General features: G+C 66.2%; 47 protein-coding genes, 1 tRNA gene and 2 pseudogenes (2 of these 50 cut by a window edge). 28 read left to right on the top strand and 22 right to left on the bottom strand.

Annotated elements, in window-relative coordinates:
* Both H4O13_14870 and H4O13_14865 read right to left on the bottom strand, forming a co-directional pair.
* Positions 1–138 carry the start of an efflux RND transporter permease subunit gene (locus tag H4O13_14870; protein MBE5316671.1) on the bottom strand. The gene continues 2,928 nt to the left of window position 1, outside the view, so only the first 138 of its 3,066 coding nucleotides appear in the window; its start codon is at positions 136–138; its stop codon lies off the left edge, out of view.
* A gap of 6 nt (positions 139–144) precedes the next feature.
* Entirely contained in the window at positions 145–1,275 is a 1,131-nt protein-coding gene (locus H4O13_14865; GenBank protein ID MBE5316670.1) for an efflux RND transporter periplasmic adaptor subunit, read from the bottom strand.
* A 101-nt stretch (positions 1,276–1,376) separates the two neighbouring features.
* Between H4O13_14865 and H4O13_14860 the strand changes: the two genes are divergently transcribed.
* The 5 genes from H4O13_14860 to H4O13_14840 all read left to right on the top strand — a co-directional run bounded on the left by H4O13_14860 (position 1,377) and on the right by H4O13_14840 (position 5,176).
* Positions 1,377–2,018 carry a TetR/AcrR family transcriptional regulator gene (locus H4O13_14860; protein MBE5316669.1) on the top strand — a complete coding sequence of 214 codons (642 nt, stop codon included), beginning with the start codon at positions 1,377–1,379 and terminating at the stop codon, positions 2,016–2,018.
* A gap of 242 nt (positions 2,019–2,260) precedes the next feature.
* Positions 2,261–2,710: a hypothetical protein gene (locus H4O13_14855; GenBank protein MBE5316668.1), complete on the top strand. Its 450-nt coding sequence runs from the start codon at positions 2,261–2,263 to the stop codon at positions 2,708–2,710.
* A gap of 82 nt (positions 2,711–2,792) precedes the next feature.
* Positions 2,793–3,446: a 16S rRNA (guanine(527)-N(7))-methyltransferase RsmG gene (gene rsmG, locus H4O13_14850; protein MBE5316667.1), complete on the top strand. Its 654-nt coding sequence runs from the start codon at positions 2,793–2,795 to the stop codon at positions 3,444–3,446.
* A gap of 68 nt (positions 3,447–3,514) precedes the next feature.
* On the top strand, positions 3,515–4,303 hold the full coding sequence (locus H4O13_14845; protein ID MBE5316666.1) for a ParA family protein: 789 nt from the start codon (positions 3,515–3,517) through the stop codon (positions 4,301–4,303).
* A 12-nt stretch (positions 4,304–4,315) separates the two neighbouring features.
* Positions 4,316–5,176: a ParB/RepB/Spo0J family partition protein gene (locus H4O13_14840; GenBank protein MBE5316665.1), complete on the top strand. Its 861-nt coding sequence runs from the start codon at positions 4,316–4,318 to the stop codon at positions 5,174–5,176.
* 39 nt (positions 5,177–5,215) lie between these two features.
* Here H4O13_14840 and nudC read toward each other — a convergent pair whose 3' ends face one another.
* The 4 genes from nudC to H4O13_14820 form a co-directional block, all read right to left on the bottom strand.
* Positions 5,216–6,148 (bottom strand): NAD(+) diphosphatase, encoded by a 933-nt coding sequence (gene nudC, locus H4O13_14835; protein ID MBE5316664.1) that lies wholly within the window; start codon positions 6,146–6,148, stop codon positions 5,216–5,218.
* A gap of 19 nt (positions 6,149–6,167) precedes the next feature.
* On the bottom strand, positions 6,168–6,527 hold the full coding sequence (erpA, locus tag H4O13_14830; protein ID MBE5316663.1) for an iron-sulfur cluster insertion protein ErpA: 360 nt from the start codon (positions 6,525–6,527) through the stop codon (positions 6,168–6,170).
* A gap of 214 nt (positions 6,528–6,741) precedes the next feature.
* On the bottom strand, positions 6,742–7,155 hold the full coding sequence (locus H4O13_14825; GenBank protein ID MBE5316662.1) for a polymer-forming cytoskeletal protein: 414 nt from the start codon (positions 7,153–7,155) through the stop codon (positions 6,742–6,744).
* Positions 7,156–7,362: 207 nt separating this feature from the next.
* The gene (locus H4O13_14820) at positions 7,363–8,085 is read right to left on the bottom strand and encodes a hypothetical protein (protein ID MBE5316661.1); all 723 of its coding nucleotides are present in this window, start codon (positions 8,083–8,085) and stop codon (positions 7,363–7,365) included.
* Positions 8,086–8,315: 230 nt separating this feature from the next.
* On the opposite strand from H4O13_14820, the gene H4O13_14815 reads away from it, so the two are divergent.
* Both H4O13_14815 and H4O13_14810 read left to right on the top strand, forming a co-directional pair.
* Complete coding sequence (locus tag H4O13_14815) at positions 8,316–10,997, top strand: EAL domain-containing protein (GenBank protein ID MBE5316660.1); 2,682 nt, start codon at positions 8,316–8,318, stop codon at positions 10,995–10,997.
* Positions 10,998–11,068: 71 nt separating this feature from the next.
* Complete coding sequence (locus tag H4O13_14810; protein MBE5316659.1) at positions 11,069–13,480, top strand: response regulator; 2,412 nt, start codon at positions 11,069–11,071, stop codon at positions 13,478–13,480.
* 246 nt (positions 13,481–13,726) lie between these two features.
* Here H4O13_14810 and bfr read toward each other — a convergent pair whose 3' ends face one another.
* The 3 genes and pseudogenes from bfr to H4O13_14795 all read right to left on the bottom strand — a co-directional run bounded on the left by bfr (position 13,727) and on the right by H4O13_14795 (position 15,370).
* Positions 13,727–14,197, bottom strand: coding sequence for a bacterioferritin (bfr, locus tag H4O13_14805; GenBank protein ID MBE5316658.1), 471 nt, complete (start codon positions 14,195–14,197; stop codon positions 13,727–13,729).
* A gap of 237 nt (positions 14,198–14,434) precedes the next feature.
* Entirely contained in the window at positions 14,435–14,617 is a 183-nt protein-coding gene (locus H4O13_14800) for a (2Fe-2S)-binding protein (GenBank protein MBE5316657.1), read from the bottom strand.
* A 68-nt stretch (positions 14,618–14,685) separates the two neighbouring features.
* Positions 14,686–15,370: pseudogene (locus H4O13_14795) on the bottom strand (RNA pyrophosphohydrolase).
* A 209-nt stretch (positions 15,371–15,579) separates the two neighbouring features.
* On the opposite strand from H4O13_14795, the gene H4O13_14790 reads away from it, so the two are divergent.
* From H4O13_14790 to H4O13_14780, 3 genes are all read left to right on the top strand, one after another.
* Positions 15,580–15,656: transfer RNA gene (locus H4O13_14790), tRNA-Met, on the top strand.
* 176 nt (positions 15,657–15,832) lie between these two features.
* Positions 15,833–17,098 (top strand): tyrosine-type recombinase/integrase, encoded by a 1,266-nt coding sequence (locus H4O13_14785; protein ID MBE5316656.1) that lies wholly within the window; start codon positions 15,833–15,835, stop codon positions 17,096–17,098.
* A gap of 354 nt (positions 17,099–17,452) precedes the next feature.
* Positions 17,453–17,773 carry a hypothetical protein gene (locus H4O13_14780; GenBank protein ID MBE5316655.1) on the top strand — a complete coding sequence of 107 codons (321 nt, stop codon included), beginning with the start codon at positions 17,453–17,455 and terminating at the stop codon, positions 17,771–17,773.
* A gap of 27 nt (positions 17,774–17,800) precedes the next feature.
* On the opposite strand, the gene H4O13_14775 is transcribed toward H4O13_14780, so the two are convergent.
* Entirely contained in the window at positions 17,801–17,983 is a 183-nt protein-coding gene (locus tag H4O13_14775) for an AlpA family phage regulatory protein (protein MBE5316654.1), read from the bottom strand.
* A gap of 1,294 nt (positions 17,984–19,277) precedes the next feature.
* Between H4O13_14775 and H4O13_14770 the strand changes: the two genes are divergently transcribed.
* From H4O13_14770 to H4O13_14735, 8 genes are all read left to right on the top strand, one after another.
* On the top strand, positions 19,278–20,213 hold the full coding sequence (locus H4O13_14770; GenBank protein ID MBE5316653.1) for an integrase domain-containing protein: 936 nt from the start codon (positions 19,278–19,280) through the stop codon (positions 20,211–20,213).
* Entirely contained in the window at positions 20,210–21,292 is a 1,083-nt protein-coding gene (locus H4O13_14765) for a ParM/StbA family protein (GenBank protein MBE5316652.1), read from the top strand. The genes H4O13_14770 and H4O13_14765 overlap by 4 nt, the downstream gene beginning before the upstream one ends.
* A gap of 1 nt (position 21,293) precedes the next feature.
* The gene (locus H4O13_14760; GenBank protein MBE5316651.1) at positions 21,294–21,701 is read left to right on the top strand and encodes a hypothetical protein; all 408 of its coding nucleotides are present in this window, start codon (positions 21,294–21,296) and stop codon (positions 21,699–21,701) included.
* A 312-nt stretch (positions 21,702–22,013) separates the two neighbouring features.
* The gene (locus tag H4O13_14755) at positions 22,014–22,958 is read left to right on the top strand and encodes a phospholipase D family protein (GenBank protein MBE5316650.1); all 945 of its coding nucleotides are present in this window, start codon (positions 22,014–22,016) and stop codon (positions 22,956–22,958) included.
* A gap of 56 nt (positions 22,959–23,014) precedes the next feature.
* Positions 23,015–25,459: an AAA family ATPase gene (locus H4O13_14750; GenBank protein MBE5316649.1), complete on the top strand. Its 2,445-nt coding sequence runs from the start codon at positions 23,015–23,017 to the stop codon at positions 25,457–25,459.
* 45 nt (positions 25,460–25,504) lie between these two features.
* The gene (locus H4O13_14745) at positions 25,505–26,806 is read left to right on the top strand and encodes a hypothetical protein (protein ID MBE5316648.1); all 1,302 of its coding nucleotides are present in this window, start codon (positions 25,505–25,507) and stop codon (positions 26,804–26,806) included.
* Positions 26,807–27,251: 445 nt separating this feature from the next.
* Positions 27,252–29,183, top strand: a complete 1,932-nt coding sequence (locus H4O13_14740) for an N-6 DNA methylase (GenBank protein MBE5316647.1) — start codon at positions 27,252–27,254, stop codon at positions 29,181–29,183.
* Between the two features lie 291 nt (positions 29,184–29,474).
* Positions 29,475–31,463, top strand: coding sequence for a putative DNA binding domain-containing protein (locus H4O13_14735; GenBank protein MBE5316646.1), 1,989 nt, complete (start codon positions 29,475–29,477; stop codon positions 31,461–31,463).
* Positions 31,464–31,507: 44 nt separating this feature from the next.
* Here H4O13_14735 and H4O13_14730 read toward each other — a convergent pair whose 3' ends face one another.
* A complete protein-coding gene (locus tag H4O13_14730) occupies positions 31,508–31,693 on the bottom strand; it encodes a hypothetical protein (protein MBE5316645.1) in 186 nt (61 codons plus the stop codon).
* Between H4O13_14730 and H4O13_14725 the strand changes: the two genes are divergently transcribed.
* The 8 genes and pseudogenes from H4O13_14725 to H4O13_14690 all read left to right on the top strand — a co-directional run bounded on the left by H4O13_14725 (position 31,694) and on the right by H4O13_14690 (position 43,805).
* Positions 31,694–32,029, top strand: coding sequence for a hypothetical protein (locus tag H4O13_14725; GenBank protein MBE5316644.1), 336 nt, complete (start codon positions 31,694–31,696; stop codon positions 32,027–32,029).
* Positions 32,026–35,484, top strand: a complete 3,459-nt coding sequence (locus tag H4O13_14720) for a DEAD/DEAH box helicase family protein (protein MBE5316643.1) — start codon at positions 32,026–32,028, stop codon at positions 35,482–35,484. Before H4O13_14725 ends, H4O13_14720 begins: the two co-directional genes overlap by 4 nt.
* Positions 35,485–35,521: 37 nt before the next feature.
* Positions 35,522–35,863 (top strand): annotated as a pseudogene (locus tag H4O13_14715) (ASCH domain-containing protein).
* Positions 35,864–36,019: 156 nt separating this feature from the next.
* Positions 36,020–36,253, top strand: a complete 234-nt coding sequence (locus H4O13_14710) for a hypothetical protein (protein MBE5316642.1) — start codon at positions 36,020–36,022, stop codon at positions 36,251–36,253.
* 55 nt (positions 36,254–36,308) lie between these two features.
* Positions 36,309–38,189 carry an anti-phage defense ZorAB system ZorA gene (gene zorA, locus H4O13_14705; protein MBE5316641.1) on the top strand — a complete coding sequence of 627 codons (1,881 nt, stop codon included), beginning with the start codon at positions 36,309–36,311 and terminating at the stop codon, positions 38,187–38,189.
* A gap of 2 nt (positions 38,190–38,191) precedes the next feature.
* Complete coding sequence (locus H4O13_14700) at positions 38,192–38,917, top strand: OmpA family protein (GenBank protein MBE5316640.1); 726 nt, start codon at positions 38,192–38,194, stop codon at positions 38,915–38,917.
* Positions 38,914–40,566 (top strand): hypothetical protein, encoded by a 1,653-nt coding sequence (locus H4O13_14695; protein ID MBE5316639.1) that lies wholly within the window; start codon positions 38,914–38,916, stop codon positions 40,564–40,566. The genes H4O13_14700 and H4O13_14695 overlap by 4 nt, the downstream gene beginning before the upstream one ends.
* A gap of 107 nt (positions 40,567–40,673) precedes the next feature.
* Complete coding sequence (locus H4O13_14690) at positions 40,674–43,805, top strand: DEAD/DEAH box helicase (protein MBE5316638.1); 3,132 nt, start codon at positions 40,674–40,676, stop codon at positions 43,803–43,805.
* Between the two features lie 114 nt (positions 43,806–43,919).
* On the opposite strand, the gene H4O13_14685 is transcribed toward H4O13_14690, so the two are convergent.
* The 3 genes from H4O13_14685 to H4O13_14675 form a co-directional block, all read right to left on the bottom strand.
* Positions 43,920–45,146 carry a hypothetical protein gene (locus H4O13_14685; protein MBE5316637.1) on the bottom strand — a complete coding sequence of 409 codons (1,227 nt, stop codon included), beginning with the start codon at positions 45,144–45,146 and terminating at the stop codon, positions 43,920–43,922.
* Between the two features lie 144 nt (positions 45,147–45,290).
* On the bottom strand, positions 45,291–46,562 hold the full coding sequence (locus H4O13_14680; GenBank protein ID MBE5316636.1) for a HipA domain-containing protein: 1,272 nt from the start codon (positions 46,560–46,562) through the stop codon (positions 45,291–45,293).
* Complete coding sequence (locus H4O13_14675) at positions 46,562–46,795, bottom strand: helix-turn-helix transcriptional regulator (protein ID MBE5316635.1); 234 nt, start codon at positions 46,793–46,795, stop codon at positions 46,562–46,564. The genes H4O13_14680 and H4O13_14675 overlap by 1 nt, the downstream gene beginning before the upstream one ends.
* 339 nt (positions 46,796–47,134) lie before the next feature.
* Here H4O13_14675 and H4O13_14670 point away from each other — a divergent pair, with 339 nt between their 5' ends.
* Positions 47,135–47,593, top strand: coding sequence for an excisionase family DNA-binding protein (locus H4O13_14670; GenBank protein ID MBE5316634.1), 459 nt, complete (start codon positions 47,135–47,137; stop codon positions 47,591–47,593).
* Positions 47,594–47,769: 176 nt separating this feature from the next.
* Here H4O13_14670 and H4O13_14665 read toward each other — a convergent pair whose 3' ends face one another.
* The gene (locus H4O13_14665) at positions 47,770–47,964 is read right to left on the bottom strand and encodes a hypothetical protein (GenBank protein ID MBE5316633.1); all 195 of its coding nucleotides are present in this window, start codon (positions 47,962–47,964) and stop codon (positions 47,770–47,772) included.
* Between the two features lie 146 nt (positions 47,965–48,110).
* Between H4O13_14665 and H4O13_14660 the strand changes: the two genes are divergently transcribed.
* Positions 48,111–49,139: a Fic family protein gene (locus tag H4O13_14660; protein MBE5316632.1), complete on the top strand. Its 1,029-nt coding sequence runs from the start codon at positions 48,111–48,113 to the stop codon at positions 49,137–49,139.
* A 454-nt stretch (positions 49,140–49,593) separates the two neighbouring features.
* Here the strand turns inward: H4O13_14660 and H4O13_14655 are convergent, their stop codons facing one another.
* The 7 genes from H4O13_14655 to H4O13_14625 all read right to left on the bottom strand — a co-directional run.
* Positions 49,594–50,994, bottom strand: a complete 1,401-nt coding sequence (locus tag H4O13_14655) for a hypothetical protein (protein MBE5316631.1) — start codon at positions 50,992–50,994, stop codon at positions 49,594–49,596.
* A 1-nt stretch (position 50,995) separates the two neighbouring features.
* On the bottom strand, positions 50,996–52,285 hold the full coding sequence (locus tag H4O13_14650; protein ID MBE5316630.1) for a hypothetical protein: 1,290 nt from the start codon (positions 52,283–52,285) through the stop codon (positions 50,996–50,998).
* Between the two features lie 286 nt (positions 52,286–52,571).
* Positions 52,572–53,669 (bottom strand): PQQ-dependent sugar dehydrogenase, encoded by a 1,098-nt coding sequence (locus H4O13_14645; protein ID MBE5316629.1) that lies wholly within the window; start codon positions 53,667–53,669, stop codon positions 52,572–52,574.
* Positions 53,670–53,886: 217 nt separating this feature from the next.
* Complete coding sequence (locus H4O13_14640) at positions 53,887–54,486, bottom strand: helix-turn-helix transcriptional regulator (protein MBE5316628.1); 600 nt, start codon at positions 54,484–54,486, stop codon at positions 53,887–53,889.
* Positions 54,487–54,879: 393 nt separating this feature from the next.
* Entirely contained in the window at positions 54,880–56,259 is a 1,380-nt protein-coding gene (locus H4O13_14635; GenBank protein MBE5316627.1) for a hypothetical protein, read from the bottom strand.
* Positions 56,256–57,368 carry an AFG1 family ATPase gene (locus tag H4O13_14630; protein ID MBE5316626.1) on the bottom strand — a complete coding sequence of 371 codons (1,113 nt, stop codon included), beginning with the start codon at positions 57,366–57,368 and terminating at the stop codon, positions 56,256–56,258. The genes H4O13_14635 and H4O13_14630 overlap by 4 nt, the downstream gene beginning before the upstream one ends.
* On the bottom strand, positions 57,365–57,671 hold the 3' portion of the coding sequence (locus H4O13_14625; GenBank protein ID MBE5316625.1) for an alpha/beta hydrolase. It continues 374 nt past the right edge of the window; only the last 307 of its 681 coding nucleotides appear in the window; its start codon lies beyond the right edge, outside the window — the gene reads right to left on this strand; its stop codon occupies positions 57,365–57,367. The genes H4O13_14630 and H4O13_14625 overlap by 4 nt, the downstream gene beginning before the upstream one ends.

Here is a 57,671-nt window from a genome sequence, read left to right as displayed (position 1 = left end):
CTTGAAGGTGAAGGGCGGATCCTCGCTTTGGCCGAGCCGGCCGTAGGAGACGATGCCCATGAGCGCCAGCCCGAGCATGGCGTAGACCACCAGGCTGCGGTTGCGCAGGGCCCATTCGGAAAGATTGAAGCCGGTCATGGCGGCTTACTGCCCCGGGGCCAGATCGAGCGGACGGTTGTCGCGATCGACCGGACGGATCGCCTGGCCGTCGCGCAGCAGATGCACGCCGCCAGCGACGATCCAGTCCTGCGCGCTGATTCCACTGAGCACCGGCACGCTGGTTTCGCTGTAGGCGCCGACTTGCACCGTGCGCTTCTGCACCGTGCCCGTGCCCGGATCGAAGCGCAGCACGTAGGCTTGACCCTCGCTCGCCGACACCGCCGCCAAGGGCAGTTTGAGTTCGGCGGCGATGGCGCCATTCAGATACACCCGTGCGCTCTGTCCCAGCTCTACACCCTCGGTGGTGTCAGCGATGGCGACGCGCGCAGCATAGGTGCGCGAGGCGGGATCGGCCGCCGGGGCCAATTCGCGGATGCGGCCGCTGAGCGCGCGCTCGCGCTGCGACCAGAGCTGGATCTGCACGGGCTGCTCCAAGGCCACTTGGGCAATGGCGTGCTCCGGGATGGCGATGGCGACTTCGCGCTCGCCGTCCTCGGCCAGCACAAACACCGGCTGGCCCGCGGCGACCACTTGGCCGGCTTCAGCGAGTCGCTGTGCGATCACCCCGGCCGCCGGCGCACGCAGCACCGCGTAGCCGGCCTGATTGCGGGCTACTTCGAGCTGGGCTTGGGCCGCTTCGACCTGCGATTCGGTCGCTCGCAGCCGCGCCTGCGCGCCGTCGAAGGCCGAGGCGCTGGCCAGGCCGCGCTCGCGCAGCGACTGCTGGCGGGTGAATTCGGAGCGCGCGAGCTCACGCTCGGACTGGGCGGCGGCGAGCTGGGCGCGGCTGGCCTCGACCTGCAGGCCGAGATCCTGAGGTTCGAGCTCGGCCAGCGGCTGGTCGTTGATCACGCGTTCGCCGACTTCGACCAGACGCCGACGGATCTTGCCGCCGACGCGGAAGGCCAGGGCCGGCTCGTGCCGCGCGCGGACCTCACCGGCATAGGCGCTGAAGCTCGCTTCCTCCGCCTGCGGCTGCACCACGATGGCGGGGCGCACCGGGTCGGGCGGGGCGGGCTCAGAACCGCAGCCCGCCAGCAGCAGGCAGAGACTGATCAAGCTCACGCCTGGCAGCAGGGTGGCGGCGAGACGAAAAGGGCGCGAAGGCGTGTCCATGGCGAGGACTCGGTCGGAGAGCGGGGGAAGTGGGGCAGATCCTAGAATTAAAATACTGACCAGTCCAGTATTTAATTTGTCAGTGCGGCTAGACTAGACCAATGCAAGTCCAACGCTCCCCCAAAGGCCCCGGCCGACCCAAGGATCCCGAAAAGCGCGCCGCCATCCTGGATGCGGCCAAGCGCCTGTTTCCGCTGCGCGGTTTCGATGGCGTCAGCATGGATGCGATCGCCGCCGAAGCCGGCGTGTCCAAGCTCACCGTCTACAGCCACTTCAGCGACAAGGACACGCTGTTCGCCGAGACGGTCAAGGCCAAGTGCGAGGAGCAGCTGCCGGAGTCGGTGTTCCGCCCCGAGCCTGGCCGCGGTCCGATGCGTGAGCAGCTGCGTGCGATCGCGACCGGCTTTCACAGCCTCATCCTCTCGCCCGAGTCGGTGAGCTTCTATCGGATGATGGCGGCGCAGGGAGACTCCAACGGCAAGCTGGCCGAGCTGTTCTACGCCGCGGGCCCGAAGCGGATTCTGGAAGCTTTCGAGGCCTTTCTGACAGCCGCCAACCGCGCCGGCAGTCTCGATGTCCCTGACCCGCGCCGCGCGGCCGGCCACTTCTTCTGCCTCATCAAGGGCGAAGCGCACATGCGTCAGCTGATCGGCTGTCCGCTGTGTGGCAGCGATTGCGAAGGCCCCGAACACATCGAAAGCGTGTTGGAGCTGTTCCTGCGCGCCTACAGCCCGCGGGGCTGAGCCGCAAAGCTCAGGCTGCCGAGCCGACGGACCCACGCAAGCGGCCGCGATCGCGCGCCGCTCGGAACCATTGCGTGCGCCTTTGCTGCCACCGGTGGTCAGGCAGTGCGCGCATCTGCCGGCCGTGTCACAGTTGGTTGCAATCATCGAGGGTAAATTTGCCGTTAATCGCAGGCAGGCTAGGCTGTTGCCGACGCAAGCTCATCCTGATTCTGCGAATCGTCCCGCAAAGGTTTGATGCAATGAGCTTTTCAGCCTTCACTCTGCTCGCGCCGCTGGCCGTTCTCGCCCTTCTTGTGTCCAGTCTGCGCTGGGTGCCCGAGGGTCGCGCGTTCACCGTCCGGCGCTTCGGCCGCTACGTCCGCACGCTGCCGCCGGGCTTGGGCTTCGTGCTGCCGCTGATCGAGCGCGTGGGTCAGCGAGTGAACCTGATTGGCCACGCCGTCCCGCTGAATCAGGCCACAGTTCGCGGCGCGGTGTACTACCAGATCATCGACCCGCGGCAGACTGGCGAGGCGCTGGAGGCGATCGATCAGTACGTCCAGCGCACCGCCAGCGAAACCCTGAGTCGACTGACCCTGACAAACGCTGGCGTGCAGGCGCTCGATCAGCAGGTGCGCCAGCAGCTCAACGAAACGCTGGCAAGCCGCGGGCTGCGGGTCGTTCGCTGCGTTCTGCCCGCGACCGCCTAAGCTCGCAAGGCCAGCCTCGATTTGCGTCACCCCGGCGGCGTGCCGATACTTGCGCCCCCTGCAAGGCACCCTCCTCCGCTTGATGACCTCCCCCGAACTGCCCGGCGACATCGCCGCGCTCGCGCCTCGTCTGCGCGAGGGCCTGCTGCGGCTGGGCGTGGATGCCAGCGTGGCCGAGCCCCTGCTGGCCTACCTGGCCCTGCTGCAGCGCTGGAACGGCACCTACAACCTCACCGCCGTGCGCGATCCGCAGCAGATGCTGGGCCTGCACCTGCTGGATTCGCTGAGCATTCTGGGCGACGTGCCCGATGGCGCTCTGATCGATATCGGCAGCGGCGCCGGGTTGCCCGGGATTCCGCTGGCCATCGTGCGCCCGCAGCTTGAGGTCAGTCTGGTCGAGCCGGTCGGCAAGAAGGCCCGTTTTCTGCGCGAAGTCGTTCGCCAGCTGAAGCTTGCCAATGTGCGCGTGTTCGACTGTCGCGCCGAGCACGTCGATGCGGCCGGCAGCTACGACTGTCTCTCGGCCCGCGCCTTGGGTAGTCTTGCCCAGCTCATCGCCTTCGGTGGGCATCTGCTGAAACCGGAGGGTCGACTGCTGGCGATGAAGGGCCAGTGGCCCGCCGAAGAGCTGGCGGAGGTGCCCACTGCTTGGGTGCTGGAGCGCTCGCGTCGGTTGGAGGTGCCCGAAGTCGAGGGCGAGCGCCACCTGCTGGTGCTGAAGCGGGAGACGGCATGAGCGGCGACGGCGCGCATCCTGCGGCAGTGATGCAGGCGGACGGCACGGCAGCACAGCACGGAGTCGAGATGGCCCGAATCATCGCAATCGCCAACCAGAAGGGTGGCGTCGGCAAGACCACGACTGCGGTCAACCTTGCCGCGGCGCTGGCCGAGGCGCGCAAGCGCGTGCTGCTGGTCGACATGGACCCGCAGGGCAACGCGACCATGGCCAGCGGCGTCGAGAAGAACGAGGTCGCCCACACCGGCTGCGACGTGCTGCTTGAGGAAGTGCCGATCGCCGAGGCTATCGTCGGATCTTCGGGCGGCTTCGACGTGCTGCCCGGCAACACCGACCTGACCGCGGCCGAAGTGAAGTTGATGGACGCGCTGGCGCGCGAGCAACGCCTGAAGGAATGCCTTGCCCAGGTGGCCGATCGCTATCAGTACATCCTGATCGACTGTCCGCCTTCGCTGAACCTGCTGACGCTGAACGCGCTCACCGCCGCCCATGGCGTGCTGGTGCCGATGCAGTGCGAGTACTTCGCGCTGGAAGGCCTGTCGGCGCTGATGGACACCATCCGTGCGGTGAAGGCGCGGCTCAATCCGCAGCTGGAGGTCGAAGGCATCCTGCGCACCATGTACGACGTCCGCAACAACCTCGCCAACGACGTCTCCGCCCAGTTGACCCAGCACTTCGGCGACAAGGTCTTCCGCACCATGATCCCGCGCAACGTGCGCGTGGCCGAGGCGCCCAGCCATGGCCAGAGCATCATCAGCTACGACCGGGCCTCGCGCGGCAGCATCGCCTACCTGGGTCTCGCCGGCGAGATGATTCGCCGCGAGAAGCATCCTGCGGCATCCACCGAACACCATTGATCAAGGCCTGACATGAGTGCCAAGAAGCGCGGCCTGGGACGCGGCCTCGATGCCTTGCTGGGCGGCGGCAACGACCGTCCGACGGCCGAGCCGGAGCGTCTTCGCGAGCTGCCGATCGAGGCCCTGCAGCCGGGCAAGTACCAGCCGCGCAGCCACATGGACCGCGAGCGTCTGCAGGAGCTGGCGGACTCGATCCGCGCGCAGGGCCTGATCCAGCCGATCATCGTGCGGCCGGTCGCCCGCGACCGCTACGAGATCATCGCCGGCGAGCGCCGCTGGCGCGCCGCGCAGCTGGCCGAGCTGCGCGAGGTCCCCTGCGTGGTGCGCGAGAGCGACGACCACGCCGCGCTGGCGATGGCGCTGATCGAGAACATCCAGCGCGAGGACCTGAATCCGCTGGAAGAAGCGCTGGCATTGCAGCGCCTGATCGACGAGTTCCAGCTGACCCACCAGCAGACGGCCGAAGCGGTCGGCCGCTCGCGTGCGGCGGTCAGCAACCTGCTGCGCCTGCTTGAGCTGCCCGAACCGATCCGCAAGTTGGTCGAGGCGCGCCGCATCGAGATGGGCCACGCGCGCGCGCTGTTGACCTTGCCGCCCGCGCAAGCCGAGGCGCTGGCCCGCCAGGCGGCCGAAGAACAGTGGTCGGTGCGTGAGATCGAGCGCCGCGTACAGGCCATCCAGCGCGGCGACAGTCAACCGGCACCGGCGCCGAAGAAGCCCGACCCGGACATCCAGAACCTGGAGCGCGAGCTCGGCGAGCTGCTGTCGGCCAAGGTCGCCGTGCAGCACGGTCGCGGCGGCCGCGGCAAGCTGGTGGTGCAGTACTTCAGCCTCGACGAGCTGGAAGGCATCCTCGAGAAGATCCGCCGCTGACTCCTGCCGACGAGACACCGATACGTCTGCGCGTTTCCTTCAGCGCAGTGCGAGATGCGCGGGCAGCGGCCAGCCGCGCGCTTCCAGCCAGTCCTCGATCAGCCGACGCGACACCGAGATCGGCGGCGGCAGGCGCAGTTCGCGCTGCTCGATGGCTTCGATCAGCGCCTCCGGCTCGAACCAGCGCGCATCCTCAAGCTCCTCGCCGATTTCGATGCGCGCGCTCGATGCCTGGGCGATGAAGCCCAGCATCAGCGAGGCCGGGAACGGCCAGGGCTGGGAGCTGTGGTACTGGCACTGCGCCACGGCGACGCCGGCTTCCTCCATGACTTCGCGGCGCAGGGCGTCTTCAAGCGACTCGCCCGGCTCGACGAAGCCGGCCAGGGTCGAGTAGCGCTTGGCCGGCCAGCCGGCCTGGCGACCGAGCAGGCAGCGGCCCTCGTGTTCGACCAGCACGATGATGGCTGCATCCAGACGTGGAAACACCTCCAGGCCACAGTCCGGGCCCGTGCAGCGTGCGCTGTGACCGGCTCGACGCAGGACGGTGGGACGGCCGCAGGCGCCGCAGAAGCGGGCCCGTGTCTGCCACAGCAGCAAGGCCTTGGCGTAGGCGAACAGACCGCTCTCGAAGCCCGAAAGCTCGGCGGCGGCCTCGCGCAAACCCAGCCACCGGCTGTCATCCGGCACGTCGATGTCTGCGCCGACCTGGGCAGGCAGGGCGAACCAGGGGGTCTCGCTCTCCAGACCGAGAAAGCTCGCATCCGCAGGCATCACCTCACCGAAGCGAGTGCTCGGCCAATGCAGCAGACGGCTCTGCACAAGCAGGGCCCGGCCGTCGAAATCCACGCATATCACTCGCCCGCGCGCCCACGCGGCGGCCAACCAGCCGGGGTCTTCACGACGCTCGCCCGCGCGGTCCAGCGCCAGAGCGGTGAACAGATTGCGCTGGCTGCGCTCCGGGGGCAGGTTCATCGGCTGTCGGTCGCGGGCTTCAGGCCGAGAACGAGGAGCCGCAGCCGCAGGTGGTCTTGGCGTTGGGATTGCGGATGACGAACTGCGCGCCGGAGAGGTTCTCGGTGTAGTCGACCTCGGCGCCCATGAGGTACTGAAGGCTCAGAGGGTCCACCAGCAGGGTGACGCCGCTGCGCTCGACGGCCAGATCGTCCTCGGCCTGGTTCTCGTCGAACTCGAAGCCGTACTGGAAGCCCGAGCAGCCGCCGCCGGTGATGTAGACCCGCAGCTTCAGCTCGGGGTTGCCCTCCTCGTCGATCAGGCTGCGCACCTTGGCCGCGGCCGAGTCGGTGAACAGCAGGGGGGCGTCGATGGTCTGGTAGCTCGGAGCGCTGGACATGGCGGCCTTGGGGCGATTCGACGGGGTGGGCGGGAAGATGGCGGCGGAGCGCGGCCTGCACAAGCCTAAGCGAGCGCGCTTCGCCTGATGTCGTCTCCGGCTGAACGTGGGCCCGCAGCGCAGCAAGACGCTGCGGCCGCTCGCTGAAGCGACGCAGGGCTCCGCTCGAAGGCTGCCCCGCGCTGGGCGCAGAGCTCGCGCGCGGCTGGCGGGCTCAGTCGCTGGTTTCGGGGCCGCTGAGGCGCTTGGGCTCGCCGCCAATGTGAATCAAGCGGCCGGTCAACATCGAGCCGGCCTGCATCTCGACCGTGTGGTAATGGACATTGCCCTCGACCCGCGCAGCGGCCGCCAGCTCAATGCGCTGACTGGAGTGGATGTCGCCGTGCAGCTGGCCGTTCACGACCACGTGCGGCGCGCGCACCTCGCCCTCGATGCTGCCGCGTTCGGACAGGGTCACCAGCGCGTTCGCATCGGCTTCGTCGGCAAGCACCGCGCCCTCGATCCGGCCCTCGATGTACAGGCCGCCGCTGAAATGCACGTCGCCGCGAATCGTCACGCGCGGGCCGATCAGGGTTTCCACCCCCGCGCCGCTCGGGCGTCCCTGTTTGCTCTTGTCGCTTCCGAACATGGTGATGGCTCTCCTGGGTAGGTGTTCCGCGAACTGGGGTGCGACCTCGCGTTCAAGGCAAGGCGGAAGTCTTCAGCGACGCCGCGCGCCAAGGATGTCGCGCCTGCAGACCAGGCGCGCAAGTGCTTGATCCGCGGGCGCGAGTCCGGACATGCGCCGGACTCGCGCCGTCTGAACAACTGCCGGACGCAGTTGTTCGGACTTTCCTCAAGGGGTCGGTTCTGCCTCGGGCATGGCGGTTCCGGCGATGACCTCGGCCCAAGCGAAGCTGCGCTCGGCGCTGCCGGCATCGCCGTCGACGCTCACGCGCACCCGATGCGGAGTGAATCCCGTTGGCAAAAGAACGTTGCCCTCGATCTGCTGGAAGTACTTGAAGGCGAACTCGGGCCGCGGCGTCTCGGGCTCGGTCAGCTCCGACCAGCCCAGCTCGGCCATCTGCCCGCCCTGCACGCCCTCGATGCTCAGCGCGATGCCGCCGCGAGAAAGCTGGGTTTTCTTGACGTTCTGGGTCAAGGTCAGGCGGAAGCGCCAGGCACCGCTGGGCTCGGCTTGCAGGCTGAGACTGTGGATCGACAGGCCCTGGCGCTGCCCGCTGCCGCCAACCAGACGCTCGTAGAAGGCCACATCGGCCTCCAGCGAAGCGATCCGTTCGTCACGGTCGGCAATATCCTGCTGCAGCTGCTGGTTCGCCTCGCGGCTGATGTCGTCGGAGCGCTTCAGGACCAGATTGCGCTGGCGCAGGTCATCCAGCCGCGCCTGCAGGCTTTCGATCATGGTGCGCAGCTCCTGTGGCGATTCACCCTCCTGACCGCCTTCGCCGGAAGGCCACTGCAGCACGCCCCAACCGACGGCGGCCAGGGACAGCCCCCACAGCACGACCAGCAGCGGCCAGCGTCGACGCGGGCGGGCCGCATCGCGGGGAACGATCACAAAAGGACTGTCGGCACTCATTGGGGTTTGGCAGCCGGAGCGGGGTCGTGGATTATCGACGCTGACGCCGCCGATTACACGCCGACCCGGAGCTATCGCGCGACGCAAGCATGAAACCTGCATCGCGGCGCAACTGCCCGTGCGCCGTGCGTATGGGTATAGTTCGGGCGCATCCCGGGACATCTGGCGTCTCCGGCGGGCGTCTACCGTGAACGCAGCCTTGGAAAGCCATGTACGCGCAGGACGAAAGCCAGCAGCGCACCGAACTCAGACTTGCCTTCCTGCGCCATCTGCCAAAGCGGATCGAGGCCGTGTGCCGCCGTGCGCGGCGCTTCTGCGAAACCGGCTGGGACATCAATGGGCTGAGCCTGCTGCATGAGGATGTGCAGCGTTTGGCCGGCGCCAGTGGCCGCTACGGCGCGCTTGAAGCCAGTGAACAGCTGCTGATGCTGGAAACCTTGCTGGACGAGTTGGCCGCCACCGGCGGGCTGCCGGACCAGACCGGAAGCGGTCATCTGCTGACCCTGCTGGATTCGCTGGCGGCGCACGCCGGCGCCGCGGTGGCCGAGGAGTTGCCGACCAGCAACGCCCACGTCGAAGCGTCCGCGCCGCTCGCCTCAGGCGGGGCGCTGACTCCGCTCCACGCCGAAACGCCTCCGCCAAGCTATTGGCGGCGCTGGGCGGGCGATGCGCCGCCGGCGGCGGAAGCCCTGGTGCTTGCCGCGACCAGCGTCTCGCCCAAGACCGCTGACGCCGAGCCCCCGGCCGCTTCGCCGCAGCGCGGGACGGCGGGACGCGCTGCGACGCCCGCCGCGCCAACCGTGCGACCTGTGCGCAGCGCGCAGCCACCGGGACGCCCCGGCAGCGGTCGCCGCATCTATCACCTCACCGACGGTGGCGAGCTCGCCTGCGAGCTCGACCAGCGCCTCGAAGCCCAGGGCTACGAGCTGGAGCTGCTGGAATCGCCTTCGGAGCTCAAGGAGATCCTCAACGCGCTGGCGCCCGACCTGGTCATCGTCGACGCCACCTTCATGAACGACATCGAGGGCGTGGGCGCGGTGCTGCGCGCCACCCGCGAACGCACCGGTACGCGCCTGCCGATGCTGGTCATCTCGAACGAAGACAGTATCCCGGCGCGCCTGGTCGCGCGTCGTGCAGGCGCCGATGCCCTGCTGGTGCGTCCGGAAGGCGCCGAGGCGGTGATGGCCAAGCTGGCCGAGCTGCTGGTGTCGGCCGGCGAGGCCACCTATCGGGTTCTGGTGGTCGAAGATGACCGCTCGCAGGCGCTGTTCGCGGAGTCGATCCTGCGCAATGCCGGCATGGAGGTGCGCTCGGTGCACGAGGCTTTCGACGTGCTGCAGGCGATGGAGGAGTTCCGTCCCGACCTCGTGCTGATGGATCTGTACATGCCGCACTGCGACGGCACCGAGTTGACCGCACTGATCCGCGAGCGCGAAGAGTTCCTGCACACGCCGATCGTCTTTCTGTCGGGCGAAAGCGATCAGGACAAGCACTTCGAGGCGCTGTCGGCTGGTGGCGACGACTTCCTCTCGAAGCCGATCCGGCCCAAGCATCTGATCGCGGCGGTGAACAACCGGGTGCGCCGCGCCCGCGCCGTGCAGGAGCGCGCGCAGCTGCGTGATCCGCGCGACCCGGTCACCGGCCTGCACCGGCGCAGCTATGTGCTCGACCGGCTCGCCGAAACTCTGGCTTCGGACAACGTGCGTGGCCAGCCGGGCGGCCTGCTCTTCGTCGAGATCGAGGGCGCGCCGCAGCTGCGCGAGCGCTATGGCTTGACCACCCTGGAGCAGCTGCTCGCGGAAGCCGGTGGGCAGATCACCCAGGGTCTCGGCGAAGGCGAACTTGCCTGCCGCTACAGCGACGGCTGTTTCGTGGTGTCCTCGCAGGAGCGCGATGAGGCCGGACTGGAGCGCCTCGCCCAAGATCTTCGCAACGTGCTGATCACCCATCCGTTCAAGGCCGAAGGCAAGCCGATCCGCCTGCGCGCGGTGGCTGGCATTGCCTCGTTCAAGCACAACTTCGCGGACGCCGGCGCCATGCTCAATGCCGCCGAGCGCGCCGCTCGTGAAGCGCGCAGCGGCGATCGCGGCGTGCACTGCTTCGCCCCGCCCCAGCGCCCCGCAGAAGCGCAGACCAGCGCCCTGCTGAGTCTGATCCGCAACGCCATCGACACCGACGGCTTCGAGCTTCTGTACCAGCCGATTGTGGCGCTGCAGGGCGGTGACGACGCCCAGTACCAGACGCTGCTGCGCCTGCGCGATGATCACGGCCGCCTGCATCCCGCCGCTGCCATCGTTCCGCTGGCGGAAAGCGCCGACCTCATTCTCGAAGTCGACCGCTGGGTGCTGACCCAGGCCGTGCGCATGATCGATCAGCGGCGCAGCGGTGCGCGGCCTGTCCGCCTGTTCGTGAGCCAGTCCACGGGCAGCCTGCTGTCGCCGGGGCAGTCCGAATGGATCCGCGCCCAGCTGGCGGCCCGCCAGGTGCCTGGCGAAGCCCTGGTCATTGAACTGCCGCTGGAAGATGTCGAGGCCCGCGCCGATGCGGTTGAAGCCTTCTGCCGCGACTTGATGCCGCTCGGCGTGCAGTTCTGCCTCAGCCGCTTCGACGGCGAGCACTCGGCCGAAACCCTGCTCAAGCGGCTGCCTTTGTCCTTCGTCAAGATCGCGCCCAAGTACCTGGCCGCAGCGCAGACGCCCGCCTTGCGCGATGAGCTTCGCGCCCTGGTCGAGCTCGGCCACCGTCACGGCCTGCAGGTCATCGGCCAGCGCGTGGAGGACGCGCAGGCGGCGGCCACTCTGTGGATGAGCGGCATCGACTACATCCAGGGCAATCTGGTCCAGCAGGCCGCACGGGAGCTTGAGTTCGACTTTCAAGCGGCGGTGCTCTGAACGTGTCGCCCACCCTTGCGCGCCTCTTGGTGATTGGCGGTGGCGTCGCCGCCATCGTGGCCGGCCTGTTGATGCTGCTGCCGATCGGTGTGCCCGCTGCGCTGGCAGCGGTGCTTGCGATCGGCGGTGGTGTCGCCGCCGCCGCTGGCGTTCTCGGCCGCGCCAGCGCCCCGACCCCGGTGGCTGCTGCCCCGCGCCGTGAGCCTTCGCTGCAGCCGGACCCCGCCGAGTTCGCTCAGCTCAAAGAGGAACTGGCGCAGGCGCGCAGGCTCGAACGCGAGCTGTCCGAAGCCAAGCACGCGGCCGAAGCGGCCACCATGGCCAAGGGCGAGTTTCTCGCCACCATGAGCCACGAGATCCGGACGCCGCTGAACGGCATCATCCCGCTGCTCGACATCCTGCTTTCGACCCGCCTCGGCGACGATCAGCGCGATTACCTGAATACCGCGCTGCAGTCGGCGCAGCAGCTGTTGCGTATCGTCGATGACATCCTCGACTACTCGAAGCTCGAGGCGAACAAGCTCGAACTTGAGTCCGTCGGCATCAATCTGCGCGAGGTGCTCGACGGCGTCATGCGCCTGATGGACACCGCGGCCGATGCCAAGCATCTGCGCCTGTCCATGCAGATTGACCCGGCCGTGCGCCTCGCCATGCGCGGCGACCCTGTGCGCCTGCGGCAGATCCTGACCAATCTGCTCAGCAATGCAATCAAGTTCACCGATCGCGGCAGCGTCTCGCTGATGGTCAGCCGACGCGGTGAGACCCGCACCCACCATGAGATTCGCTTCGAGGTGACCGACACCGGGGTCGGCATTGCCCCGGAGGCTGCGGCACGCCTGTTCAAGCCTTTCTCGCAGGCCGATGCCAGCACCACACGCACCTTTGGCGGCACCGGTCTGGGTCTGGTCATCTGCAAGCGCATTGTTGATCTCATGGGCGGCCAGATCGGCGTCGACAGCGCGCCTGGCCGTGGCTCGACCTTCTGGTTCCAGATTCCGCTGCTGAAGGCGGTCGGCGACATGGAGGTCGAGCGCCGCGAGCTGGGCGGCTCGCGCCTGCTGCTGGTGACGGCTGACGCGACGCTGCAGCGCAAGCTCGCCCTGGCGGCCTCGAACTGGGGCGTGACCCTGGTCCACGCCAGCGGCGCCCAGGACGCGCTGTTCAAGCTGCGTGCCGCCGCCCAGCGCGCCGGCAACTGGGCGTTCCATCTGCTGCTGGTCGACTTGGCCAGCGTGCGCACTACCGCGGTGGGCCTGCATCGAAGCATTCTGCGCGAGGACGCGCTGGCCAAACTGCAGATCGTCTACCTGAAGGGCGACGAGCCGGCGCCGGCGGACCTTGCGGAAGGCGGTCGCTCGCTGCCGCTCGCGCGCGCTTTGCCAGAGCCCGAGATGCGTCGGCAGCTGGCCAAGATCATGGAAGGCGAAGTCACCGCCAGCCTGCCGGTGAGCACCGCTGCGGATGTCCACATCGAAACCGCGACGGCGCCACGCGCAAGCGCGATGGCGCCGGCGGCAGCGCCGTCAGAGCCGTCGCGGCGTGCGGCACCCGTCGCGCTGTCAACAGCGCCGGCACCTGTGGCTGCCACGCCCGCGTCCGTCGGTGACGGTGCCCTGAGCGGCCGCGCGCTTCTGGTCGAAGACAATCCGGTCAACCGTCAGGTGGCGATGCGCATCCTCAGCCTGGCCGGGCTTCAAGTCGAGGCTGCGGAGAACGGCCAGGAAGCCCTGGATCGCCTCAAGCAGGGCCGCTATGCGCTGGTGCTAATGGACTGCCAGATGCCGGTGATGGACGGCTATACCGCCGCGCGTCGGCGTCGGCAGATCGAAGCCGAAGCAGGCCTGCCAAGGTTGCCGATCATCGCCATGACCGCCAACGCCATGATCGGCGATCGCGAGAAGTGTCTCGAAGCCGGCATGGACGACTACCTGACCAAGCCGCTCGACCGCACCAAGCTCAACGCCACCCTGGCCGCCTGGCTGGCACGGTCGCCGTATCGCGAAACGGCCGCCCAGGCTGCCGCCGAACCCCCGGCAGCGACGAAAGCAGCGCCGCAGCTCGCGGTTTCCGCGCCGGCAGCGAAGCCCGCCGGCACGCGCCCGGGGCCAGCCGCCGCAGCGATCGCGCCGAGCTTCGCCACCGCCAGCGGCCCCGCCTTGAACACCGAGGTGGTGGAGGATCTTCGCGAGGTCATGGGCGTTGAGTTCCTGTCCCTGATCCGGGTGTTTCTGGAGGACACGCCGCGCACCCTGGAGCGCCTGCAGGCCGCCGCCGACAGCGGCGACACGGCAAGCCTCGTCGCCGCCGCGCACTCGCTGAAGTCGACCAGCGCCAATCTCGGTGCGCTAGACATGTCCGAGCTGGCGCGTCAGATCGAGCACGGCGGTCGCGCCGCGACTTTGGCGCAGCCGCAGTTGCTGGTGGCGCGTCTGGTCGCAGAGTTCCTGCGCGTGGAGAGCGCGCTGCGCGCGCTGCTGTCCTGAGAACGCGCTGATCCATCGAAGCCTTCCGCGCGCCGACCGGGGCGCGCCCAAGGATCGAGCAGGAACGTGCTTGATGCAGCGAGAGTGAGTCCAGACCCGCGCCGGACTCGCGACGTCCGAGCGCGGGCTTGCCCGCCGGGCGAGCGCAGTGGCGATACCTCTCAACCCAGTCTCGGCCTGGAGCGCCCCGCAAAACAGAGGGCCCGCGTAGAGCGGGCCCAGGCTGTGTTCCGCGCTGGCAGCGCCTCAGGCGCCGAGCTTGGTCTGCAGGTAGTTCTGCTCGCCCAGCTGATGAATCAGGTCGAGCTGGGTCTCGATCCAGTCGATGTGCTCTTCCTCGGACTCCAGGATGTCGGTCAGCAGATCGCGCGAGACATAGTCGCCCGCCTGTTCGCAGTGGGCGATGCCGGCCTTGAGATCCGGCACGGCCGCGTGCTCGAGCTTGAGATCGCACTCGAGAGCTTCCTTGGGATTCTCGCCAATCAACAGCTTGCCGAGCTGCTGCAGATTGGGCAGCCCCTCGAGAAACAGGATCCGCTCGATGAGCTTGTCAGCGTGCTTCATCTCATCGATCGACTCGCGGTAGGCGTGATCGCCGAGCTCTTTCAGCCCCCAGTTGTGAAGCATGCGGGCGTGCAGGAAATACTGGTTGATCGCTGTGAGCTCGTTGTAGAGCACGCGGTTCAGATGTTCGATGACCTTGCTGTCGCCTTTCATGGCGTCTCTCCCGAGGTGCGGTGGGCGACTACTCTAGCGAGGCGTTTCGAACGAGGGCGAAAGCCCAATCGGAAGCATTCTCAGCGCCTGTCAGCGCCACGAGACCGCAGCAGAGCGGCCGTCGCACGCTAGCGTTCGGAGCGGTGTTTCGCATCGGGGGAACTCACCGAGCCCGCGGCGGCAGAGCCTCACGTCCGCGCGCCGCTGGCGCGGGAGGCGGCGGGCTGTCAGCCGCCCTCAAGCCACCATGGGGAAGGGACAACGGTGCGCGTCAAGGATCTCCAGCGCCAGCGCCTTGCAGCAGCCGCAGCTGCTGCCGCAGCCGGTGGTGGCACTCAGTTCATCCAAACTCTCGACGCCACTTTGCGCGGCTTCGCGGATGGCCTTGTCGGTGACGCCGTGGCACAGGCAGACGTACATGGCGGAGCCCTGGGGGATCTGGTCGCCATTGCAACGCAAATACGAATGAGTGTCAACAACGCTCCGTGTCATCTTGGAGCCCGTTCCGAATCCCAAACGCTCCCGCGACGGCAGCTGGAACTCGCCAACACCCCGCGAGCGCTGTCAGCTGCCGGCACCCACCGGTGTGCGCCCTCCAAGCCCGGCCGCTTCGCGGGCGGCCGCACGCCGCTCGCGCCGCGGCACGGCGACGTCAGCCTCCAGCGTCGGAGGCGCCAGTGGCATCAGCGTGGCTCCACTGGCACGCTCTGCGTAGGGCGCGAGGTGCTTCAGCGCCTGCGCGTAGACGCGACGCTTGAAACTGACGACGTGCTCCAGCGGGTACCAGAAATCGACCCAGCGCCAGCTGTCGAACTCGGGGGTCTCGTATGCATCGAGCCGCACCTCGCTCTCCTGCGCGGTCAGCTGCAGCAGAAACCACACCTGCTTCTGACCGATGCACAGCGGACGCTTGCCGGGACGCACGCAGCGTCTGGGCAGGCGATAGCGCAGCCAGCCGGGCGTGGCACCGAGCAGTTCGACGTGATGCGGCTTCAAGCCCACTTCTTCGTCCAACTCCCGGTACATCGCCTCCAGCGGGGTTTCGTCACTGTTCATGCCGCCCTGCGGGAACTGCCAGCCATCACGGGTGACTCGACGCGCCCAGAACACCTGGCCGGTGGAGTGCATCAGGATGATGCCGACGTTCGGGCGATAGCCGTCCGGATCAATCACGGGACGGGGCTCCAAACTCAAGATGCCGGGGACTGTGCCACACCGGCAGGAAGCGCCACAACACGCGTGCCGCGAAGGGCTGGCCGTTCCGCGGTCAGCCAAGCTGCAGCGACACGCGCGCCGCGCACCAGCCCCCGTGCTTGACCCCGTGCAGATGCGCGCGCAAAATGCGCGGCCCTTGGGCGGGCTCTGTCTGTCCGAAGGCCCGTGGCTATGTAGCTCAGCCGGTTAGAGCACAGCACTCATAATGCTGGGGTCGGTGGTTCGAGTCCACCCATAGCCACCACTTCGATGCGTCGGGAAGTTTCAAGAAAACCCAAAAGCTCAACGAAACCGCGCACTTGCGCGGTTTTTTGTTGGTCAAGACGCGTCATTACGCGTCAAGATGCAGCATCCCCATGGGGGTAGCGATGGGGGTGCGGCAGGGGTACAAGGAGGTCAGTACCCCCAAGAGCCCCCGACATGCCCGCCAAGGTACCCCCACTCAGCGACCTGCGCTGCCGTTCCGCGAAGGCGGATCCGACGGGAAAGGCCCACAAGCTCTTCGATGGCGGCGGCCTGTTTCTGTTGATCAGCCCCGCGGGCGCCAAGCACTGGCGCTTCAAGTACAGGTTCGCAGGCAAGGAAAAGCTGCTCACCTTTGGGCCGTATCCCTCGGTCACCTTGGCTGAGGCGCGTGAACTTAGGGACCAGGCTCGACAGCAGCTGCGCGCCTCCATTGATCCAGCGGTTGCACGGCGAATCCGCCAGATCGAGGCGACGACCTCGGCATCCAATACATTGGAGGCCATTGGCCGCGAGTGGCATCAGAAGCAGTCGAGCGGGTGGGCAAGCAGCCACGCCGACAAGGTCCTGATACGCCTCGAGAAAAACGTCTTCCCGGTCTTGGGATCGCTTCCTATCCAGAGCATCACTACACCAGCACTCCTGTCCACGCTCCAAACCGTCGAGCGTCGTGGAGCGCTCGATACGGCCCGAAGAATTCGCCAATACCTGGCCCAGATCTTTCGGCACGCCATCCAGACCGGGCGCGCCGAACGCAACCCTGCCGCAGACCTGGTCGGCGCCACCGCGGTACCGGTCTCGCACAAGTACGCATCGATCCGTGACCCTCAGCTGCTCGGCAGACTGGTTGCAGATCTCGATGTCTACGAAGGCTCGAACATCACCCGTGCCGCGCTGCAGCTGCTACCGATGCTGTTTTGCCGACCGGGCGAACTGCGCGGCATGCGCTGGGCAGAACTGGATCTCGATGCGCGCCTTTGGCGCATTCCGCCGGAGCGGCAGAAACTGCGCAAGCGCACCAAGCAGTCCAACCGCGTCGCTGACTTCATCGTGCCCCTTCCGAAACAGGCGGTGGCGGTGCTGCAAAGTCTTGCGCCCTACACCAAGGGCTTTAGCGAGTTCGTCTTCCCGAGCGAGCGCAGCCGCGATCGACCGATGTCCGACGGAACGTTCAGCGCCGCCTTGCGCCGCCTCGGCTACGACTCTTCCATCATCACGCCTCATGGCTTCAGGCACACGGCCTCAACCATGTTGAACGAAAGCAGGCGCTGGTCGGCCGACGCAATCGAAGCGCAGCTGTCGCACGCGGACCCGAATTCGGTACGAGGCATCTACAACGGCGCCAAGTACTTGAAGGAACGCGAGCAGATGATGCAGGCCTGGGCGGATCACCTAGAGCGTCTGAAGCGTCAGCCGTCCCGCCGCAGATCGAGCAAGGACTGAGGAGGCCCGGTCGCAGATCTCTGACGCAACTTGCGCGGCCGCGAGGCGGCTTGATCGTGGAGCTCCCCAACAAGGAGCGCCGCCATGAGTCACCAACGCCGGTTCCGCAAGCCCCTGCTCACCCACTACCCTGTCCTGCGCCTGCCGCTGCAGATCTTGGGCTTTTGCCTTTCGGTCCCGAGCCACGCGCCCGCTGAAGCGTCTGAGGCAAGCCTTCGCCCGCTCGGCGTCGAGCTCGGCTCAGCCATTGAGGACGTCCGATCGCGCCTCGATGAGGTAGGTGCTACCTGCGAAGAAAGCACAAGCGCAGTGGCACGGGGGCCTTTGCTGAGTTGCAGCGGCGAGTTCGAGCTGGTGGGCCTGCAACAGGCGCAGTTCCTGTTCTCGGCCAGGGGGCGCCTTGAGGGCGTGGTACTGACCTTGCCCAAGGAACGCTGGCCTGCGGTGAACAACGCGTTGGCGGGGAGGTACCGTCTTGAGCGCAGTCTTGAGCCGTTCGTGGGCGACAGATCGAGCCACTATCGCGGCGCCGATGGTCGAGTCATCGCCGAGGCGCCTCACATGAGTTTCGAGATGTCAGTCACCTATGCGACCGAGTGGCTGCTGCGAGCAGCGGACGATCACAGTGCGACATTGAGAGCAGAGGCCCGCCGCAAGGATGCGGCGGGCCTCTGACACCTGCTGCCTAGCTAGATCCTTCCGCTAGCGGTTCTTCTCCATCCACGCGGCGATCTCCGTGGAGATCCAGGCGACAGCCCTGCTTGCAACGGGGCGACGACGAGGAAACCGGGACGCACGCTCGAGCCGATCGAGCGTGCTCCTGGATAGGCCGACGAGTTCAACGACCTCGGCAGCGCGAAGGAAACGGTACGGAACATTGGGCATGTTTGCTCTCCTTGCTTGGATGGGTGGGTGAAGCAACGACAATACTCAGGCGTTGACAGCCACTGGATTTGCTGGAATGCCCCCGATTTCGACGAGATATCGGGAAGTCCATCCTGCAAGGGGGCGATTTGGCTCGTTGTCCTGCTTCCCTGTCGGAAGCGCAGGCCCAAGAACTTGACGCCTGCAGGAGTAAGTTGATGGACGGTGGGACACCCGAGCTCGAAGTCATCGAAGGGGATCGCTGCGCGACGATCAGGCGACTCATCGGGGCTCTGCTGAGGGGAGAGGACGCCGAGCTCGAATCAGGGCTTCGGAGGCTTGAGCAGCGCGCGGCACTCAGGGTCGTTCCGCCTCCGACCACGTCAGATAGCTGACACGTTCGCTCGCGCGGGTGGGCACTCGGAGCCCAAGCTGCGAGTGCGCCTGTGATGGCCCGCAGCGGTTTGCCTCATCGAGCTTTTCGCGCAGCTACCGCGTGTGCTCAACTGAACGTCAACGCGTCAGAACACGTCAAGACGCGTCAGGACGCGTCAGTCTTGGCGAAGACTTGCGCGGGCGGCGTTAACGGTTGTAGCTTCGGCCACGCAGCATGCCCCGCCCCGGCATTGAAGGGGCACATACGTTGGGGGCGACAGCGACGCTGTCGCCAAACATCGGAACGCTGGGGCTCAAGATTCAGAGTCTCGGCTACACAGCTTTGGTGGGCAGTTCACTATCGACTGACCCGCCCCCCCGGGAATGCATCAAGTGATGGATTCCGATCCTTCTGACCGCAGCTGAAGGCTTGCGGTCCACGTTTCTGTGACGCCCCTAGGGCTCGCGGATCAACGCGTGCTTGGACCGTTCAACGTCTCGCAGTGAGAACGCGGAGCCTTCCGCGTACCAGTGCCCAACACACGTCATGGGCCCTTCCACGTCAGCCGACTGAACCATGCCCTTTGCGGGCAGTGCGTATCGCAAGAGTGACGCACACCGATAAGCCAGCGTAGAGCCAGAAAGACCAAGGCCTCCGCGTCCCGGCGAAACAGTGATGCCCGCGTCTCCCAGCGGGCCAGCATCTAAACGCGGCTTTAGCCGAACCCATCTGAAGTCCAGCTCCCCCTTTTAGGGGCGCCCTCTTGGCCGCCTTGCGGCGCCGCTGCCCCCTTGCGACGGGCGGGACAGGCAGGGCCCGTTACTCAACCTGACGCGAGGTCGCGCCGGGGCTGGATGTGCCGCCTCCCATGGGAACGAGCGGCTTGAGTCGTCGGCGCGACCGCTCTTCCCCGAACTTGCCATCCAAGAGGAACAGAACGTGAGCCGGAAAAGCAGACTGAAGGCTGGGCTTGACCGCAAATTGATCAAAGCGGGCGGTGCGCACCTGACCAAGGAGTCAGGTCGGCGATTCTCGCGGTGCTTCACCAGGGTGATGCAGATGCTCGGCTTCACCCACTTGTTGGAGCCTGAGCAGATCATGGTCAAGCACATCGTCGCCTACGTGGAATTCCGCAAGAAAGAGGGCATCGCGACCCGAACACTGCAGAACGAGGTCGCCCATTTGCGGAAGATCCTGCGCCTGAGCAACCGCTCGCAGCTGGCTGACAGCAGCGAAATCAACAATGCCGCGCTTGCACTGTCAGGTGGCTCACGGAAGGGGACCAAGCAGCCCATGACCGCGGAGCGACTGCTTGAGCTTCAGATTCTCGCCAAGCAACAGGACAGGCCCGGTATGGCCGCGCTGCTTGGGTTGGAGTATCACCTCGGCCTGCGTGGCGCAGAGGCAATCCACGCTTGCACTGACACGCTGATGCGCTGGCGGCAGGAGCTCTCAGCATCCTCAAGTATCCGAGTGCTCGCCGGCACAAAGGGTGGGCGGCCTCGCGATGTCCTGATCTTGCATCCACTGGCTGCTGCATGGGCGATTTTCGCAGCGCTTGAGGTCTGTCAGTCACAAGGCGGGTTTCTGGTGGTTAGGAAGGACGGCTCGCCAGCAGGCGGGCTCAAGCAGGCCCGCAGCATCTACCACGCGTGGGCTCACCGGGCTGGCGTCGAGCCGCATTCGGCACGTTACGCCTTCGCCGCGAATCAGATGCGGGAGTACCTGCGTCGTGGCTACTCGGAGCGCGAGGCGCTAATCGCGATCAGCCATTCGCTCGGGCACGGCGACGGGCGTGGTCGTTGGGTGCGCTCGGTCTACCTGCAGATTGCAACCGGCCCGGCATTTGACTCAAGGCCAGAGGTGCAGGCATGAGCCTGCAGGATCGAGACCTCATGGCGCCGGCGCAACCTGTCGCGGCATGCGATCACGGTGCGCATGCCGTTCTGGTCGGGCTCGACATCGGCATCAGCACGACCAAGATCGCCCACCAAATCGGGCTCGACGGCGAGCCCGTTGTCCACCGCCTGCCCTCGCGTGCCTTGCCCATCAACAACTCGCAGCTGCTCGCGATTGGCGGGGGAGTGCGCCCGTTCGACAGCACGGTACTGGTCCATCAGCAGCCGTGGATGGCCGCCATCAACTCGCCCTTTCTGGGCCATAACCACAGCCAAGATGACAAGCACTTCGAAGAGTCGCCGGAGTGGCTGGCCCATGCGCGTGCGGCGCTCGCGCGGCTTGAGCAACCTCGGATCAGCGAGTTGGTTGTTGGCATTCCGCTGACGCATCTCCTGATCCCCGGCCGTCGAGAGCTTGCCTCGACAAGGCTGCTCGGGATGCATCCTTTGCACGACGGCGGTGGCATCGAAATCGAGCGGGTCACCGTAGTGCCGAGCTCGATGGGCGCGCAGATCCTGTGGGACATCCAGTTCAGAGTCTGCAGCGGTCGCATCATCGACGTAGACGCACCAGTGCTGGTCATCGACTGCGGACACCGCACGGTCAGCTGGATGCTGATCCGCGGCCACGCGATCCAGCGGCACCTCAGCGCCGAAAGCGCAGGCGCCGGTGCGAGGTTACAGCGACGCGCCCGCGCCTTGTTGAGAAAGCAGCTCAAACAGAAGGTCAGCGTTGCTCGCATGGAGTGGCGCTGCCGACAAGCGAACCGCTGGATGGACCTCGGCAAGGCCACGATCAACCTCGACGCCTACCTGCAGGAGGCAAGCCTTTCGATCGTCCCCCGCGCGATCGAAGCGCTTAAGGCCTCCCTGAAACCCCACAAGGACAGCCTGCACAGCATCGTGCTCACCGGCGGCCTCTCCAAACTCTTCGCGCCCGCGATCACGGTAGCGTTCCCCCACGCCCTGATCGCCTGCCTTGCCGATCCCACGACGGCGAACGCGCGGGGCTTGTTGCAGATTGCGCGTCGTCTGCACTCACCGGAGACTGACTGACATGCCAAAGCTCTACCTTGGCAAGGACCCCGTAAGCGCCGCCCTGCGGGCTTTCCTCGAGCCAGCAGATGGATCCAAGCCCGACGCAGCGCAGCAGCGCTACTGGCTGCTGCTGGGCGCCGTCGTAGAAGCAGCAGGCTACTGCTGCAGCGTACGCAGTGATCGGACGGCGGTGTTGGTGCCGCCGCTGCCCGCCACGGCAGGTAGCCGAATGGAGCCTGGCACTCACCCGCTGCTGATGCCGAGCGGCGCAGATTGCGATTGCGCCCGTACGGAGAACGCTCAGGACGTCGCCACGTGCGAAAGCATCGGGCCAACAGAACGCAACGCCGCCGTGCGAACTCCAGCAAGGCAACCCCTGCCATCAGCTGATCTCGTGGCATCGATTCTTGCCAGCCTCGGCCAGTAAGCGGCCCGCCGCCGCTTGCTTGAGCGGGCTTCAGGTTCGGGTGTCGGAAACGCCCCCACGACGGTGAACTGCCGGTAGTTTTGGAACCACCGGTTCGTTGAGTGCCCCCGGGTGGATTGACGCTTCGATCTGTGGCTACTGTTCGTTGTCCCAGCGTGACGGACTTCACGTGGCTTCGGATGGTACGGCTGAGTGGGGGCAGGTCACGTCTTTCTAGGGGCTCTGAAAGGGCCAGGGAGATCAGAATTGTTCTTGGCAGGCGGGGCTGAGGTAAGAAAAGCGATCGTCGATCTGGTTTCCCAGGGCGGTTCCTTGGACATCGCGATCGCGTTTTGGGGGGAAGGGGCTGTTCATGAGCTGGGCTTGCATGCGCTGGCTGCCGGTTCGCGAATTCTGTTGAACGCGACATCCGGCGCCTGCAATCCGGATGAGCTCGCTCGACTCCTGCGGCTCGCGCCAGCGGTGGATGTTCGGCATTGTGCTCGGCTGCATGCCAAGGTCGTCTGCGGACGGGAAATCGCTGTTGTCGGGTCCGCCAATGCCTCGCGCGCGGGACTTGGCTTCTCGGCTTCGGAGTCTGAGGGGTGGATCGAGGCTGCAGTCACGGTTGACGACCCCAAGACGCTTTCGGAGATTTCCGGCTGGTACAGGGGGCTGTGGAAGAACTCCCACGCGCTCTCTGAAGAGTTGATGCGCGAAGCTGAAGCTCTCTGGGTCAAGAGGGCCGCGGCGGAGCGGCTTGCGGCCAAGGGCAAGGCCACGAGCTATCGCATCCCACCTGGGGGCGTGTATATCGCGCTGCTCTCGACCGAAGCCGAACCAGGTGTCATCAAGGCGGCCGAAAAGTCCCTTCGTGCGAACGGGTTCGCTGGGGCATCCGCCTTCCAGGGCTGGCCTGGAATTCCCAAGGATGCAACCATCATCAGCCTTGAAGCAGATCCTTCACTTGCAGAGGTGAAGTTCGAGCGTGTGTGGCGGTCGCTTCCCGAGCCTCGCGTCGATATACCCTTCGGAAAATCCAGGCGGCGCGTTTATGCCGTTGTTCCGGAGGTCGGCATTGAACTTTCGAGCTTCGGTTTCGCCAAGGCTTCTCTCATCTCGGAGGTCAGGAGCCTTGGGCTTGCCATGCGTAATCGTCGCACGGAAGCCAAGGAGTTGTTCGAGAAGATGGGGGCTGAGTTCAACGACGAAGCGGATTGGTGCCTGAGCCTCGCGGACTTTGCATTCGTCGCTGATCGCTTCCTGCGCCGCTCTTGACAGGGCCTTGCCCCGAAGACCTCGACAAGCGAGATCATTTTGGAACGTGAATTCTGATGAACAATCGTGACGCCGGAGTTCCACTTTGGCATGAGCGCCTGCTGACCCTCGCGCTCGCCTGGCGTGAGCAGCACCCCGGGTTCACCTTCAACCTCCGCAAGAACGATTCCGACGCGAAGCCGCGGCTTCGGAGCGGCTACTGGTTCACCGGGTCGGAGCAGTACCTGTTCTTCGCGCCGTATCGACCGGGAGATCGGGACAACAAGACCAAGACGATCGGCTTCGTGATCCAGTTCGATGGGCAGCAGCGGCCCAAGCGCTGCTACTTCGAGCTGGTGTTTGGAAACCTCGAGGATCCGGGTCTGCTGGCGCTGCACCAGCAGCTGCGCGACAGCTTCCAGATGCAGCAGGTGGGCAGCAAGCAGGTCTACCGCTACGACTACCCGCCCGAAGATATCGAGGCAGCCTTTGCACGCTTTCTTGCCGATGAGCTGCCTCAGGTGCATGGGATCATCGACGCCGCGGGTTTCACCGATCGCTTTGTCGTGAGCGAGTCGGAATTCGAGGAGAGGCTGACGCGTACCTTAGCCATTCGCCAATCGCGACAGGCCGGGCAGCCTGACCCCAGCCTGTGCCTGCTCGGCACCTGGAAAGGACTGGACGAGGGCCTTGCCGCCGAGCTGCAGGCCAAGATTGCGCGCAACGGCGCCTGGTCAAGCGACTGGAGCTTCAAACTCAAGCCGGAGGCACGCGATCTTCTGTCTCGGCCCTTCCACGTCTACCTCAACGTCGGTAGCAATCGCATCCGGTACCGGATGAGCGTGGAGGACTATCGCGTCGCAAACGACAGCGAGGGCTTGGCCAGCCCGTGGCCCGAGATCACCGATGCGGACCGCCTGGGCGCCATCGTCGAGATCAATGGCAAGCAGCAGCCGCTGCGCACCCGCTTCAAGGTCACGGCAGTGGAGCGTCTGCCTCAAGATCTGAGCACCGCGAACTTCCAGCCCGCGCTCGACACGCAGGAGACTGCGCTGCTGAACCAGGCCGTGTTCGGCTATGCCTATCTCCGCTCCGAGAACCCTGTGATGGATAGCCAGGAACGCACGCAGCCAAAGCAGGCCGGACCTGTGAACCAGATCTTCTACGGGCCGCCGGGCACGGGTAAGACCTTCCATCTGCAGGGGCTGTTCGCCAAGTACACCGACCCCAAGGGTGAGATCGACAAAACCAGCTGGAAGCAGACGCTGCTCGCCGCCGTGGGCTGGCGACCTGTCATCGCGGCCGCGCTGGATGCCTTGGGTGGCACGGCGCGGGCCCCGGACATTCGCGACCACGCGCTGGTAGCGCTGAAGGCACAGCTCAACGGACGCTCGCCGAAGCACATGTTGCAGACCATCTGGGGCTTCCTGCAGGAGCACACGCCTCGCGAGTGTGAGCATGTGCAAAGCGCGAGCCGTCGCGAGCCCTTCCTGTTCAACAAGTCGGAAGACGGCCGCTGGTCCTTGCTGGAGGGCTGGCAGCAGCTCGACCCTGAGTCCGCTGAATTGGTGAAGCAGCTGAAGCAGGGGCCCACGGCGGACGCCGAGCCCGCCAAGCGCTACCGGGTGGTGACCTTCCACCCCTCCTTTGGCTATGAGGATTTCATCCGCGGCATCCGCCCCGTGGTGGACCCGGACAGCGGTGAGTCGCGCTTCGCCATGGTCGATGGCGTGCTCAAGCAGATCTGCGACGAGGCGCGGGCCAACCCGGGCAAGCGCTATGCCCTGTTCATCGACGAGATCAACCGCGCCAATATCGCCAAGGTGTTCGGCGAGCTGATCACCCTGATCGAGATCGACAAGCGGGCGCACTACGACGCGTCCGGTCGCCTCACCGAAGGCATGGAGGTGCAGCTGCCGGGCGCGGTCGACGGGGGCGATCTGCGCGGTTTCGGTGTGCCCGTGAACCTTGACCTCTACGGCACCATGAACACGGCGGATCGCTCGATCGCCTTGCTGGATATCGCGCTGCGTCGGCGCTTCGAGTTCATCGAGCGCGCGCCGGATTACGCCGTGATCAACGAGACCCTCGAAGGCGTCCACCTTGGCGCACTGCTCAAGCGCATCAACGACCGGCTGGAGTACCTGCTGGATCGCGATCACCGCATCGGCCACGCCTATTTCATCCATCTGAAATCGCTGGATGACCTGCGGAGCTGTTTCGAGCAGAAGATCCTGCCGCTGCTGCAGGAGTACTTCTTCGATGACGCCAGCCGGGTGGCGATGGTCCTCGCCACGACCGTGGGCGAGGGCTTCCTCAAGCCTGAAGAACAAAGCCCGGATGCGCTCTTCCCCGCGCGCGCGGCGCTCGGCCGCCTGCAGACGCGCACGCGCTACGCCGTCACGCCTAAGGCCGGCTGGACCAGCGCCATGTTCCGCGGCATCTACGAGAGCGGCAGCGCCGTGTCTGTGGATGCCGAGTCCGACCAAGCCGAAGTTGAGCCGGACGCACTCGATGATTGAGGCTCGATCCCCGGTGCGCCACGAACCGGCCAGGCACTGAGCGCCATGGAGGTTTTTCAGGTGTTGGAGCACGGCAGCCTGCGCATCGGGTTGCAGCCCGGCGCGCAGCGGCTGTCCGAGGCCGAAGTGCTGCGTCTGGAGCAGGTGGCTGCGGACTACCCCGGCCTGTGCCGATTCGAGCGCAGCCAGGTGACGTTTGCCCAGTTCGCCGGCCTCATCTGCCTGGGCGAGCGCATGCTGGAAATCCTGCCCAAGGTGGGCTCGGAGCCCACAAGCACTGAGACCTGCCGAGGCATCCTGCTGCGGCTGTTGCGCATCAGCGGGGCCCTGCCCACGCCACTCGCCGACGCCGCCAGCCAGTCGCTTCGCAGCATGCCCCTGCTCGATCTGTTCATCAGCGCCTACTTCGACGAACTGGCGCGACTGGCCCGCGGCGGCCTGATGCAGCGCTACGTGGGTGATGAGCAGGACCTGCGCGTGCTGCGCGGTCAGCTGGACGTGCGGCGACAGGTCGGTCGGCTGGCCAACCGCGGGGATCAGCTTGCCTGCCGCTTCGATGAACTCAGCCAGGACCACGCCTGCAACCGCTTCCTGAAGAAAGCCCTACGCAGCCTGCGCCCTCTGCTGCGCGCGCAGGTGCTATCGCGTCGCTGGGTCGAGCTGATGCAGGTGTTCGACGCCGTCGATGACAGCGGCCTCAGCCTGCAGAGCTGGCGCGATCCGCCGCGCGACCGCAGCACCCGGCGCTACGAGCCGGCGTTACAGTGGGCCGGCTGGATCCTGCGCCTGCTGTCGCCCAGCCTGCGCGGCGGCGACAGCGCGGCGCCCGCGTTGCTGTTCGACATGAATCGCCTGTTCGAACAGGCTGTCGGCGTGCAGCTGCGGCAGACCCTGGCGCCCTCGGGCCTGCAGCTGGGTACCCAGGACGGCGGCCGGCATCTCGCCGAAGTGCGGCGTGGCGATCTGCTACACCCCGCCTACGCGCTTCGCCCGGATCTGGTCCTGCGCCGCGGCGGCGCGGTTGTCGCGATCGGCGATACCAAGTGGAAGCGACTCGCGACCGGGAAGGGCGCCTTCGATCTACCCGCGCGTGCCGACGCCTACCAGCTGTTCGCCTACGCCAGTGCCTACCGCTGCAGCGAGCTCGCCTTGATCTACCCGACCGTTGCCGCCTCGCAACCGCAGTCGCCGCTTGAGCTTAGGCTCCCCGTGGTGGACGGCCGTCGGGTGCGCCTGCGCGTGCTGTTTGCCGATGTCGGCGATGACCTCTTGCCTCTGTTGGGCAGCCTCGGCGAAACGCTCTGGCACCCAGCACCGCCTGCGCGTGCGGCTGTTCAGCTCGGCTAGCGCGACGCACTGGGCACCACATCTTCTTGGTGTTCCCAAGTTCCGTCGTCTCACGGCAGACTCGCGGCCGTGCAAGGGCCCGCAAGCTTGCGGCTGCGGGCCCCTGGCGAAGTCGGAGATACAGCGCGCGTGTCCTCTTCCATGGACAGGAGTGGGCGGAGAACTTGCGTCGAGACGAAGCGGACAAGAGCCCACAGCGCATACGGCAGTGCAGGGCGCTCACCTCGCGCACGTGACCATTTTTCATCGGCACTGTGGCGCATCGACTGCGGTTTCGTAGACCATCGGCTGCCCCGCAAGGCTCGCGTGCCCGGCAGACCCATCAGGCCGGCGCTGCACCCTTGAAACAGGGCTCGGCGCATCGGTGTCGGCCACACGTTATTGAGCTCTCTTTCGCGCGGCAGCCTCTGCTTCGCATCTCGAAACAACCAGGCGACACATCTACATGATCACCGGCGAAATCAAATCCCAGGTCGACCGCATCTGGGACGCGTTCTGGAGCGGCGGCATCTCCAACCCGATGGAGGTCATCGAGCAGATGACTTACCTGCTCTTCATCAAGCGCCTGGACGAGCTGCACACCGCGCGCGAGAAGAAGGCCAACCGCCTCGGCCGGCCCATCGAGAACGCCGTGTTCGGTCCGCACCAGCAGAAGCTGCGCTGGTCGGTGTTCCGCCAGCTGGGCGACCCGGCCACGCTCTACAAACTGGTCTCGGAAGAGGTCTTCCCCTTCATCAAGACCCTCGGCGGCGTGAACGTGGACAGCACCTACGCCAGCCACATGAAGGACGCGCGCTTCACCATTCCCACGCCGGCTCTGCTGGCCAAGGTGGTGGACATGCTCGACGCCATCCCGATGGAGGACCGCGACACCAAGGGCGATCTGTACGAGTACATGCTGGGCAAGATCGCCAGCGCCGGTCAGAACGGCCAGTTCCGCACGCCGCGGCACATCATCAAGCTGATGGTCGAGATGATGGCGCCGAAGCCCTCCGACACCATCTGCGATCCGGCCTGCGGCACCGCCGGCTTTCTGGTGGCTGCGGCCGAGTATCTGGACCAGCACCACCGCGAGCAGATCTACGCCACGCCGGAAGCCGCGCGCCGCTTCAACCACGACACCTTCCACGGCTTCGACTTCGACAGCACCATGCTGCGAGTCGGCAGCATGAACATGCTGCTGCACGGCGTGGACAACCCGGCCATTGAAAAGCGCGACTCGTTGAGCGAAGGCTATGCCGGGGCGGAAGGCCAGTTCAGCCTGATCCTGGCCAACCCGCCCTTTGCCGGCAGCCTGGACTACGAGAGCTGCGCCAAGGACCTGCAGCAGATCGTCAGAACCAAGAAGACCGAACTGCTGTTCATCGCCCTGTTCCTGCGCCTGCTGAAACCTGGCGGTCGCGCGGCAGTAGTTGTCCCCGCGGGGGTTCTCGAGTCTGACGGGGCCGCTTTACGGACTGTCCGAAAAATGCTCGTGGATTCGCTCAAGCTTGAAGCAGTAATCAAGCTGCCGCATTGGGTCTTCAAGCCATATGCGAGTGTCGATACCTCGATTCTGATCTTCTCGAAGGGCGGGGAGACAGACTTCGTATGGTTTTATCGTGTCGATAACGATGGTTTTTCCGAAGATGCACAGAAATCACCGGTTGAAGGGTCGGATCTTCCTGAGCTGCTTCGCCTCTGGCAGGCGCCAGACCTGCGGCGCTTCTCCTCTAATCCAAGAAAGCATAAGGTGGTTTCTGCGGAGGAAATCAGGGCAAGAGATTACGATCTCTGTCCCGCTATTTATCTCAGTGGTCACCGCTATCCAGATGGCGTTGAGCGGGCCAGGCTCGACGCTCTCTTCCACATAGTCAAAGGAGAAGCGGCGGCGTCAGCTGCTGAAGAGGACGGCGAGTACCCATTATTGACTACTTCGGTGTCACCGAAGCGCACTGCGATCGCTCCTTTTTCGGGCCCTGCGATATGCATTCCCACCGTTTCGGCGACGGGGCACGGACATGCGTCGATCAAGACGATTCATCTGGCAGAGGGGGCGTTCGACGCTGCCTCGATCACAGCGGTTCTGCTCCCAAGAACGTCCGAAGTGCCAGTTTCTTTAATCTACTACTATCTGCTAGTTCACAAGGACGAATTACTTGTTCCGCTATTGCGAGGCGCCACCAACAAGTCCCTGAGCATAGACCGTCTCGCCTCGCTTGAGGTGCCGCTGCTCCAGCCGGACTCGCAGGAAGCGCGCTCTATTGAGTCGCTTCTGAAGCAGAGAGAAGCTATCAAATCGGCCGAAGAGACTGTCCAACAGCTCAGATCCGAACATGACCGCATCATTCAACATCTTCGCGAGCTGGGTGCTGAAGACTCGAGCTCAAGGCCGTGAGCAACTCTGCGTTCGTCTACCCCGAGCTCGGGCTGCTGTTCGAGTGGGCCGCGGGTGCTGAGCTGCTGGGTCTATTGCGTGCCCGCGCCTGTTGCATAACTACGCGACACGCTACGGAGCAAGTTGGGCGGTATGCGCCTGACCGAGATCTGCGTTTGGGCATAAAGACGGTCTGGACATGACGCTGAATCATCTGGACTCAAGCGTTCTCGCGTTCGGATCTTTGGCGCGCATCAGCCATTTCCGCAGCATGGAAGCCCCCGGGCCTTCACTCGAATGCCGGCACCTCACATGAACCTGAACTCCCTCGCCGATATCCAGCTGCTCCGCGAAAGCCTCGATGTCGAGTGCAAGTTGGCGCTTGGGGAGCACGGCCAGGGTGCGCTGCCCAAGGACTTCTGGCCGACCTACAGCGCGTTCGCTAATACCGAAGGTGGTGTGGTGCTGCTGGGGCTGCGCGAGAAGCACGGCACCTTCGTTCTCGAAGGCATCCAGGATGTGGCCAAGGTTCGCAAGGAGCTGTTCGATGGGCTCAACAACCGGCAGAAGGTGAGCGCGAATCTGTTGAGCGACCACTCTGTCACGGAGTTCGTGATCGAGGGCAAGTCCCTCCTGGCGGTGGAGATACCCCGCGCTTCACGCTCCCAGCGCCCGGTGTTTCTGACCACCAACCCCTTGGACGGCCATACCTACCGGCGCTCCAACGACGGCGATCGCCACGTGCCGGATGTTGAGGTCAAGCGGATGCTGGCCGAGCAGGTCGAGGACAGCCGGGATGACCGCATCCTGCACGGCTATGACTTCGACGACTTGTGCATGGAGACGTTTCGGGCCTACCGCCAGCTCTTCGCCAACCGCGAGCCTGCGCACCCCTGGAACGCGCTCGACGACATCGAGTTCCTCAAGCAGCTGGGTGGCTGGCGCAAGGATCGGCAAACGGGCGAGAGCGGTCTGACGCTTGCCGGGCTGCTGATGTTCGGCTGGATGCGGACCATCCAAGAGGCCCTGCCGAACTACATGCTGGACTATCAGGAGCGGCCCGAAGCTCGCGCCGAGCGCCGCTGGATCGATAGGCTGACCCTGGATGGCAAATGGTCAGGCAACCTGTATGACTTCTACCGCAAGGTGTATCTGAAGCTAACTGCTGATCTGAAGGTGCCTTTCGCGCTGGAGAAGGGTGAGCGTAAGGACGAGACCCCGGTGCACGTTGCGCTGCGCGAGGCGCTGGCGAATGTTCTGGTCCACGCCGACTATAGCGACCGCGCTTCGGTGCTGGTGGTGAAGCGCCCGGACATGTTTGGCTTCCGCAATCCCGGCCTGATGCGGGTGCCGCCCGAGATCGCCATCCGCGGCGGTGAGCACGATTGCCGAAACCGCACCTTGCACAAGATGTTCCGGCTTGTGGGTGTAGGCGAGCAGGCGGGCTCCGGTATCCCCAAGATCTACGGCGGCTGGGCAGGCCAACACTGGCGCCCACCGGCGCTATACGAGCGGCGCGAGCCCTACGAGCAAACCTTGATGGAACTGCGCATGGTCGACCTGATGCCCGAGGCCGTGCTCGAGGGGCTGCGCAATCGCTTCGGTGCTCGACTCGATGCGGCGTCTCGTGAGGGCCGGCTGGTACTGGCTGCGGCAGCCTCCGAGCAGACCGTCACCCATGCCAGGGTGATCGAGTTGACTGGACTGCATGCCACCGAGGCCACGAGGCTGCTGCGTGGCCTGGTACGCGACGAGATGCTTGAGGCCCACAACCATGGGCGCGGCGCGGTGTACTGCCTGCCCGGTGCAGACCTGCCGCGGCCGGAGGAAGTGTTCGGAGCCGGCTCCGAACATTTGACCGCGCGCTCCGAACATTTGCCCCGGAGCTCCGAACATTTGGCGGCGCACTCCGAACATTTGATTGCGCCAGCCGCATCGAGCGGCAGCCAGCCATCTTTGGAAAATCAAAGAGATAGCGCAGGCCGCCTGCTTGCCCCCCAGCTCGACGCACCCGTGGTCGACGATCTTGAGGCACTAAGCACGAGCCACCGGCAGGCGCTGATTCAGGCAGCCGACCGGGCGCGAACGATGGGCAAGCTGCCGCGAGATGAGATGGAGTCGATCCTGCTGGCGCTGTGCAAAGACCAGTACGTCACGCGGGCGTGTCTCGCCGACTTGGTCCAGCGGGATGCGAACGCGCTGCGGCAGCAGTACCTCGCCCCATTAGTTTCGGCAGAGCGACTGAGGCTGGCCTTTCCGACGGCGCCGACCCATCACCTTCAGGCGTACCGAACGCGATGAGCATCGCGAGTCCACTCGGCCTTAGCCGATCAAGCGAGGTGTCCTCAGGTCTCTTCTGGCCTGGGGACGTTCTTGCGCTTTGGGCGCGAACCCGCGTTGGGGGACTTCGCAGCCTTGGTCGGGTAGCGGATGCCGTCGATCGCCGAGGACGTCGACAGGCTCAGTCGCACCACCTTCAAGCGCATCGCTTCGGTGGCGAGGTATTTGTTGGACTGGGAAAGACTGGCCATGTGGGCAGTCTAGCAACGCCACCCTCGATCGGACACGGCGGCTGCGGCGAACGCTTTCGATGGGCCGCCAAGTCCTGCTGGCGCGAAGCCATCACGGCCAAGCTGTCGGTAGAAGCGCCGGTAGAGATGTCGGTAGAAGCCGGCGCCAGCAAGCCGCCGAAACGCCGTGCCTCAACAGTCGACCAGGTGCTGCGCCTGCTGGATGTCGCGGGAGCCTTGGGGTGTTCCCTGCGCACCGTGGAGCGCGCGGCCGCGAACTTGCAAGCCCAGGCGCGGCTTCGCCAGCGCGGCCCCAGCAAGGGCGGCCGCTGCGAGCTGATCGAGGGGGATCCATGAGCAACTTCCAGTTCCTCGCGGCTGAGTTCAAGCCGCTGTTCGAGCCCGCGCGCGGTGCCGAGCAGCTGGTGTATTCGGACCCGCGCGCCTGCTGCATGCGCGTGCGCCACGCGCTGGAGCAGGCGGTGCACTGGCTGTACCAACACGATCGCGACCTGCGCATGCCCTACGACACCAGCCTGGGCGTGCTGCTGACCCAGCCCGGCTTCGAGGCCTTGCTGCCCCCGCCGGTGCTGCAGAAGGCGCGGCTGATCCAGAAGGCCGGCAACCAGGCCGTGCACCGCAACGAGCGCATTGGCCACGGCGACGCCCTGCGCCTGGTGCGCGAGCTGTTCCATGTGCTGTTCTGGCTGGCCCGCACCTACACCCGCGCCAGCGATCCGAAGACAATCGAGGCGAGCTGGGACGAGCGTCTGGTGCCCAAGCTGGTGCGCGCCGATGAGGCGGCGGCGCTGACCCGCGAAGAGTTGGCCAAGCAGGAGGCCGCGTTCCAGTCGCAGCTGAAGGCTCAGCTGGATGCGTTGGAGCAACGCGAGGCGGCAATCGCCGAACAAGCCGCCACGCTGGCCGAGCGCGAAGCTGCGATCGCCGCGCTGGACGCCGAGCTGGCCCAAGCCCGCGCCGAACTGGCTCGCGCCAAGGCCACCAACCTGGCCGTACCTGATGCTCACGACTACGACGAGGCCGCTACCCGCCGCCTGTTCATCGACGTGCTGCTGCGAGAGGCCGGCTGGGAGGTGGGCAAGACCTGTTCGGTCGAAGTGCCGGTGGTCGGCATGCCCAACGAGAAGGGCGAGGGCTTTGTCGACTACGTGCTGTGGGGCGCGGACGCCAAGCCGCTGGCGGTGGTGGAGGCCAAGCGCAGCCTGAAGGACCCGGCCGTCGGCCAGCAGCAGGCCAAGCTGTACGCCGACTGCCTGCAGCAGCAGACCGGGCAGCGGCCGATCATCTTCTACACCAACGGCCACCAGACCTGGCTGTGGGACGACCTGCGCGCACCGCCGCGCGAGGTGCAGGGCTTCTACAGCCGCAATGAGCTGGCTCTCGCCCTGCAGCGGCGCAGCCTGCAGGGCGACCTGCGCGCCCTGCGCGTGAAGCCCGAGATCGCCGGCCGTGCCTACCAGCTGCGCGCGATTCGAGCGATGACCGAGGCGCTGGCCAGCGGGCGACGCCGCGGCCTGCTGACCATGGCCACCGGCACCGGCAAGACCCGCATGGCGATCGCGCTGGTGGACTTGCTGATGCGCGCCAACTGGGTCAAGCGGGTGCTGTTTCTGGCCGACCGCGTGGCGCTGGTGAAGCAGGCGGCGAATGCCTTCAAGGCGCACCTGCCCGACAGCAGCCCGGTCAACCTGTGCACGGACAAGCAGGGCCAGGGCCGGGTGTTCCTGTCGACCTATCCGACCATGATGGGGCTGATCGAGAGCTTCGAGGGCGACCAGCGCCGCTATGGCGTGGGCCACTTCGACTTGATCATCGTCGACGAGGCGCACCGCAGTGTCTACCAGAAGTACGGCGCGATCTTCCGCTACTTCGACAGCCTGCTGGTGGGCCTGACCGCCACGCCCCGCGATGAGGTGGACCGCGACACCTACCACCTATTCGGGCTGGAGACCGGTGTGCCCACCGATGCCTACGGTCTCGACGAAGCGGTGGCCGATGGCTTTCTGGTGCCACCCAAGGCGCACTCCGTGCCGATCAAGTTCGTGCGCGAAGGCATCCGCTACGACGAGTTGAGCCCGGAGGAGAAGGCGCACTGGGAATCGCTGGACTGGGGTGACCGCGAGGACGGTCCGCCGGACGAGGTCAGCGCCAGCGAGGTCAACAAGCAGCTGTTCAACGAAGACACCGTCGACCTGATGCTGAAGCATCTGGTGCAGCACGGTCTAAAGGTGGAAGGCGGCGACCGCCTCGGCAAGACGATCCTGTTCGCGGTGAACCAGCGGCATGCGGAGTTCATCGCCCAGCGCTTCAACCACCACTACCCGCATCTGGCGGGCCGCTTCGCGCGGGTGGTGACCTATGCGCTGACCTACGCGCAGAGCCTGATCGACGACTTCAGCAAGCGCGATGCCGAGCCGCACATCGCGATCTCGGTGGACATGCTGGACACCGGCATCGACGTGCCTGAGGTGCTGAACCTGGTGTTCTTCAAGGCCGTGCGCTCGAAGGTGAAGTTCCTGCAGATGATCGGCCGCGGCACGCGGCTGTGCCCCGACCTGTTCGGGCCTGGGCAGCACAAGACCGAGTTCTACATCTTCGATTTCTGCGGCAACTTCGAGTACTTCAACGAGAACCCGGCGGGCGCCACTGGCAGCGTGGCCGAGCCCTTGACCCAGCGACTGTTCAAGCGCCGGCTGGATCTGCTTGAGGCCCTACCGACGCCGGCCAGCAACCGCAGTGACCAGCAGGATGACCGCGGTCAGTACGGCAGCGGCGCGCGCTTGCGCACCGACGTGGTCGACCTGCTGCACGCCGAAGTGGCGGCGATGAACATCGACAACTTCATCGTGCGCCCGCAGCGCGAGCACGTGAGCCGCTTCGCGCAGCGCGAAGCCTGGGATGCACTGGACGGCAGCGCGTTGACCGACCTGCGCCAGCACGTGGCCGGCCTGCCCAGTGAGCGCGAGCCCGAGCACATCAGCGCCAAGTTGTTCGACCTGCTGTGCGTGAACCTGCAGGTGGCGATGATCGAGGGCAGCAGCAGCTTCGAGACGCTTCGCAACCGGGTGATCGAGCTGGCCGAAGATCTGGAAGCCAAGGACAGCATCCCGGCGGTGAAGCTGGAGCTGGCCCTGATCCAGGCGGTGCAGACCGAAGCCTGGTGGAAGGACGTCAGCCTGGCGATGCTGGAGGAGCTGCGGCGCAAGCTGCGGAGCTTGATCCAGTTCATCGACCGCCGCACGCAGGGTGTGGTCTATACGGTGCTGAAGGACACGATTGGTGAGCCTGTGCCGGTGACGCTTCCGCCGCTGACAACCGGCGTAAACGTGGCGATGTATCGGCGCAAGGTCGAGAGCTTCATCCGCAAGCATGCCGACCACGTTGCCATCGCCAAGCTGCGCTTCAACAAGCCGCTGACGCCGACCGACCTCGAACAGCTGGAGGGCTTCCTGTTCCAGGCCGAGGCTGCTGAAAGCCGGCAGCGCTTCGCGGAGTGCTACGGCGAGGGCGTGTCTCTTCCACGTTTCATCCGAAGCCTGGTCGGCCTGGACCGCAGCGCGGCCAAAGAGGCGTTTGCGCGCTTCCTCGACCAGGGCCGCTTTAGCAGCAACCAGATCCGCTTCGTCGAGATGGTCATCGACCGTCTCACCTCCAGCGGCACCATCGATCCGGGTCAGCTCTACGAAGCACCGTTCACGGCCGTCCACCACGACGGCCTAGATGGGCTGTTCCCCGATTCGGAAGCGAACGCGCTGATCCAGCTGATCGAGAGCATCAACCGGGCCGCCTGAGCTGAGGGCGGCCAGCAACACCAAGGGGCACCACGCTATGAAGGCACTCATCATCGATGAGCCCTGGATCTCACGCATTCTCGAAGGCCGGAAGACCTGGGAGTTGCGCAGCCGCAGCACCGAGAACCGCGGGCGCTTCGCCCTGATCCGCGAGGGCAGCGGCCAAGTCGTCGGAGTGGCAGAGCTGGCCGGCTGCCGAGGCCCCCTGAGCCTCGCCGAGCTGCGCGAGAACTCTGCGCGTCACACCATTCCGATTGAGCGCTACGAGAGCGGCGAGCTGATCAAATGGAACGTGGCCTGGGAGCTCAGGAATGCGCGTCCCCTGTCGCGGCCCGTCCCCTATGAACACCCTTCGGGCGCCGTGATCTGGGTGCAGCTGAGCACCGCGGAAACCATGGCCGTGGAGGCCGCCCTCGAGGGCATCGATATCCAGCTGCCGACGGCCCCTGCTGCAAGTGTGCAGCGCGTCGTCAGCCCGCCGATGCGTCCCACGGCACAGGCGACCAACCGAGCCTTCGAACTGTCACCCCAGACACTGCTGCCGGTGGCGCGCGACGGCACCTGCTTCCACCCGGGCCTGATCCGCAGCGGTGAGTTCACCGTGGGCGAAAAGGGCGAGGAACAGCGCTACGACAGTTTCACTGAAGCGCTGCAGGCCCTGCGGCGGATGAGCGTGCCGCGCTGGCGCCGACCGAACGAGCAGGGCAACTGGGGCATCGTCAGCGGCATCCGCTGGGCTTCGGCTGCTGAGTTGGGGCTGGCAGCCTGAGCCTCACGGTCCCGGTCCTTCAGAAACGACATCAAGATCAAGAGTACGAACACTCATGTCCGAATTTCTCTCGCACATAGTCGACAGCTGGCTGATGCTCGCGTTGACCGTCATCTGCGTGCTTCTGTTGGTTGATTTCTTGAATCGATACATGGGCAGGGGTGTTGTCCTGCTTCGCCAGCTCAAGCATCTCGCCGGAGAGGTGTCCGCGCTCGATGTGCGTGCGCAGGATGGGCTGCGTGATCGACTCGCTAAGCTGTTCATGGATTCGAAATTTGCTCACGCTTGGAGCGAATTCGAGGAGACCCTCCACGATCAGCGAAAGCTGGTGAACGGACGCATGCAGACGGTGGCGGTCCGAGCAACTGCCCCAGCGGAAAGCTTTCTGCACGTGGACTCGGTTATTGATCCGGTAATCCACACGGAGTACTTCAAACATCTGCCTGGCATCTTTACGGGCCTTGGCATCATTGGAACCTTCGTGGGATTGATCTCCGGCTTGATGGCGTTTGAGCCGACCGGCGATGCAAATCAGCTCAAGGATTCTCTGGGTCCTTTGTTCACGCACGTGCAGAACGCTTTCTTCTTTTCTGCGACGGCCATCGGCTTGGCAATGGCTGTGACCGTCGTGGAAAAGATCCTCTTCGCGGCCTGCACCTACAGATTGGGACGGCTTACAGAGGCGCTCGATCGTCTTTTCCGCGCGGGCGTCGGCGAAGACTACCTGTCGGATCTCGTTCGCGCCTCGCAGGACAACGCAACCCAGACGCGCCAGCTCAAGGAGAGCCTGGTGGAAGACTTGAAGGCCATGCTGACCAATCTGTCCGACGCGCAGGTAGGAGCAACCCAGCAGATGGCAGCGGACATCGGTCGCAGCATCGAGGGCAGCCTGAAAGAGCCTTTGGCTCACATCGCTGACACGGTGCGCCAGGCCAGTGGCCAGCAGACGTCGGCGGCCTCCCATGCGTTGGAATCCCTGATGAGCGCCTTCATCGCGCAGATGAAGGAAACCGTCGGAGGGCAGCTGGGCGATATGGGGCAGCTGCTGCAGCAGACCACGGCATCGCTGTCGACAGTCGAGTCCACCCTGCGCGCTCTGGTTGGCGACATGCGCGCCAGCAACGCCGAAGCCTCGGAGGAACTGCGCGCGGCGGTGAACAGCCTGCTCAGCTCGATCGCGAGCCAGCAGCGTGAGCACAGCACTGCGGCTGCCGAGGGCATGCAGCAGCTGCTGGCGGGTGTCGACGGTGCAGTCAGACGCATCGAAGAGCGTCAGCAGGCGCTGGCCGAACAGCTGACCGAGTCGATGGAGCGCGTGACCGCCGCCATGGAGGGTCGGATCGCGACCCTGGCCGACAGCAATCGCGAAGTTACAGGTGCGACGCAAGAGGCAGTGACAGCCTTTGGCAAGGTCTCGCTGGAAGCGATCGAGGGCATGCAGCAGAGCGCTCGGTCCATGAGCGAAGCAGGAGCCGCCGCTGCGCGCAGCCTGGAGGGGATGGGGCGTGTTTTGGAGCGTCTGGACAGTCTGCACGCCTCGTTGACCGCGACCACTCAGCGTATGAACGAGTCCGCCACGGTGCTGGGCTCCACCAGCAACACTCTGTCCACGGGGGTGCGCAGTCTGGAGAGCGCTTCCAGCAAGCTCGAGAGCGTGGCGCGCTCTGCGGCGACAGAAGCCGAAACCCGCTCCGCCCTGCTGCGCGAGCTGAGCAGTCTGCAGTCCGAAGCGCAGAAGGCCGCTCTGGAGTTCGCGGCGCTGGCGGAGGACGCACGAGGAGGCCTGTCGCAGTCGGTTGAGGACTTCGCAGGCAATCTCAGCAAGACCATGGCCCTCCATCTGGGCGAGTACCAGAAGCAGCTTGGTGCCGCGATCAGCATGCTGAAGAGCGCATTCGAGGATCTGGCTGCCGTCGCGTCCGAGGGAGGCCGCTGAGCATGTTCGGCTTGCTCGGAGCCCGCAAGAAGAAGGCCAAGGGGGAGGGTGAAAAGCCCTTCTGGATCTCTTATGCCGACCTCATGACGGCCATGATGACCCTGTTCCTAGCAGCTATGGCCGCGACGATGGTGGCTATCTCCAGCGAACGTGCTCGAGAGAAGAGCTTGGGCGAAAAGCGCGACGATGCCATTCGGTCCATATGCAGCCAGCTGAAAGTCGGCTTGGGGGGGCACACATCGATAGAGATCGATTGTGAAGATCACCGTATTCGGTTCGGCGAGGTGGGGCGCTTCGCCCAGAACGATTACAGGCTTCCCCCTGAAGCCAATCAGGTCTTGGCTGAGCTCGTGCCCAAGGTTCTCGCCACTGCGGACAGCGAGGAGGGGAAGCGCTGGCTGAAGCAGGTGGTGATCGAAGGCTTCACCGATACCGATGGCTCCTATCTCTACAACCTCCACCTGAGCCTGCAACGTTCGCAGTGGGTGATGTGCCTTCTGCTTGACCGCCGCAAGAACGCGGCGCTCTCGCTCACTGAAGCCCAGCTTCAGCGCGTGCGCCAGCTGTTCCTCGCGGGTGGTGTGTCCTTCAACGATGCGAAGGAGAGCAAGGACGAAAGCCGGCGTGTCGAGATGCGGCTGGAGTTCCGCCCACTGGAGGAGCAGGACAACGTCCCACCGCCGATCGACTTTGCCTCGCGCGATGACGATGTCTGCATGCTGTCATGAACGCCATCCAGCAGCTCCAGACCCGCTTGAACGCCATCCTCCTCGGAATCGCTCCGGGTGGTCGCGACGCCCCGGATATGCATGCCCTGCAACGTGCAGTCGAAGAGGTGCGCAAGCGTGTCGGCGAACGCACAGGCGTACTCGCATCCACGGATCGAGTTGAGCGCGCGGCGTCCCAGCTTCTTGGTAGCCGTGAGTCGCCCACCCGTGGCCAAGCGTTCCTGTTGGCGCATGCCTTCAGCATCAAGCTGAAGAGCCTTGGCGGACGATCTGCGCTTGAGCACGAAGAGGTCGGTGGGCGTCTTCTCGCGTATTGGGAGGCGCAGGCTAGAAACGGGCAGTTGCGGCCCTCCCACTGGCGCGGCCTGTTCTTCTCGTTCCTACAGGCCGACGCCGGGGATATTGAACGTCTTCGCGGCCTGCTCAAGCACGCTCTGCCGCAGATTGAGCGAGCCTCGTCGACGCGCCCCGACTGGTTGGAGAACGTGCTGCGCCATCAGCGTTTGCTTTCGCGAGCCCCGACCCTCGAGTACGCGCAGGCGTTTGTCGTCGGCAACACCGAGGAGCTGAAGGATCTGCAGGCCACGGTGGAGATTCCGCCTGCGAGCTGGCTGTGGGTGGACCTCATCCGCTCGATTGGCGAGTGCGTCGGGCGGATGGATCTGGAGGCGCTGCAGCGTCGACTGCCCGACCTGCTGCAATTTGCCGAGCGGACGCCCGGCGCGGTCAATCCCTTGCTGGCAGCCTGCTTGCAACGGCTAGCACAGCTGGATAGCAGTCGACGCAACGAGGCGCTACTGCAGGCTTCGCTCAAGCATTGGGGTAGCCCCCAACTCCTGCGCAACCAGCTGTGGACGCAGGTCTCAACGGCCACCAAGCAGATGGTGTGCGGCTGGCTGGCCCAGGAGGACCTTGAGGACTTCTACAGGCTCTGCAAGGACGAGAAGGAAGTCGACGACCGCCGTCTGAAGTTCTGGCTGCGCTTCAAGCAGCAGATGACCTACACGATGATCCTGCTCGGACCAGATCTACGCAGCAGTCGTGCGCGAGATGTGCACGAGTTCATCAAGCGCAAAGGTGATCGCTTGGGCGACTTGACCAAGACTTCCGGCAGCAACAACGCCATCCTGATGTGTATCGGCGGATGGCTGTTCGTCGAGTTCAGCCAGACTGGCAACGCCTGCTACGCCTTCAAGTTGGACAAGCACAAGGTCGAACTCGGCAGGCGCGTCTATCAGCATGCTGATCTGAGGCGCGACGATCACGACCTTCGCTTGCTCCATACAGATAGAAGGGGCGGGTGGGAGGAGAGCTTCCTGAATGACCTTGAACGGGTGGGAATCCAGACGGATGAGCCGGGGGTCCGCCAAGGATCTTCAGGTGAAGTGCGTACGACAGGTCCATCAACAAGGGTCGCTGCCTCGCGTACCCGGCCCGCCAGAAGGGAGGAAGAAGAACCCTTCCGAGCCGGTTGGGCAGTAAGTCCCGACAAGATCGTTGTGCAGCTGAGCAAGCAGGGTTTCAAGATCAGTGATCGGCGCCCGCAAGGTGGGACGGTATGGGTGCTCGATGATGAGGTGGGCGATAGAGCGCACGAGCTGCGTCGTCTCGGTATGCGCTACAAGCAAGGCAAAGGCTACTACCTGTGATCGGATTTCCATGGAAAAAGCCGGCGGCTGTGAACGTGGAGCCCAGCTTTTCCACAGCTGGAATTCAGTGGGCTCTGCCCAAGGACCAAGTACGAGCTGTGCCTGCGTTGGCTGCAGCTGCGCGCTATCTGGAGCTGCTCGTTGCGGAAGGCCTCGCCAACGGGTCCGTCGGCGGCCATGGAATGGCGTGGACGCAGCTGTATCGACTGCTGGATGAGCCTGACCATCAGGGCGGTCTTCGCCTGCTGTCTCTGCCGGCCGTGGGCGACTGGGTCCCGCGTTTGGCGTCCAGCGGCACACCCTCGGATGCCGACTTCTCGGTCTGGATCGATGAGTGGATTTCTGGGGCAAAGCCGGGAGCCCGTGCGAGTCTCGTTGGCGGCTTGATCGAGGTCGCGGGGGATCGCTTCTTGCTGGGTGCCGCCCAATGGGCGCTGTGTGAGGCACTTGAGGAGTTCCAGCAGCGCAGCCCATCGCTGGAACCGGCGCAGCGGATGTATGCCCTGGGTGTGGTGCAGGCCCGAGCGGAGCATGCCGGCGCTCTGCTGGACGACTACTTGTCGCGCACGCGCGTGCTTTCGCCAGGGCGGGTGCAGCTCACCTTTGACCGCTCGCAGGCGTTGGGCGACCCCGTGGTGGAGTTGAAGCCCGGCTTCGACAACGGACCTGAGGGCTTTCTCAGGGCGTTCGATCGATATTCGAAGGTGCAGGAGCGCTATGACGTGCCCACCGCTGACGGTGGCCTGGTCCACGTGGCGCCGAATGAAGCTGCCCGCGCAGCTCTATCTGCCATCAAGGCCATCCCGGGACGGCGAGTTGCCTCGGACGAAGCGCGCCTGTTCCTGCACAACCCCTTTGCTGTGCTCGGCGATGAGGCGCGTGACGCTATCGACGAGGATCAGCTGATCCAGGCGCGTGCGGAGGCTCGGCTGCTGGGCTATCGCCTTGAGGTCTGGAGTGAGGAGTCAGGAACTCGGCATGTTCGCTTTGTCCCTGCGGGCGACAGCGACGTCAGCGAAGACGAAGCACTTGATGTGTCGCTGGCTGAGCGATTGCTGCAGGCAGCCGAGCGATCGAGGGCCAAGGGTCTGCCGCTGTTCTCGGTGGACGGCCGAGAGGTCGAGCTGACGCCGGCCTCCGAAGCTGCGCTGTCCGAAATCGCCGAGTGGCTTGCTCAGCGCCCGATGGCCCAGCTCGCAAGCGGGTTTGATGCCTTCTTCCGCCTGGATGACTACAGCGAGCGCGTAATCGGATTCGACCAAGCTGCGCCACAGGTCGTGCCCTACATCGCGAAGAAAAGCGCGGATCAAGGTTGGCTCCCTGACAATATTGAGCGCGGTGTCGCGGTGCCTGATGCCTCAGGCGTCGGGTTCCAACGGATCGAGCTTGGTGAGCAGGAGCGCGAAGAGCTGCAGCAGCGGGTCATCCAAGCGCGCGCCGCCGGGCAGGCTCAGGTGTCCCTGCCAGGCCATGAGCATGTCAGGCTTCCCACCGAGTATGCGGAGCGACTGCTGGTCGAGGTGCCTGTCGATGGCCCAGCCATGGGGCGGCCGGCCAGTCCTCGCAGCGCAGAAAAGCCCAAGCCTTCGACGCGTCGCGCCGCTTTGCGCATCCTGCATAACCTCGATGCCCTGGATTACGGCTCTCCGCCGTCGGATGCCGCTGGTCCTTCACCGAGTCACTCCGCTGAGCCGCCGAAGGCGCTGCGCGAAGAAATCCGCTTGCTGCCGCACCAGCTTCAAGGCCTTGCTTGGATGCAGGCCCGCTTGCGCGCGCGGGAGACCGGCATCGAAGGCTGTCTGCTCGCCGACGACATGGGGCTGGGCAAGACCCTGCAGTCCTTGGCGCTGATGGCGTGGTACCACGAGTCACATGTTCCTGCCCGTCCATGCCTGGTGGTGGCGCCGGTCTCCCTGCTGCAGAACTGGCGCGCCGAAGTGCGCAAGTTTCTGACATGGTCTGATGATGACGTGCTGAGCCTCTACGGCGATGATATCGCCAGTTGCCGCATGCCACCGGCCCAGATTCCGGAAGAGCTGCGAAACGCTGGGGTTCGCAAGCTGCTTCGGCAAGGGTTCGAGTCTGGTCGGAAGCTGGTCCTGACGACGTACGAAACGCTGCGGGATCTGGAGCTGTCAATCGCGCGCGTGCACTGGGGCGTGGTGGTCTGCGACGAAGCGCAGAAGATCAAGAATCCGGCGGCCTTCGTGACCCAGGCGGCAAAGGCGCTACACGCAGACTTTCGAATCGCATGCACCGGCACACCGGTGGAAAACTCACTCGCCGACCTATGGTGTCTGTTCGACTTTTTTCAGCCGGGTAGCTTGAGCTCGCTGGCTGATTTTACGCGCTCCTACCGTCGCGCGATCGAGACGCGAGCGGAAGGACATGAGCAGCTGGTTGAGCAGCTGCGTCGCGGAATCGATCCCTGGGTCCTGCGCCGCATGAAGTCGGACGTTACCCGCGATTTGCCTCGCAAGTTGGACCCCGAACACCCCGAGACAGACCCAAACGGTCAGCGCCTTCGCATGTCGACCCCTCAAGCGCGGCTGTATGAGGAGGCTGTCACCCAGTACCGCACGGCACGCGAGGAGGGGGGGCAGGGTAATCGGATCCTTGCGTTGCTGCAGCGACTTCGGACCATTTGCGCTCATCCTGCTGCCGAGCTTCGCTCGGATCACGAAACTTTGAGCCTGCGCGAGCACCTGCAGCTCTCCCCGAAGCTGGCCTGGCTCGTGCACCGCCTTGAGGAGATCCGAGCGCGTGGCGACAAGGCCATCGTCTTCTCGGAGTTCCGCGACGTCCAGCGGCTGATCCAGCGAGCCGTGAGTGAGGTCTTCGCGATCGACGCGCCGATCATCAACGGCAGCACGTCTGTTGATGCAGAGATCGACCATTCGCGTCAACGGATCATCGACCGCTTCCAGGCTCGCGAGGGGTTTGGAGTGCTGGTGCTCTCGACCACCGCGGTGGGCTTCGGCGTCAACATCCAGGCCGCGAACCACGTCATCCATTTCACCCGGCCTTGGAATCCGGCCAAGGAAGACCAGGCGACGGACCGCGCTTTCCGCATCGGTCAGACCAAGGACGTCTACGTCTACTGCCCCACGATGGTGGGAGACGGGTACGAGACCTTCGAGCAGCGCTTGGATGCACTGCTAGGGCGCAAGCGCTCGCTCTCGCGCGACATGCTGGCCGGTGTGCAGGAGATCGGTGTTGAGGAGTTTGATGGGATTTGAGCGCGGCCCAAGGCAGAGAGGGAAAGCATTGGCACGCGCGAGGGACCCGCAGCACTGAAGCCTGTGCCTATTCGTGCCTCGGGCGACGAGCCCTTCCAGTGTTGTCTCAGGCCTTCAATGCGACGATCGGAAGGTAACGGCGCTACCGTCGGAGCGTTGATGCTCTGGCTCTTCAGTCGCCGATGGCGCAGCCTTTGCGCTTGCCATCGGCGCCGTTACCCGCATCAGGATGTCGCGGGCCGTGGCCCAGTCGATCCCGTCGTTTGCAGCCTGAAAAGCTCGTGCCGCCAAGGCCGCGACTCGCGTACTCCGGCCGACGTCGAGCTGCACCGCGGCCTTGCGCTCGCTCCCTTCGCTCATGCTGAGGTAGAGGTGCCTGCCTTGATGCTGCAGCTTCAACCATTTGTTGCGCTGCGGCCCATGATGGCCGAATTCAACGGCTGGCAGCAGGTTCAAGAACACGCACAGGAGCTGCGGGAGCTCATCCTCAGTGAGGTAGAAGACGAGCTTGTTGTCCCAGTCGTATCGGTTGGGCAGGGTAGGATGCTTGCTCGTCATCTCGATCTTCAACGCGGGTCGAACTTCGCCGGTCTGGTCGTCAGCTTCACGTGTGGTCAGTTCGAAACACGCGGCCGCGCGTGCGGTTACGGTCTTTCCAGTACGCACCTGGTTGTAGACGTGGACCGTCTGGAATCGCCTCGGTGGCTGGCTGGACTTTAGACGACCTGCGCCGAACTCTGAGCGCTGCGGCGAGCTCTCGTGCATCGCCTGCGCACTCGAGACTGCTGCCGGAGCGGGGCGTCGAGACCGCGCTGGCCGCGGTCCGAGAAAATGGTCGCTCGGATTCATCGATCGAGTGCTTTTGTTCGTGTCTGGTTGCACCTGTTTGGCATGCGCTTGGGGCTGTGGGCGGTCCTCGCTGAACTGCAGCACCAAGCTCGGTTGCGATTCTGCTGTCTGCGGAAGCGCGTCGGCGAATCGAGATGAAGGAAGCTTGGCCCCCGCTTTAAAGAGCGACTGCATCAAAGCCGCCGCGTTGCCGCGCTCAGCAGAAACCAGAGCGTCCAGGTAGCTTCTGATCCCTGAGGCTTTCATCGCTCCTCGGACTACATCTGCCGCGAGGTCCCTGCGCCCGATCGCTAGTGCCGTTCGCTTCGTGAAGTAGCACTGGAGAGCATTCAGCAGTCCGCTTCTGTCGCCAGCATTCACAGCCGCCTTGATGCGTCGAGGACCCGCCGACGCGACCACCTGCCGGATGAGATGGTCGTCCAACGGCATGCGGATCAGGTCGCGGAAGCCGTCCAAGAATGCAGTTGTCGCAGCCACTTGATTCCCGGCCATGCTTCTCTCCTTCAGGGGCATGCTGGTGCCTTGATCGTCGTCTCCAGCCCTCGGGTCGACACCAATGGCTTCAACACTTTTGCAGCAGAGCGGATGCCTGCAACTTACGGAGGATTCTTGGCGCCGGGCGGCACCCAGCTTGGGTTACGCGAGCTGCCTCGCCATGTCCTTGAACACCCCACCCACGATCAGCCGCAGCTGGCGATGTTCTCCTGGATGGCGAACCGGTTCCTCGCCAAGTTCGAGGCGAGCGAGCATCTCAGCCGCTGCGTTGCGTAGCGCTTGCAGCAGGTTGTCGAGGTGTTCGCCGGTGAGCTTGGGCGGCAGGCCCAGGGCTTCGCCGAAGTCCAGCACGTCGGTGCGCCGTAGTTCGCCGAAGCAGCGCGCAGCGCCCATCCTCACCGACAGTTCGGCCGCGCCCCAGGCGCCGGGTGCTGCGTAGCTGGTGGTCGAGAGCAGGTCGTAGTGGGGCGCAAGCGTGATGCCCTTGGCATCGACATGGAAGGACAGGTTCTTCAAATGCGCATCGCCATTGCCGATGAGTGCGTTGAACAGGCTCCAGCGCAGCAGGGTGAGGCGGGTGCGCGCCTTCTCGCGACACAGTGAGATCAGTCGCCCCAGGGTTTCCGGCGTGGACTGCTGATACTTGAATACTCGATCCAGCGACAGCAGTTGGCAGGCATCCAGCACGTGGCGGCGCTGCACGTGCGGCCATTCCCCTTCACGGTCGAAGCGGGCGACGGCGTACACGGGCTCGGGCACGTAGCGCAGGAAGACATCCGGCACCGGCAGGCCGACGACCTTGGCGAGCCGCATGCAGAACCACTCGTTCGCCGCCGTGTGCGGGTACTGCTCCACCTGCACGTGGTCGGGCTTGAGGATGACGGTCGACGGCGCTGCGCCGATGGGCTCGTGAAGATCTTTGCCCAGCAGTACCGCGGGCAGTTTGTGCTGGGCGCCCGCCATCGACATGCGCTTCGGCGCCTGGCCGCTAAGGGATTCCCGCGGCAGGGCGCGGATGCGGCGCGAGAGCTCGGCGTCGGGCAGCGGCTGCAGGCCTGCGGCAGCGGGGGTGGCGTCGGCCGGCAGCAAGGTGAGCGCGCCGGCGGACTCCGCGCCGTAGTAGGTCAAAAGCCCGAAGGCATCGGCCTGCGGCAGCCGCGCCTCCTGCGCCAGCAGTTCCCGCGCGCCCTCCTCGGGCAGAAGGTTGTCGAAGAACCACTGCACCGGGCGCTGCGATCCGCCGTCTTCGATGCGCCCCTGCACGCGCGGCAGAGCCGGCGACAGGTCGAAGCCATCGGTAGCCTGGCGCCAGGTTTCGCCATAGCTCAGCGACCAGTGCGAGCCCGCGTCATCCAGCACCGCCACGGGCCGCTCCCGGTACCAGACCTGCAGGGATCGCTGCGCCCCGTCCATCAGTCGGAACCCTCGGCGTCCGGGGCAGACAAGCGCAACTCAAGACCCAGCTCGTCGAGCAGGCGCAGCACGCGACCCAACTGGACGCTGGGCTTGCCCCTCTCGACGTCGCCCACGAACACGTGGCTGGCGCCGATGATGGCGGCCAGATCGGTCTGGCGCAGACCCTGCCGCTTGCGCTGATCGCGGATCAGGCGGCCCAGGTCTTCGGCGGTGCGGATGGCGCGATCCATGGCGGGATCCCTGAGTGGGTTTAGTTTTCGGCGTGCAGAGGGCGGTCTGCAGCAGAAACTAAGCCATGTTCGAGGGGGAGTAAATCTAAATTCAGGCTTAGATTGAGCGGGCTCGGTGCAGTGTTTGCCGAAAATCTAAGCTGGACCTTAGCTGGCAGGGCGTCGCTCATCCAAAGCGGGGCGGGGCTGATCCTTGAGTCGGCCCCTACCCGTCAATGGGCCGAAGTCTGGCCCCGCCGGTTCCCCGGTGTGCCCGTCAGCGGTCCTTTGGGTTCGCATGTTTCCTTTGTTTCGTTTGGGTGCCAGTCTCTCCATCCACCTCTCCGAAGGGGCAAGGCCATGAATGCCGCGATCACCACGCAGCTTCCGTCTCAGCTGCCAACTGAGCAGGAAGCCCGCCTTGCCGGTGAGAGCAGCCGCCGGCTGGCAGCCTGCATTGGTGTTGGCGCTGCGGCTCGGCTGCGGGTAATCGATGGCGACCGGGAGATCGAAGTGCCGGCGTCAGCGCTGCGGATGCTGGTCGACATCCTGGCGCACATGGCGCGCGGCAATGCGGTCAGCATCGTGCCCATCCATGCCGAGCTGACCACACAGGAGGCGGCAGACTTCCTCAACGTCTCCGGGCCGTTCCTGATGGGGCTGCTGGAAGCGGGTGAGCCGCCCTTCCGCAAGGTCGGAACCCATCGGCGCGTGATGTTCACGGATCTGATGGAGTACCGCGCCCGCTCGCAGGTCAACCGCAAGGCAGCGCTGGATGAGCTGGCCGACGACGCACAAGAGCTCGGCTTGGGCTACTGAGCGTGGCGAACTCAAAGGCACGCTGCACCGACGAGATCCACGACGAGTGGGTCGGCAGCCTGTTGCGCGATAGGTCGGACATCCAGGAGCGGCAGCTGCCCCCTACCCGAGAGCATGGCAGGCAATCAGCTCGCTGATTGCAGGGACCCACCTTGATGCCTCGTCGCTTACGCGCATTACGCCTTGGGAGGCTTGCGGCCCTTCCTCACAGCCTTGACGCCTTCGGCAGGCGCTTTCTTCGCAGCCTTGGGCTGCTTGAAGGGCGCGTAGATCCCATCGATAGCCGACGAGGTGGCGATGGTGATCCGCACCACCTGCTTCCGCTGCTCGGCCGTGGCGAGATACTTGTTGGTCTTGGCGAGGCTGGCCATTGCGGCACTCTGGCAGCGAGGACGGACCCTTTCGGAAGAGGCAAGGCCCCGCTCGATCGCGCTCAGGCTTGCACGCGGATCTCGCGAGAGGCGCCGCGGCAGGACCAAAAGCATGCTCGATCTGCCTTCTAAGCAAGTGACTGACTATGCCCACCTACCAACCTCCCTTCCAGCTCCGCCATCGCATCACCGCGTTGGTGGCCGATATCGCCAAGCTGCTTGGCGCTTGGAAGGCCGCGCATCGCGGCGCGCTGGCGCCGGAACTGCGCCGCGACAACCGCATCCGCACGCTGCAGGCCTCGCTGGCGATCGAGCAGAACACCTTGAGCCTGGAGCAGGTGACGGCGGTGCTGGAAGGCAAGGCCGTGCTGGGCTCGCCGCGCGAGATCCAGGAAGTCCGCGACGCCTTTGCGGCCTATGAAGCGATGGAGCGCTGGCAGCCGCACCGGCCGGAGGACCTGCTTGAGGCGCATGCGCTGCTGATGCGCGGGCTGGTGGACAGCCCCGGCCAGCTGCGTGCGGGTGATGTCGGCATCTTTCGCGGCGGGCGGCTGCTGCACATGGCACCACCGGCCAGTCGCGTGCCCGCTCTCATCAAGCAACTGCTGGGCTGGCTGCGCCGCAGCGGTGCGCACCCGCTGGTAGCGTCCACGGCCTTTCACTACGAGTTCGAGTTCATCCACCCCTTCCCGGACGGCAACGGCCGCATGGGGCGGCTGTGGCAGACCCTGATCCTGAGCCGCTGGCAGCCCATGCTGGCTTGGCTGCCGGTGGAAAGCGTTGTGCGCCAGCGGCAGCAGGACTACTACGCAGCGCTGGCGGAGGCAGACGCCCGTAGCGATTGCAGCGGCTTTATCGAGTTCATGCTGCAGGCCATCGCCGACAGCCTGCGCGAGGCAATCGCTGCACAGATGTCGGTAGAAACGTCGGTGGAAATGTCGGTAGAAACCGGCGGCAGCACGCCGGCAAGGCGCCGGGCATCCACCGCCGATCAGGTGCTGCGCCTGCTGCGCGCCCAGCCCGAACTCAGCCTGGCCGATGTCGCGGCAGTGCTTGGCTGCTCCGTGCGCACCGTGGAGCGCGCGGCCGCGAACCTGCAGGCCCAGGCACGGCTCCGTCACTCCGGCCCCCGGAAGGGTGGGCATTGGGAGGTGGTCGAGGCGGAGGGTGCGTGAGTGCCTATCCGCCGCAGCGAATCCGCCAGCAGGGGTTGGTCGGAGTGAGGCCGCCGAGCGGCTCGGCAGGGAAGGTGCGCGGGCGCCCAAGGAAGCGGTTCGCTACTCTGGGTCAGGGACAGCGTTATGCGGCGCGCCGTCATGCGGAAGCGGTGCGCTTCAGGCGCCCTGGACGCAGCCCACATGTGCTCTGAATCGACCATCTGAGGGGCGCGTAGCCACCCAATTCAGGTCCCATTTAGGCCGAAAAAAGTTGGGGATTTCGTGGGGGTAGCAAGCAAATCCGACCCGCCACAAGCCAATTAAATCAATGACCTAAGGCAGCGATTCGAGTCCACCCATAGCCACCACACTCAAGCCCGCGATCCCGCGGGCTTTTTTGTGCCTGGCTTGCGCCGGATCGAGCTCGGTCATTGGCGCCGGTCGCGCTGCGAGCAGCCTGCTTCCGGGCTCACTAGAAGCCACCGCCGGTCCTGCGGCCGCCGCCGCCGAAGCCGCCACCCGATCGGCGTGCGCCGCCGCCGAAACCGTTCGAGCCCGCGCGGCCCCGGCCGCCGACCCCCGACCATGCCCCTGTCTGTGCGCGAACGACGCGGTGGCTCCGTTCCAGGCTGCGCATGATGTCGCCCGGGGTGAGGCGAGCCGAGATCAGATCCAGCACGAGCGCGGGCAGGTCGAGGCCGTCGAATCGCGACTGCTGCCCGGTCCAGCCCCGGCGCAGCGCCTCGGCGCGAAGCTGCTGCATGCGACCGATCGCCAGCGACTGGGCTTCGGCTTCGGCGGCGCGCAGCTGCGCATCTGCCGCCACGCTGAGCAGCTCCGCCTCCACCGCAATGGCCTCGGCGTGTGCCTGGTCGTCGCTGCTGTCGCGGGTATCCGCCACAGCGCGAGCACGCGCAGCCGCGCCCAGCCGGACCAGTTCAGTCACCACCTGGGCGTGCGCGGCGCGTGCGTCCTCGTCGCGTCCTGCCTCGATGGCCGCGATCGAAGCTGCAACGGCCTCGACTTCGGCACTGCGCTCGGCCCACTCGGCACGCCGCTGCGCGAAGGCGATTTCGCGCGCGTCGGCGATGTCGTCCGCGGGGCCGGCCGGAGTCTCGGCAATGGCCTGTTCGGCGGCGTCACTCCAGGCCGCCTCCGCTGCCTGCAGGCGGGCCTCCGCCTGCGCGGTCTCGATGGCCCGCGAGTCGCACGCGCCCACCAGCAGCTGTTCGCGCAGATACACCTCCGCGTATCTCGACGCCTGCGCGGCGAGACGATCGAGCAGGCGGACGAGCCCGAACGCCCCATAGCCGGGGGTGCCGTAGCCCCGCCCGCGCAGGTAGGTATGCACCGGATGGCGAACCTGCTGGACGTATTCGCGCAGACGCAGCTCGGCCTCGGCTTCGGCGCCTGCTGCGCGGTCGTGGGCCTCGTCCGCAGCGGTCACCGCGGCCCGCAGGGCGACGGCGGGTTCGGTCGCGGCAAAGGCTTCCAGCGCGATCGCGCGCAGGCCTTCCGCCTCGTCGCGAGCGGCCTTGGCTGCGGCTTCGGCCTCGCGTTGCGCCGCATCCGCCGCCGCGCAGGCGGCCGTTGTGTTCTGCAGCTCGTCACGCAGAGCGGACACGCGCTGCGCACGCCGCTGCGACACGGTTGCCAGCTGGGCGTCTACCTCACCCAGCGCCGCGAGCGCTTCGCTGCGTGCAGCGGCGGACAGTCGCGCCTCAGCGATGGCGTGCAGCGCAGCGGACAGCCGCTGCTCCAGCGCGCTCCGTTGCTGATGGGTGGCGTCCAGCGCTGCCTGCGCGTGCGCGAGGTTCGCGCGCGCGCGAGTCAGCGCTGAGTCCAGCTCGGCTTCGAGGTCGGGTCCGCGCATCTCACCACTCCGTGATGTAGCCGCCCGCGGACGGCAGGTCGAACTGCAGGCTCAGCGCGCCCGCAGGCTTGCTGCCGACGCTGCGCTGGTCGATGCGGCCGCGCGCGATCTTCTCGCTGCGGTAGCGCTCATAGATCGTTTCCGGCACGCGCACGCCGAAGCGCTCGACCTGGCGCGTGCGCTGGGTTTCTTCGCTTTGGATGGGAACGCTGACCACGGCGCCGCCGGCGTCGAACGCCTCCACCAGCAGGTAGTAGTCACGTGCATCGCGTGCGCCCTCGGTATAGCGCCACACACCGGACTGCGCGCCGGCGCGGTCGATGATCCGCAGATCGAGGCTGCGCGCGATGAATTCCGCCAGTGCGCGCTCCTGCGCCAGCGCTTCGCGCGCTTCCGCGAGCGCGCCCGCGGCGACCGCCGAATCGGTGCGTTGCCGCGCCGCGCTCAGCGCCGAACGCGCTTCGGCATCCGCTTCCGCGGGCTCCGGGCGCTCCGCCAGCTGCGGCAGCCAGGCGGCGAACGCGCGCGTGGCGTCCGCCGCTGTGCGGACCCCTTCGACATCGTTGTTCGCCAACGCGGCATCGATGCGTGCATCGAACACCGCACGCGTCGCGGCGAACTGCTCGGGCCAGTCGAATGCATCCATGCCAGTCAACGCGGCGCTGGCGCTGTGCCAGGCGCCGAGCCGACGCCTCGCGGACTTTGCCCCTGCGAGCGCGTCGGTCACGTGCGCAGAGGACGCACCGGATCGCAGCGCCTGATCGGTGCGCTGCAGCGCCTCGGCGAACTCCCGCGCGGACTCCTGCATCGGCGCCTGCACACGCGGGTGCGGTGTGGCGAACTCCGCTGCGAAGTCGCGCAGGTCCTGCAGTTCGCGCCCCAGCGTCTGCAGCTGTCGCGTTTCGGCCTGGGCGGCGCGCTCGGTGCGAAAGGCCTCGAAGCTGCGCAGGCCCAGGATCGACACCAGGCCCAGCGCAAGCACGAGCGCCAGCGCGGCGAACGGGCGCTGCCAGCGTGCTCGCGAGGTCCACAAGCGGGCCAAAGCCACCGCTGCGCCCCGCGGCTGCGGCGGGCGCCAGTCGTTGCGGTCGTTGACATCCACGGCCCAGGCCACCAGGGCAGGCGCCTGCGGGCTGTCTTCCGGCAGAGCCCGCATCAGCGGCCCGAAGCGCGCCTCGGACGCGTCGCGCGCGGTGAGTTCGGGCAGACCGCCCAAACGACGCGCCAGCGCCGCAAGGTCGGACAGCTGCGATGAGGTGTCCGGCAGCCAGGGCTGGAGGGTCTGCGACATGGACTTCACTCCCGGTGGAGGGACCCGCCCGACGCGAGCGTGCCCCCGACGTGACCGTCTCCGCCGCCGTCGATGCAGGCCAGCGCCGGCAGGCGATTCGAGACGCCCTGGCCGCTCGGAGCTGCCCGCGCGTCAGCGACGGCGCGCGCGGAACAGGCATATCAGTGTTTGATCCCGTGCGACCGAGCGAAGCAAGGGCGTCGCCGCGTCGCCGCGGAACGAGTCCGGACAGGTGCGCGACTCGCGCCTTCTGATCAACCTCAGGATGGAGTTGATCAGGCCTTCCTCAGTCAGCCGGTGACAGCCGCAGCAGTCGCGCCTTGGCGCCGTCGGTCAGCAGCAGTACGCGGCCCTGGGCGTCGACGCGCACGTCGCGCAGGCGTTCGCCGAGGTCGCGCAGCAGCACCTGCTCTTCCTGCACGCGACCATTCGCATCGAGCCGCAGGCGATGCAGCGCGCGGCCAGCGAGGGCGGTGACCAGAAGGTCGTTCTGCCACTGCGCAAAGGCGGCTCCGCGGTAGATCGCGAGCGCGGAAGGGGCGATCGAGGGCGTCCAGCCGTGCACGGGCGCGCGCATGCCGGGGTAGTCGACGAAGGGGCTGATCTGCGCGCCGCTGTAGTCGAGGCCAGCGGTGGCGATCGGCCAGCCGTAGTTCTGACCGGGCTCGATGCGGTTCAGCTCATCGCCGCCGCGCGGGCCGTGTTCGTGCGACCAGAGGGTCCCGCGTGCGGGATCGAAGGCGATGCCCTGCACGTTGCGATGGCCTAGGCTGTAGATCTCGGGCAGGGCGTCGTCGCGGCCGACGAAAGGATTGTCGGCCGGCACACTGCCGTCGGGGTTCACGCGCACGATCTTGCCGAGGTGGCTGCGCAGGTCCTGCGCGGCTTCGCGCAGGCTGAAGCCGTCGCCAAGGGTCAGCAGCAGGCTGCCATCACCGAGCTGGGCCATGCGCCCGCCGAAGTGCGCATCGGTCGGCTTGTCGGGTTGGGCGACAAAGATCTCGCGAAGCTGACTCAAGCCGGCATCGCCCAAGGTTGCGCGCGCGAGGCGCGTGCCGTTGGCCCCGCGACTGCCCGCGGCATAGCTCAAGTACAGCGTGCGATTGGCCGCGAAGTCGCGGTCGGGCAGCACCTCCAGCAGCCCGCCCTGGCCGGCGAAGCGCACCTCGGGCACACCCGACAGCGGGGCTGACAGGCCCGCGGTCGTCCACAGCCGCAGCCGTCCCTCACGCTCGGTGATGAGCAGGCGTCCATCGGGCAGTTCGGCGACCGACGAGGGCAGCGCAAGGCCTTCGGCAAGGGTTTCGATGCGCGGTTCGGCCGCTGCCGAAAGCGTCGGCAGCGCAGCAAGCAGGACGAGCAGCGAGAGCGGACCAGGGCGCATGGGAGCCTTCGCGAAGCACAGGGCGCGCCAGCATAGCGGGGCCGCCGATGGCCGTGAGGTGCAGAGGACGCCGTGCGGGGTACCAGGACGACTCGACGCGGAGCGCACGGATGCCGTACCCCGGCCTCGGAGGCCTGACGCCTGCCCACACGGGTGGAGCGTTGACGCGGCTGCCCTGGGCGACGCACACGCCCGCCCGCCGTGGGCCGGCACAGCTTCAGCAGGCGCGCAGCGGCGAAGGTCGGGTGGCCAGGCCGCGCAGCCACAGCACGGCGAATTCCAGCAGCTCACGTGAGTCCCGCAGGCCGAGCTTCTGCTTGATTCGCGCGCGATAGTGCTCGACGGTCTTGACCGACAGCCCCAGCGCAGCGGCGATCTCGCGGGGGGGCGCGCCTGTGCCAAGGCGCCTGAACACCTCCAGTTCGCGGCCGCTGAGGCCCAGGCCGGTTGCGGGCAGCAGGCTCCGGCGAAGTTCACAGGCGTCCACCGCGCAGCGCGAGGCATGCTGACGTGGGCAGCCCAGCGCGCAATCGAAGGCGAGCCGCAGTGCGGATTCCCCGATCTCGTCGCCGAGGCAGGCGCAGGCGTCCAGCCCTGCAGGCTGCCTTGCGCCCGCGGGCCATGCACCGAACACCAGCACCCGCGGCAACAGCGCTTCAGGGATCGCTTCCTGCGCAAACAGCCCGGCTTCGATCAGCAGCAGCTCAGGCCGCGCCCGCTGGAGTGCCGCCGGTAGCGCTGCAGCCTCGGCGATGGTGTCCACGCGGCCTTCGGGATAGCGGTCGCGCAGCCAGGCCTGCAGGCCCAGGCGTAGCAGCGTCCGCTACACGGCAAGCAGAATTCGCACGGGCGATCCGGGCGGGCAGGAGGCGCAGGTCATCGCGCACCGTACGAAGGAAGCTTCCGCCAGTGTGCGGGCGCGGGCGACGAGAGCGCTTGCGATGGATCACAGTCAGTCTTCGACCAAAGTGGAGTGGCCTCGTCAAGGCCGGTGGTCCTGCGCTGCGGCGTCGCTGCGGACGCCGGATCACGGCGGGAGATCCATCGCCCCTGGGTGCAGGCGGTCGGCTGCTGCCTCGCGTTGGCCTGTCCCAGCCGCGAGATCTTCGCCAAACCCTTCGCGAGTGCGCTGCGTATCGCTGCAGCGGCTTTTACCTTGCCCCGGCCGCCTAGGGGCGCGGCCGGGTCGGGGGCGGCCGCGGCCGCAAGGTCATCGCGCGGTCGAGCCGGCGGCAGGCGGACCGCCGAAGGCCAGCAGCAGGGGGGCCAGCAGCGTGGCGAAGATCGGCCAGTTGAGGTAGCGGAACTCCGCGCTGCCAGAGACGAAGGCCAGCGGCAGCGCATAGGTCAGCGCCGAGGCTGCGACCGCGCCGGCCAGCGCCGCGTGCGGGCGATCGCGCAGAAAGCCCGGCACCGCGGCCAGCCCCGCGCCCAGCGCCAGCAGCAGGTAGAGCCAGCCCCAGAACAGCGGGCCGTCGGTCTGCGCGCGGCCGAAGGCCAGCGCGGCCTCGCGAATCGTGTTCGGTGCCTGTTCGATCGGCGGGTTGTCGCCGAGCGCGACGAAGCCCGGCATCAGCACCTGGTGATCGGGCAGGGCGGCGGGGTCCAAGCCGAACAGCAGCTCGGCCAGGCGCAGCCGATGCGCGAAGTAGGGGCCTGGATGATCGAGCGGCAGTCGCATCCAGGCGTGGCGCAGCTCGGCGATCTGTTCGGGGCTGTACTCGCGGGCGAGCGTCGACACCAGCTTGCCGCTCATCAGCACGGTGGTGTTGGTCCAATCGCTGAAGTGCGGACGCAGATCCTCGACCGTGCCGTCGGGCTGGACGAAATCCGGCGGAAACACCATTCGCCCCTCGGCCAGCGACACCGCCGACATGTCCCAGAGCGCCACTACCGACCACACCGCTTGGGTGCGCTTCACGCCCTCGGCGTGGCTGGGCAGCTGGGCGAGGGCCTGCAGACCCAGCGCCAGCACGATCGCCGGCGGCAGCGCTGCGACCGCGCGCAGCAGGGGGCGCGTGCGCAGCGCCTGCAGCGCGGGCAGCTCGCTGAAGCTGCGCCAGACGATCCACAGCAGCAACGGCGCGGCGCCGGTGATGGCGTTGTGCCGGCAGGCGCAGGCGATCCCCAGCATCAGCACCGCGAGCAGACGGAAGCGCCAGCCCGGATGGCGCAGCTCCAGGCGCAGCATCCATACCGCCAGCGCGAAGGCGCCGAGCATGGGGACGTCCTTCCAGATGTGCGCCGAGACCAGCAGCAGCGGCGGCCACAGGCCGAGCACGGCCACCACCGCCGCGCGCAGGCCATAGTGCGCGTTGAGCCCTGCGGCGATGCCGCCAAGCGCCGTCCACAGCATCGCCTGCTGCAGCAGCAGCTGCGAGGCGGGGCCACTCCACCAGGGCTCGATCCAGGCCCACAGCAGGGTCTGCAGCGGTGGATGCAGGGCATCGAACGCGCCGGTGCGTGCCTGCTGCCACTGGTAGGCCGAATCCCAGCTGAGCCAACCCGGTGCGAAAGTCCAGAAGGCGAACGCGCAGCCCGAAAGCGCCAGCAGCCAAGGCAGCAGGGCCTCGCGCGCGGCGCGGCTCACGGACGGTGCTCGCGGCCGAGATACGCCTCGCTCTGCATCTCGATCAGGCGACTGCAGGTGCGCTCGTACTCATGGCGCAGGCGCTCGCCGACGTAGACCTCGGTGATCGGCACGGCGGCTGCCACCACCAGGTTGACCGCGCGGTCGTAGAACTCGTCGACCAGGTGCACGAAGCGGCGCGCAGCGTTGTCGCGCGTCGAGTCCAGCTGCGGCAGGCCGGACAGCAGCACGGTGTGGAAGTCGCGCGCCAGCTCGATGTAGTCGGCCACCGCCCGCGGGCCTTCGCAGAGTGCTTCGAAGTCGAACCAGACCACGCCCTCGGCCTGGCGCCGGCAAGGAATCACGCGGCCGTTGATCTCGCAGCGCGCGCCGCCGTGCTCGGCCTCGATCGTCAGGCGTTCGAACAGTGCGGCCAACTCGGCTTCGGCGCTGGCGTCGTCGGGCACCAGCCAGGTGCGGCCCTGGCGCAGATTGCGCAGGCGGTAGTCGGTGGCGCTGGCGATCTCGTGGACCACGCAGTGCGCATTCAGCAGCGCGATCGCCGGCAGGAAGCGCTCGCGCTGCAGGCCGTCGCGGTAGAGATTGTCCGGCAGCGTGTTGGAGGTGGTGACAAGGCACACGCCGCGCGCGATCAGGTGCTGCAACAGGCGGCCGAGGATCATCGCGTCGCCGATGTCGACAACAAAGAACTCGTCGAGGCAAAGCAGGCGGATCTGCTCGGCGAGGTCCGCCGCGACCTCGGCGAGTGGGTCCTCGCGCCCGGGCAGGGCGCGCAGGCGCTCGTGCACCTCGGTCATGAAGCGGTGGAAGTGCACGCGGCGCTTGGCGGCGATCGGCAGCTGCTCGTAGAACAGGTCGACCACGAAGGTCTTGCCGCGGCCCACCCCGCCCCACAGGTAGAGTCCGCGCGGCGCGGGCGGTCGGCGGCCGCGCAGGCGATCCAGCAGGCCGGGCTTCGGCGGATCCAGCAGGTCGGCGTGGATGCGCTCCAGTTCGCGCAGCGCGGAAAGCTGCGCCGGGTCCTTCAGCCAGCGCCCCGCGGCCACGCCCGCGAGGTAGGCGCGAATCGGTCCGGCCGCCGCGCTCCCGGCCTGCGCCGTTGCGCTCACGGATTCAGCAGCGGCGGCAGCTGGGCGCGCACGCCGTTCTTGATCGCGCCTCTCAAGTCCATCAGGCGGCGGTGGAAGAAGTGACCGGTGTCAGGCATGCGCACCAGGCTCGGCTTCTCGGGCAGGCTCTCGACCCAGTCGTACACGGCCTGCGGCTCGACCACATCGTCTTCCTCGCCCTGCACCACCAGCCAAGGGCAGGTCGGCGGCAGCACGGCCGAGAAATCCCAGCGCCCGGCCGGTGGTGCGATCGAGATCATCTGCTTCACGGGCAGGTGGCGAGCGCCGAGCAGGGCCACGTAG

The sequence above is a fragment of the Lysobacterales bacterium genome, assembly GCA_014946745.1.
Taxonomy (GTDB): Bacteria; Pseudomonadota; Gammaproteobacteria; order Xanthomonadales; family Xanthomonadaceae; genus Aquimonas.
The sequence above is the reverse complement of the archived record's forward strand: the minus strand, read 5'-3'. Positions and strand labels throughout refer to the sequence as shown.

Excerpts from the sequence above, each read along its gene's own strand:
- H4O13_14860 (MBE5316669.1), top strand. The coding sequence starts at position 1,377 with ATGCAAGTCCAACGCTCCCCCAAAGGCCCCGGCCGACCCAAGGATCCC.
- H4O13_14735 (MBE5316646.1), top strand. The coding sequence starts at position 29,475 with ATGAACCTGAACTCCCTCGCCGATATCCAGCTGCTCCGCGAAAGCCTC.
- H4O13_14655 (MBE5316631.1), bottom strand. The coding sequence starts at position 50,994 with ATGCGCGGACCCGACCTCGAAGCCGAGCTGGACTCAGCGCTGACTCGC.
- H4O13_14670 (MBE5316634.1), top strand. The coding sequence starts at position 47,135 with ATGAATGCCGCGATCACCACGCAGCTTCCGTCTCAGCTGCCAACTGAG.
- H4O13_14765 (MBE5316652.1), top strand. The coding sequence starts at position 20,210 with ATGAGCCTGCAGGATCGAGACCTCATGGCGCCGGCGCAACCTGTCGCG.
- H4O13_14650 (MBE5316630.1), bottom strand. The coding sequence starts at position 52,285 with ATGTCGCAGACCCTCCAGCCCTGGCTGCCGGACACCTCATCGCAGCTG.
- H4O13_14665 (MBE5316633.1), bottom strand. The coding sequence starts at position 47,964 with ATGGCCAGCCTCGCCAAGACCAACAAGTATCTCGCCACGGCCGAGCAG.
- H4O13_14865 (MBE5316670.1), bottom strand. The coding sequence starts at position 1,275 with ATGGACACGCCTTCGCGCCCTTTTCGTCTCGCCGCCACCCTGCTGCCA.
- H4O13_14730 (MBE5316645.1), bottom strand. The coding sequence starts at position 31,693 with ATGGCCAGTCTTTCCCAGTCCAACAAATACCTCGCCACCGAAGCGATG.
- H4O13_14680 (MBE5316636.1), bottom strand. The coding sequence starts at position 46,562 with ATGGACGGGGCGCAGCGATCCCTGCAGGTCTGGTACCGGGAGCGGCCC.
- H4O13_14675 (MBE5316635.1), bottom strand. The coding sequence starts at position 46,795 with ATGGATCGCGCCATCCGCACCGCCGAAGACCTGGGCCGCCTGATCCGC.
- H4O13_14660 (MBE5316632.1), top strand. The coding sequence starts at position 48,111 with ATGCCCACCTACCAACCTCCCTTCCAGCTCCGCCATCGCATCACCGCG.
- bfr (MBE5316658.1), bottom strand. The coding sequence starts at position 14,197 with ATGAAAGGCGACAGCAAGGTCATCGAACATCTGAACCGCGTGCTCTAC.
- H4O13_14840 (MBE5316665.1), top strand. The coding sequence starts at position 4,316 with ATGAGTGCCAAGAAGCGCGGCCTGGGACGCGGCCTCGATGCCTTGCTG.
- H4O13_14700 (MBE5316640.1), top strand. The coding sequence starts at position 38,192 with ATGTTCGGCTTGCTCGGAGCCCGCAAGAAGAAGGCCAAGGGGGAGGGT.
- H4O13_14810 (MBE5316659.1), top strand. The coding sequence starts at position 11,069 with ATGCTGCTGCCGATCGGTGTGCCCGCTGCGCTGGCAGCGGTGCTTGCG.
- H4O13_14750 (MBE5316649.1), top strand. The coding sequence starts at position 23,015 with ATGAACAATCGTGACGCCGGAGTTCCACTTTGGCATGAGCGCCTGCTG.
- H4O13_14645 (MBE5316629.1), bottom strand. The coding sequence starts at position 53,669 with ATGCGCCCTGGTCCGCTCTCGCTGCTCGTCCTGCTTGCTGCGCTGCCG.
- nudC (MBE5316664.1), bottom strand. The coding sequence starts at position 6,148 with ATGAACCTGCCCCCGGAGCGCAGCCAGCGCAATCTGTTCACCGCTCTG.
- H4O13_14775 (MBE5316654.1), bottom strand. The coding sequence starts at position 17,983 with ATGCCCAATGTTCCGTACCGTTTCCTTCGCGCTGCCGAGGTCGTTGAA.
- H4O13_14685 (MBE5316637.1), bottom strand. The coding sequence starts at position 45,146 with ATGGCCGGGAATCAAGTGGCTGCGACAACTGCATTCTTGGACGGCTTC.
- H4O13_14855 (MBE5316668.1), top strand. The coding sequence starts at position 2,261 with ATGAGCTTTTCAGCCTTCACTCTGCTCGCGCCGCTGGCCGTTCTCGCC.
- H4O13_14740 (MBE5316647.1), top strand. The coding sequence starts at position 27,252 with ATGATCACCGGCGAAATCAAATCCCAGGTCGACCGCATCTGGGACGCG.
- H4O13_14695 (MBE5316639.1), top strand. The coding sequence starts at position 38,914 with ATGAACGCCATCCAGCAGCTCCAGACCCGCTTGAACGCCATCCTCCTC.
- zorA (MBE5316641.1), top strand. The coding sequence starts at position 36,309 with ATGTCCGAATTTCTCTCGCACATAGTCGACAGCTGGCTGATGCTCGCG.
- H4O13_14800 (MBE5316657.1), bottom strand. The coding sequence starts at position 14,617 with ATGTACGTCTGCCTGTGCCACGGCGTCACCGACAAGGCCATCCGCGAA.
- H4O13_14785 (MBE5316656.1), top strand. The coding sequence starts at position 15,833 with ATGCCCGCCAAGGTACCCCCACTCAGCGACCTGCGCTGCCGTTCCGCG.
- H4O13_14815 (MBE5316660.1), top strand. The coding sequence starts at position 8,316 with ATGTACGCGCAGGACGAAAGCCAGCAGCGCACCGAACTCAGACTTGCC.
- H4O13_14720 (MBE5316643.1), top strand. The coding sequence starts at position 32,026 with ATGAGCAACTTCCAGTTCCTCGCGGCTGAGTTCAAGCCGCTGTTCGAG.
- H4O13_14760 (MBE5316651.1), top strand. The coding sequence starts at position 21,294 with ATGCCAAAGCTCTACCTTGGCAAGGACCCCGTAAGCGCCGCCCTGCGG.
- H4O13_14845 (MBE5316666.1), top strand. The coding sequence starts at position 3,515 with ATGGCCCGAATCATCGCAATCGCCAACCAGAAGGGTGGCGTCGGCAAG.
- rsmG (MBE5316667.1), top strand. The coding sequence starts at position 2,793 with ATGACCTCCCCCGAACTGCCCGGCGACATCGCCGCGCTCGCGCCTCGT.
- H4O13_14745 (MBE5316648.1), top strand. The coding sequence starts at position 25,505 with ATGGAGGTTTTTCAGGTGTTGGAGCACGGCAGCCTGCGCATCGGGTTG.
- H4O13_14825 (MBE5316662.1), bottom strand. The coding sequence starts at position 7,155 with ATGTTCGGAAGCGACAAGAGCAAACAGGGACGCCCGAGCGGCGCGGGG.
- erpA (MBE5316663.1), bottom strand. The coding sequence starts at position 6,527 with ATGTCCAGCGCTCCGAGCTACCAGACCATCGACGCCCCCCTGCTGTTC.